Consider the following 57671-nt stretch of genomic DNA (forward strand, 5'->3'; position numbering starts at 1 on the left):
CGCCAAGCCCGCTGCGACGGCCGCTGCGGCACCACCCGACGAACCGCCCGCTGTATAACCATGACGGTGCGGGTTGTGCGTCGGACCAAAATGCGGATTGTTGGTGACCGCGCCCAGCGCGCCCTCATCCATATTGGTCTTGCCGATCAGCACCGCGCCCGATGCGCGTAACCGCCCCACGACATGCGCATCGTGCTCGGCCGACCGCCCGGGACCTGGAAGGCCGGAGCGCGTGGCCCAGCCCGCAATATCAAAGTTGTCCTTCAGTGCGATGGGGACACCATCCAGCCGCCCGATCACGCCGCCGCGCCGGCGACGTTCGGCGCCCTGTGCTTGCTCCAACATCAATGCCGGGCTCAGGCCGACATAGGCGTTGAGTCGCGGATTGATGCGGTCGATTGCATCGAGATAAACCGCTGCCAGCCGGCTCGGCTGTACCCGGCCGGATGCCAGCCAGTGCAGGATCTGGCATAGCGTGGCGCGGCGAAGGTCGATATCGGCGATCGGTGGAAGAGAACTCATGCACACTCCGGTGGCGGGGACATCCAGTCAGGCTCATCGAGGAGCCTGCCGGACCTGAGCTGGCCGGGCTGCAAACTCGCCTGCGCGGTCCATATTTTCGTCGGTTCTTGACCCATAGAACCACTATGGGCCTGCGAACCGCCGAAAATCTGTCCTCGCGCAGTCGAATTTTCGCCTCGACCACTCAAGTCCGACAGGCTCCTAGCCACCGGTTTGCCGCGCAGCAGGCGAACCCGGAGAATACCGTCCCAGCCGCCGCGGTAACTACATGCGGACACCCGCAGCAGCTCACCCCTCATCAACCCCTGGCCACCGACGGAGCCCAACCTCATGACCGAACGCGAGACGATGGAATACGACGTGATCGTCGTCGGCGCAGGGCCGGCGGGGCTCTCGTTCGCCATTCGCCTCAAGCAGCTCAAGCCGGACGTGACGGTATGCGTGATTGAGAAGGCATCGACCATCGGCGCGCAGATCCTTTCTGGCGCCGTGATCGAACCGCAGCCGCTGGATGCCCTGCTGCCCGGTTGGCGTGACAATCCGCCGCCGATCTGCGTGCCTGCCACCGAAGATGAGTTCTGGCTGCTCAACAAGACCGGCGGCCGCAAACTGCCGGTACCGCAGACCTTGAACAATCACGGCAACTTCATCGTCTCGCTCGGCGCCCTGTGCGCGTGGCTCGCCCCGCAAGCCGAATCGCTGGGCGTGGACGTGTTCCCCGGCTTCGCCGCCGCCGACACTATCTATGACGCGGATGGTTCCGTAGCTGGCGTGCGCATCGGCGACATGGGCGTGGCGAAGGATGGCTCGCACAAACCCGGCTACACGCAAGGCATCGACATCAAAGCCAAGGTCACCGTGCTCGCTGAAGGCGCACGCGGCAGCCTCACCAAGCAGCTCATCAAGCGTTTCAAGCTGGACCAGAACAGCGATCCGCAAGGCTATTCGATCGGCATCAAGGAGCTGTGGCAGGTGCCGTCCGGACGCGTCACGCCCGGCAAAATCTTCCACAGCTTCGGCTGGCCGGCCGACACTCGCACTTACGGTGGCGCCTTCCTCTATCACCTCGACAAAGACCGCATCGCGCTCGGCTACGTCAGCGGACTCGATTACAAGGACCCCAACTACCAGCCGTGGGAAGCCTTCCAGCAATGGAAGAACCACCCCATGATCAAGCCACTGCTGGAGGGCGGCAGCATCCTGTCGGCGGGTGCGCGCGCCATCGTCACCGGCGGTTACCAGTCGCTGCCCAAGGTAGAGATGCCCGGCGCCCTGCTGATCGGCGACACCGCCGGCCTGCTGAACGTGCCCAAGATCAAAGGTACACACCAGGCGATCAAGAGCGGCATGCTCGCCGCCGAACACCTCGCCGCTAGTGATCTCAAACCAACCGGTTTCGATGCGAAGCTGCGCGGCTCAGAAGTGATGGCAGAGCTGAAAAAAGTGCGCAACATCAAGCCTGGCTTCAAGAAAGGCTTGTGGTTCGGCATGCTCAACGCCGGTTGGGAAACCGTAACGGGCGGCAAGTCACCCTGGACGCTGCAAAACAAACCCGACTGGAACTCCCTGCACAAACTCGGCCAGTACGAAGAACCCAAGCGCGACTACGTACAACGCGAACTACCACCCCGCGATCGCCTGGCCGGCGTTTACTTCGCCGCCACCGAGCATGACGAAGATCAGCCCGTGCATTTGCACGTCGCCGATACGTCGGTTTGCGTGACGAAATGCGCGCAGGAATACGGCAACCCCTGTACCCGCTTCTGTCCTGCGAACGTCTATGAGATCGTCAATGACGAAGCGGGCAAGCGCTTGCAGATCAATGCCGCCAACTGTGTGCATTGCAAGACGTGCGATATCAAGGATCCGTATCAAATCATCAACTGGGTGCCGCCGGAAGGCGGGTCCGGACCGAATTATCAGAATCTGTAAAGTAATTTCTCGATGTCACTTAATACTCTGCAATGGCGCGCGAAGCGCTTACGCTATTTGCTTCAGCGCGTTCAAGGCAGCTTGACCCAACGGGGCTTGCGCAAAACCTGGGTGCGCATCACACAAGAACTCCAAACGCGCCCGACCGAAGAAAGCTCTCTTAAGCTAGAGCGGCTAGACATCCCATTCAGCCCCTTCGAGATTCCGACCAGCGAGTCGCCACAGGTTTCCGTCATCATTCCGGTGCATGGCAAATGTGCTTGGACCGTAGCTTGCCTGCGATCAATCCGACGCCACGGCGCACGCACCTCGTTCGAAATCATCGTGGTGGACGACACTTCACCCGATGATACCGCCGTAAAGCTATCGCAGATCCGTGGCATTCGGCTTCTACAAAACCAAGCCAACCTCGGCTTCATTGGAAGTTGCAATGCGGGAGCCGAAATCGCACGTGCACCCTTCCTATTGTTCCTCAATAACGATACGCAGGTTACCCCCGGATGGTTGGACGCGCTACTAGAGACGTATGTTGAAGAACCAGATTGCGGGATCGTAGGAAGCCAATTGATTTACCCGGACGGTCGCTTGCAAGAAGCTGGCGCACTCGTCTATTCCAATGCTGCAGCTTGGAACGTCGGGCGCTTCGAAAAACGCAACGATCCGCATTACCTCTATCGTCGTGACGTTGACTATGTCTCCGGCGCAGCACTTCTCATTGAAAAAACTCTATTCATGGAGGTCGGTGGCTTCGATTTACGCTATGCGCCGGCGTATTGCGAAGACATGGATCTCGCTTTTGCAGTAAGAGCACGCAGTCGACGTGTGATCTACGAACCCGCCAGTGTAATTGTACATTGCGAAGGCATCAGCTCAGGAACCGACGTTTTCACCGGTATCAAGCAATATCAACGGATCAATCGCGAAAAGTTCGTCGCCAAATGGAGCACCATGCTGCAAAAGCAGCCAGCTCCAGATGTTCCCGTCGACAAAGCAATACATCACCATCAAAAACAACATATCCTCATTGTCGATGCACTCATGCCCGATCCCACTCGGGACGCCGGGTCACTTCAAGTGTTCAACATCATGCGTCTTCTCAGGCAGATGGGGTGGCGCGTGACCTTCATGGCCGACAATCGCACTGCTACCCCACGGGATGTCCACATCCTGGGCGCGATCGGGGTGGAAGTACTATGCAAGCCATGGTCACCCTCCTTGGTAAGTTGGCTAAAGCGCGAGAATGATAATTTAAAGGCGGTGATGCTATGCCGGCATTACGTTGCCGCCCCAAATATGTCTCTAATAAAGGAATTGGCCCCTAAGGCTCGGATTATTTTTGACACCGAAGATCTGCATTTCTTGCGCGAACGGCGCGCGGCGGAACACACCGGAAATGCAAGCTTGAGCCGTCAAGCAATGGCCTCTCAGCAGCAGGAATTTGCGCTGATGCGCGCAAGCCATGCCACTTTCGTGGTAAGTGCCGCGGAACTTGACTTGCTTAAGCAAGAGCTGCCCGATGCCAACGTCATGCTGTTACCAAACATGCATCCGGTGCATGGCCGCAAGCTTGAATTCGAGCAACGCGCTGGCCTAGTTTTTGTAGGTGGCTTCGGACATCCACCAAACGTCGATGCGGTGCAATGGCTGACCAACGACATTTACCCGATCATCCGAGCACGACGGCCAGATATCGATTTGCATCTAATTGGTGATATACCGAAGTCCGCCCGCACTTCATTGCAAGGCGATGGTGTCGTTATCCACGGACGCGTGGAAGATCTCGCACCATGGCTGGACCAAAGCCGTATTTCACTCGCGCCGTTACGCTATGGCGCAGGAGTTAAAGGCAAAGTCAACACCGCAATGAGCCACGGCTTGCCTGTGGTTGCCACATCGATGGCAGCCGAGGGAATGTGGCTGCGAAATGGCGACAATGCCCTACTCGCAGATGACGCGGAAGGTTTTGCCGAAGCCGTGCTTCATCTATATGAAAACCGTGAGCTTTGGTATCGGCTATCCGAGGGCGGGCTACGCAATATTCGCGAGCACTTTTCCTTCGAGGTTGCTCGAGAAACCCTTCGCCGGGCATTGCTCATCTAAGTTCTTTGGCTACTTCAGCAAATAGCTAACACTTACACAGCAATTGATAGTGCAGGAGAAAACAATGGAGTGCGGTGTTTGCGGCGGTACTACATTTACCAGCCTTAAAGTCCTTTGGACTTCGCTTATCGATGAATGGCAAATATCACGCGAAGAGGCAGAATACGTCGAGCGACAGCAGGGCGAAATCTGCGACAGCTGTGGTTCAAATTTGAGATCCATTGCGCTTGCAAATGCCATACGTGCTTATCTTGGCACTACCGAAGTTCTTCAAGACGCGGTGCGCAGCATTGCAAGTCGCGAAATTTCTATTCTTGAAATTAACGAAGCCGGAAATTTGACGCCGTTCCTGAAGCAGTTTGAGCACTATGTCTTTGGTGCATACCCAGCAGTCGATATGCATGCCATTCCCTACGCAGATGGTACTTTCGACATGGTTATCCATTCTGACACGCTCGAACACGTATTTAATCCCATCCACGCTCTATCTGAATGCCGACGAGTACTCAAGCCAGAAGGAGCGCTCTGCTTTACTGTCCCCACTATTGTTGGGCGGATGTCCAGAGACCGCACGGGTTTACCGATGAGTTATCACGGCAACCCAGGTACAGCTACCGATGACTTGGTGGTACGCACTGAATTCGGCGCGGACGCATGGACTTATGCAATGCGCGCTGGATTCACGGATGTCACCATTCACACAGTTAGTTACCCAGCAGCCACTGCCATGCTGGCAAGGAATGGTTGGACAACACGCTGACTGAGATCATAGATCAGTCCAGACCGAGACCCGCCATTAACAGATTAACCATTCGTATGCGGATGGAGCATAGGCTAGAATGGGTTCTTTCATATCCTATCCCGCCCTCGTGGGTGCATGGCTAAAGGCATCGAAATGAAGATTCTCGTTGGGTACAAGCGAGTGGTGGATTACAACGTCCGTATCCAGGTCAAGCCAGATGGCACCGGAGTGGTGACCGATGGCGTAAAACTCTCCGCCAACCCTTTTGATGACATCGCCTTAGAAGAAGCACTGCGATTGCGTGAAAAAGGTGTGGCAGAAGAAGTAGTGGTGGTTGGCATTGGTCCTGCCGATTTGACCGCGCACTTGCGTAATGGCTTGGCGATGGGGGCCAACCGTGCCATTCACGTGGTCACGTCAGATATCGTGCAGCCTCTGACGGCAGCACGCGTGCTCCTCAAGCTGATCGAAAAGGAATTGCCAGGCCTTGTGATCATGGGCAAGCAGGCCATCGACGATGACGCCAACCAGACCGGCCAGATGTTGGCTGCCCTATGGGACCGCCCACAGGCCACTTTCGCCAGCAAGATTGAAATTGCCGACGGAAAGGTGACAGTAACGCGGGAAGTTGATGCTGGCCTGGAAGTCCTCCAAGCCGACCTGCCCGCCGTCATCACTACCGACCTACGCTTGAATGAACCACGCTTTATCAAGCTGCCAGACATCATGAAGGCCAAGTCCAAGCCCATCGACACCATCGAACTCGCGTCATTGAGCGTCGATGCACACGACCAGTTGAAGACCACCCATTACACCGCACCTGGAAAACGCAGCAAGGGCGTCATGGTGAAAGACGCCAGCGAGTTGGTGTCCGTCCTCAAGCAAAAAGGGCTGCTGTAAGCAGCGGGCCAGACCTAAGGAAACATCCATGAGCAAGATCCTGGTTATCGCCGAGCACCTGAACGGCAAGCTGAATCCTTCCACTGCACGCGCTGTAAGCGCAGCGACCGCCATCAAAGCCGAGACCATCGACGTACTGGTGTTAAGCGACAAAGTGGATGCCATTGCCAAAGAAGCGGCCAAGATTCAGGGCATAAGTCGCGTATTCACCGTCGAACGTGCGGAAAATGCCCATCCGTTGGCTTCCATGCTGGCCCCGCAGATAGCCAAAGCCGCCGCAAACTACAGTCATGTGTTCGTCCCCTCCACCACCTTCGGTAAAGACGTTGCACCGCGCGCGGCCGCTCTACTGGGTGTCGCACAAATCAGCGACGTCATGAGTGCCGAGGGGAGTCACACCTTCAAGCGGCCAATCTATGCCGGCAACGCCATCATTACGGTGGAGGCCGATCCCTCGCAGACCGTTGTGGCCACCATCCGCACAGCCTCCTGGCCCACTGCTGCGGACAACGCCAACAGCGCTCCAATTGAGGCGCTGGATCTGGATGTGGCACTACCAACACACACACGATTTGTCGAACTCAAGCAAGGCAAGAGCGATCGCCCAGATCTGCAAAGCGCTAGCAGGGTGGTGTCCGGTGGTCGCGGCGTGGGCTCGAAGGAGAACTTCGAAATCATCTATAAATTTGCCGATAAGATTGGCGCCGCAGTAGGCGCATCCCGCGCAGCCGTGGATGCAGGTTACGTGCCTAACGAGTTGCAAGTAGGCCAGACCGGCAAGATCATTGCACCCGAGTTGTACATCGCCATTGGTATTTCTGGTGCCATTCAGCACCTGACCGGCATCAAAGATGCCGGCACCATCGTTGCCATCAACAAGGACGCCGAGGCACCAATCTTTGAAGTAGCTGATATCGGCCTAGTTGGCGATCTATTCAAGCTGATCCCAGAATTGGAGCAAGCCATAGGCTGATATCATCCCTACGGTGCTCATAGAAATTCAAATCGAGTCAAAAACTAGAGTCAACCTGTGACACACCACAAAGGTTGTCGATCCAACCTACAGCCCGCGACATTGCCCTAGTGTTAGTACGTACATCTCGACAGCAAGCTGTGCTCATTATGGACACAACTTGCTGATCATAAGTCGTGGTGCTGCAGCAAGCTTTAACGAGATTCCAAAAGACCACAGGGTGCTGATGTGCGTACAACGACTGACAATCAAAATTAAGCTCTATAATAATCTCGATTTATTGAACTGTATCTTCGCCTTAAATGGAAAGGCTCAATGGAAAAGTACAAGCTAAAATGGGTAGACAATGTCCGATTACTTGCAGTAATAGGCGTACTCTCTTTTCATTTTTGGCTACAGTTTGGCGCACCGCGGCAGACCGTCCTGCAAATGCTGCAATCACCGCATGGCATCCTTTCAATGCCATTTCAGTTAGGTTGGACCGCCGATTTTCTGTTCTTCGCAATCAGCGGCTTAGGCTTAGGCTTATCTGCAACGCGTAAACGTAAGACGTGGGCACGATTCTATGTTGACCGTGCTTCCAGAATATATATTCCCTACTGGTCAGCAATTGTTTTGATGTTTGCTTATCAGGGTATCGCTTATTCAGTGGGGACATGGGATCGCCTATTTGTGATACCAACGACCTGGATCGGCTGGCTAAAGGACATTCTGCTTCTTCCGCAAGCCCCTGAAGCGATGTTATCGACGCATTTTTGGTTTTTGCCTTCCCTGTTAGTACTGTATTTATCCTTCCCTTTGATCTTTTGGACTGTTGATAAGTTCAGTACATGGGGCTTCGCCGCGTGTCTAATCCTATCTATGGGAGCTAGGTATCTTCCATTTGATTTGGGCTGGTTTCGAGCGGCCTATACAGCTTTTGCATGGAGCCCGTCTTTTGTAATTGGCGCCTACATAGGCGTCATGCTCGCCAAGCATCCCGAGCAGGCTGATCATTGGCTGGTTCGAACCATTCCGCTGGGTATTCTATGCCTGTTGATTGGAGTGGTTATCGTACCCAATGACGCCTACGCTTGGCTGGCCAACCCTTTGATGGGTTTTGGAACACTCAGCGTGGCGGGTGCGTTGGGTAGGCTGCCCTGGCACTTGCCAAAACTTACGGCAATTAGTTTCGAGGTATACCTTATCCATATGCCGTTCGTTGGCTGGTATCGACATTTTTTTGGGTTTGTGGTCGGGCCAAAAATTGTTCTTTATGCATTCTTCCTGATTTCCGTCGCCGTGATGGGAGCGGCTACTTATTGGGTAGTGTCGTCAATTAATACCAAACTAAAAGATGGTATAAAAGTTGTTTACACCCCATAGTTACTTCTGCCAACCACCCATGCATTAACTATCTAGGTCGCTTTATATAAATGCAAGCGTGAATGGGATGAAGATAACCGCGTTGCAAGCATGCTCTCGGTTGGGGAACTTGATTAAACATTGAGATTGGCACTGGCGCCAAGGAATAGTCAGGAAAAGATATTGCTGCTAACAACACGTCTACGAATATAGGAGGGCTCTACGCAGGCTTCTCAGCCTCAAAAATCGTATTGCAGTTTCCCACGATGCCGCTCTCAGGCTCATAGAGATTCCAGGCGCGTACTTTGAAACCAAGCGTCTCAAGCTTGCGTATCATTTCGACCCCAAAGATTGTCCACACAAGGACACCTTCGCTCGGACGTACAGGATCGCTGTGATATAGCTTTTCGGCCAAGTACTTCACCTCACCGTTTTCGATAACTGCCCTAACATCATCTTCGATGGTCAATGGATTGAACGGAGCGGTGAATATGTGCCGCCCACCCGGCTTGAGTACTCTGAAAACCTCCATATGGGCATCGTACGGCGCCGGCACATGCTCAAGTACGTCACTAGATAGAACCAGATCCAGTGATTTGCTTTCGAAAGAAAGCTTTTGCAGATCTTCATGCCGAATTTTGTTGATGATCTCACCGCCAGGGTGTCCTTCGCCGAAGTATTCGGAACAGATATACCCTGGATTGATCATTAAGCGATTATGCAAAGGCCCATTGGCTTCCACGTTATAAAACGAAAAGCTTTGTGGAAACCATATCGGGCCAATAGGAGATAGATTGAAGCGGCGTCGCACCATCAACGCCATTTGCCTCTGGCGATTTGATGAGCCGCACAACAAACAACCTCCTGACTCGCGAAGATTTTCAGTGAAATCCACGAATGTTGTGCGATTCCCGCATACGGGACAGATGCCCTCAAGAACACCAGAAGCAATCACCGCAGACGAATCTATATAAGGTTCAAGTGGGTACAGCAGCTGCGACTCAGTCTGGCTCGTCATCCTCCTGAAATACCCTCCGACGGATGTTAAGGTCAAGTCAGGCGAGAATTTCTGTATTGAGGCGTTCATCCGAGATGGACCTCTTGCGCTGTAATAAGTAGACATAGCGCGTGTCATCTGTTCCATACTTACTTCTTCGATGCGCACCGAAGTCGCTTGGTGCAAACCATCTTGACTGGATTGCTGTCGGCTTGCGCAACCGAATAAAGACCTTGGAACTCTGGCAGGCTACTACGTCTTGTTAGGCTAAGACACATTACCGCTCACTTGCCGTGATGAAAACCTTAATAGCCGTTTAATACTTCGAAGCAAGCCCTATCTCTTGGGAAGACTCTCTTGGTCACACTGACTTGCTTAGCAACAAGCTAAATACCTTCTTAGCAAAGGATTTCTGTGCCTCAAACCCGGATAATAACCATGCATCCTTTAAAACTGGCTCCACCAGATGAAAGCCCACATTAGCGGTAGTGCTATAAAAGCAACCGTATTTGGCTAATCTCAATTTTATTGATATTGAGATTATTCAAGGCATTTATTAGGTCCGACCCAGACATTTGGATAGATAAACCTGCCGTAAAGCGAGGGTCTTGCCGGTTTCGGTATCCGTCATACGAAACGTTGTGTCGTTACCAACCCATTCACCGGTTACCGCTGATCCTCTAGTCGATCCCGTCGTCCACCTTTTGGCGCGACTTTGCCCATCCTGCACCCAGATATCAACATGCTGAACCTCACTTCTAAATGTATTCCATGCAACCTCCGTGCTTTCTCGACCACTTGGATGCTCGCATAGATCGATACTCGCTGGCGTAATCGTCAAACTCACTCCCTTCAATTGATAACCATCTCCGCGACCATTTAACAGACCACTGCCGGGGACATACAACTCACTTGTACTCTCCGAAAATCGTGAGCAGCTCGTGCAGAGAATCGATATCGCGAGTGCAAACGATACTGCGCTTAACGCCCTCATTCTTTCTCCCTTTCCTTAATAAGGGGATGAATTGGCTGTGTTGGCTGGTTGGCCACATCATAGTTTAGCCATGAGAGCAACAGCTGTACTCCGATAATCAGGGGCAACGCTGCGGCCATCACGACACCCGCAGCGTTGGGTAAGCCATTGATATGCCCCTCGAGCCAATGCCAAGCCCCATAGCAAATCGCAAAAAAAATCAGCGGCACGGATAAAAGCAGTTCTATCGATGCCAACGAAAAATTTCTGATGAAGTAGCTATAGAGAAGACGTCGCCCGAAGTTCCGTAAATTACCTCTCAAAAATGGCAGCATCACTTTAGCGGGATTCAAGCTAGATGGCTCATCACCATAAACTGCCCACATTGGCATCTCTGCTACGACTGCCCGTACTTGATTTAGGTTGTAGAGCATATCGGATTCAAAAAAATATCGCTTCGCGATATTGTCAAGCTCTAGCTCCTGCAAAACATCTCGATGAATGGCGGTAAAACCATTGGTGGGATCAAACAGCTGCCAATAGCCACTGGAAAGCTTGGTTAGAAAAGATAAGCCGGCATTACCAAACAATCGTACCCATGGCATTGCCGATACGTCGCGTATCCTATGAAAGCGATTGCCTTTCACGTAATCGGCACGTCCCATGAGGATAGGACGTGCTAATCTCTCGATCAGCGCAGGGTCCATTTGACCATCGCCATCGAGTTTCACTACAGCAACCGCCGCCGTGCTAGCCGCGGCCTTGTAACCAGTAACGGTAGCTCCTCCCACCCCTTGATTCAGCGCGTGCTTGATGACATGAACGCGCGAGTCAGTACATTCGGCCAAGACCAAATCCCCAGTATTAACCGGACAAGCATCGTCCACCACAAAAATCCAGCCGACCTCGCGACCAATACGCGGTATAAGATCAAGTACCAGCTTTCCAACTCGATAGCAGGGAATAACCACCGCAATTCTGGATTCCATGTCACCACCACTTGAAATATCCATGCACTTTTCCGATTAACCAACTACGTCGAGGGTGAAATATCTATTCAATTATAGACCCAATATTTTGATACCAAAAAGCTCAACAAAGCCAAAAAGATATCCACAACCGGTTTCACCATCCAAGCGACGTGGAGCCCCTTGTAATGCGAAATCAGCGTGATAATAACTGTGCTCACCAGCGTGGTCATGGACCAAAGCACAGCGAATTTCAAAAGATGCCAACCATGCAAACGCCATTCGCGCTCTTCGGAAAACGTCCATGCACCATTGAGCCAGAAACCAAAGCTCGCCCCAACGATACGCCCGGATACATTAGCGACACTGCTGCCGCAACCAACCTTAGTAAGCGCGACAAATACCAGCCAGTCGATCGCAAGCTGAATCAGGCCGACCATCACAAACGAAGCACCTTGCTTTAGAAGCCTCATTCATTTGCCTCGAAGATCAATGTACTTTCTAACAACAAGTAACGGTTGTTCGTTCATCTTTCCACCAATATCTCGTGACTCCAAAAGTGGAAAGACGTCTGCCTCACAATCAACATTACAAACTCGCCATAACTGAGCCTGTCCGACGCTGTATTCCTTGAAAGCATGCAACCGTATCAAAGCATTTCCAAGTGGTACACCGGGGTCATCGAATGTTAAAACATGATCAATCCCAGTTCTCGCGAACAGCCTAATCCAATTCTCTCCAGAAGAATCTTCATTTGCCTTCGCGGCCGCACTTGCGAAGGTTGAGTCATACCAAACCGACGTAACCGCTCGCCCCTCGAAAGGCCCCAAGAATGGGCGCTTAATATCAGCCAAGTATAGGAAGTAACTGTCACCATAATGCGAAAAAAGATAATTTTGTATCAATACCTCAGGCACAAATTGCTTATAAGCCTTCAGCTGAACACTATCCTGCAAGCCATTCATCCCTCGCATTATTTGCCAAATAATATCACCATTGAATATGTAGCTACACGAAGGAATAAATACGACGTTAAGTGAAACAAGGCTAGCGAGAATAAGATTTCCAATTCTCTGGAAATTCATCCCTTGCCAAATAACAAGCGCAATTGGAAAAAGCGGCATCATGGATGGCAGAATATATCGCGCATACTGAATTCCCACGAATATACCAGACATACAAAGCAGCAGAGGTAAACTGATCCAGCGAAGCCTCGCTCTGGTAAGCGACATGAGCACTGCCCCCAAAAAAGCGAGCAATATGAATCCAAAGGCACCAGGGTAGGCCTCTTGAAATTTGTCAGTATGAAAGGTGATTTGCCAAATCGTGTCCCAGTGAAGCCCTTGATGCCAACGTTGATCGTCAAAGTTCGTTGCAGGGCCGAACGGTGATTTAAAAATGCCGTTAAATATTGGGAATACAGGATTCCCAGTCACATACCATGCGTAGAAGTAGCTCGATCCGCACACCAACAAACCTATGGGAAGTGAGGAAAGCATCAGCCTTATGAAGCGACCCGGCTTGTATGTGACTAGCAATACGAGCGCGAAGGGCAATATAAGCAAGATTTGCGTCGCTTTTAACGCAATTAGCAGACCGCTTATAATAATAAAAGGATAAATTGCGTTATTCTTCCTATAGCGCATACCCTTAGCTGCAATCACGACAAGCGCTATGGTTGCTGTAGTGATAGCGTTGTCTGCCTGCATTGATGCATTTAGTGCCGTCAGCAGAGGAACGGATGCATACGCGGCCAGCGAAAACCACCTCAATCCTGCATGCAATCCGATAACCCGCCCGAGTTGCCATAGTCCTCCCAAAGCCAGTGCAAACCAACATGCATTCGCAGCACTACTCTTAAGACACCCACTCAATACGGCTATATACCCCTGAAGGATATCGCTCGCCCAAGGTGCAAGCGCCCATCCTTGCGAAGCTACGTCCATCTTGTATCGACCCAGCGAAAGCAGCTGGGTTGGGAGAAGCATATGATAGGCAACATCATCGAATTGAATAGTCGGTAGGAGCAATGCGAGCGAGGCAACAGTGATTATCAACATGGAGAATGCAGCTTGCCTGGGTGCAGCGGATACACCTAAGGTCCAGTGCGTTCGAGCGTGATCCAACGCTCTAAAAATTTGTTGTCGGCCTGAAAACGAGATTGCACCTAATGTAGAAGCGTATATCAGGAAACCATGAACGTGGAATGGCAACAACCAACCAACGACGCCCGTTAACATTGCAATGCCACACATTACAGATATTACATATCCTAGCGATCCATTTCGGCGCTGAATCCTCTCACCTATAACTAACGACGCAGCAAGCATTAGCAACGCTGCTACAATAGCGGTTACTCCAAGAACTCGTGCTAGAAGTAGCATAGCCGTGACAGCGATGCCGGACGCCAAACGTATTCTACATATCCTGCTAATAATTCCGCCGCTTACCAAAATTAAGCCGGCGATAATCAAATTATGTCGAACGGTTTGCGAATCAAGTTGCACGAAGACGTTAGTGGTAAATAGCCCATATATCAATATTATAAAACCAGAAATCGTCACCGATCTTTCTGTCCACGGTGCCCGTCGCCGTATACCATTGATAAAACCCATTGCCTCTTCCTTATGCTCAATCAAATTGCCTTCACGACTGCCAAGCGACCAGTAGCAAGAGTACACTCGATCAAACTGTATCATCCCAAGCAGCAATCCTTTGAGATAAATACGGACGCTAACCGAATCCGCCGTGTTATCATTAAGCCCTTTCATTACTAGGAGTGAAAGTACTCGCTAATCATTGTAAGAGTAAAACAAGACTGGCCCGCTGGCTCAGCACATTGCCTACTTTTGACACAAACTATACGACACTGAGCAGAGAATTGCGGCAGATTGCAAGCAGGTCATTAAGTCGATCGATCCGGGCTTACTCACTAGGGATGACTTCTCTAACTGCATCAATAACCCGCTCTACATCCTTATCTGACATACCGGCTGAAAGAGGCAAGCTCACCGTTTCTCGCCCCAGCTTCATGGCCCTTGGCCACCGCTCCGGTGTCCAGCCAAAACGCTGCTGATAATATGAGTGTTCGGGAATGGACATATAGTGCACGCCCGTGCCGACACCAACTGTTGTCATGGCTTCTAGGACAAAGTCGCGGGAGATGCCACAGCGGCTAGAGTCGACCATCACTGTATACAAGTGCCGGCCATGACGGGTATTTGCTTCCGGCATCGCGGGAAGGGTGATCGGCAAGCCAGCAAAGGCCTCATCATAGCAATGCCAAATCGCAGCGCGGCGCTGCCAATTGCGATCCACCCTCGCGAGCTGATGAAGACCGAGTGCTGCTTGAATGTCCATCATGTTGTACTTGAAGCCACACTCCATCACTTGATAGTGCCTGTAACCACTGTCACTGAAGCGATGCCAGGCGTCCTTGCTCATGCCATGCAAGGCTAAAATGCGCGTGCGAGCAATCTGCTCTTCATTACGCCCGACGATCATGCCCCCTTCGCCCGCTACTACGTTCTTCGTAACGTAAAAGCTGAAACAACCAAATTCGCCGAATGTACCCACCGGCTGACCGTGGTATGTGGCCTCTACGGCATGAGCGCAGTCTTCGATCACGACCAAATCGTGCTTGCGTGCAATCGCCATGATTGCATCCATGTCACACGGGCGTCCAGCAAAATGTACGGGAAGAATGGCGCGCGTACGTGGCGTAATGGCCGCCTCAATGGCAGCCGGATCGATGTTCTGTGTTTGCGGATCGACATCCGCGAGCACTGGCTGCAATCCTGCATGTAGGATTGCGTTGACTGTGGCGCAAAACGTCAGTGGCGTAGTGATAACCTCGGCACCTGGCTCGATGTCTGCAGCAAGCATGCTGACGTGCAGCGCCGCCGTACAAGAATTGACCGCCGCTACCTGCGCAGGCCCCACTCCGCAGTGTTCCGCGAAATCAGCTTCGAAGCGCGCTACCCGTGGGCCAGTACCAAGCCATCCAGAACGTAGGCAAGCGATGACTTCGTCGATCTCCGCCTCCTCGATCTGGGGTGCCCCGAATACCAGGAACTGTGACGACGGCTCCATGCTAACTCCACGTAAATATGAGGGCATAAGCTTACACGCCCTATTACCTCATAGGTTTGCCTCAATATCCTTAGCGGCTGGCAGGTATCAGATAGGTGACTAACTGCTCCACCAGTGCCTCAAGCTTGGCACCTTCAGTATGCAGGTGCAGTTCCGGCGCAGCAGGCGTCTCATAGGGCGAATCGATTCCTGTAAAGTTGCTGATTTGTCCTTCTCTTGCCTTTCGATAGAGACCCTTCGGATCACGACGCTCGCACTCCTCTAGCGAGGTATCGACAAATACCTCGACGAATTCGTCATGCGCAAACAAGCCGCGAGCGAATTCACGCTCATTGCGAAAAGGTGAGATCACACAGACCAGCACGATCAGTCCCGCATCCACCATAAGGTGAGCAACCTCGGCTACTCGCCGCACGTTTTCCACGCGCGCCTCAGGTGTAAACCCTAAATCACGATTCAACCCATGGCGAAGATTGTCCCCGTCCAATAGATATGTGTGATAGCCCAAGGCACACAAACGACGTTCAAGCTGGTTTGCTATGGTCGACTTGCCGGCACCAGACAATCCAGTCAACCAGACGCAGCGCGGTGGCTGTCCTTTGCCCCTCGCACGTGCCTGCTTGTCAACATCCAAGTGCTGCCAATGTACGTTCGCCGCCCGACGCAGAGCAAAGTCCAGCATGCCGCAGGCAACAGTGGCATGGCTTTGCCGGTCAATGAGTATGAAGCCGCCAAGGACGTGGTTTACGGCGTAAGGTTCAAACGCTATAGGATGATCAAGATCGATGTTGCAGGATCCGACTTCATTGAGTTCCAGCCGATGCGCAGCGAGCTTCGCCTGAGTATTCACGTCAATCTTGTGCTTGATTGAAGTAATACGTGCACTGACAGTACGAGCACCAATCTTCAACCAATAGCCACGGCTGGGGAGTAAAGGTTCGTCTCCAAGCCACAATACGTGCCCTGCAAACTGGTCGGCTTCGAGTGCTGGATGAGCCGCATCGACGATGAGATCGCCACGGCTGATATCGACTTCGCGATCCAGCGTCAAGGTCACCGCCTGCCCTGTGCGAGCTTCGGATATATCACCATCGGCAGTTACGATTCGCTCAACCTTTGCTTTATGCATACCGGGCTGGATCACGACCGCCTCGCCAACCTTTACATGCCCACCGCAGACCGTTCCTGCATAGCCACGAAAATGCTGATCGGGTCGATTGACCCATTGAACGGGCATGCGGAAGTTGCCAGGCTGCTGTGGTTCAATGGAGATTGATTCCAGCACTTCGAGCAGAGCAGGACCTTTGTACCAAGGCATACGCTGGGAACGCGAACTAATGTTGTCTCCTGTCAGCGCAGCGATTGGCAACACATATGCGGTATCGCCACCTAGCTGTTCCGCAAGCGCCAGATACTCGTTTTTAATCTCCTCATACACGTCGCTGCGATAGTCGACCAGGTCCATCTTGTTTACTGCGAGAATGATCTTGCGAATTCCTAGCAATAAGCAGATATAAGTATGTCGCCGCGTCTGCTGCAGCAAACCTTTACGTGCATCCACCAGCACTACTGCCAGATCCGCATGAGACGCCCCTGTTGCCATGTTGCGCGTGTACTGCTCATGCCCAGGGCAATCAGCCACCATGAAATGGCGCCGCGCATTGTGGAAGTAGCGGTAAGCCACATCAATGGTAATACCCTGCTGCCGTTCAGCATCCAATCCATCGGTCAGCAGCGAAAAATCCAGGGTGTCACTGTCCGGATATCGGCGACGGCTGTCTTGGCGCAATATCTCCACCTGATCGTCTGACAGCATCCCGGAGTCGTAGAGCAAACGGCCAAGTAGCGTGCTCTTGCCATCATCCACGCTCCCGCAAGTAATGAAGCGCAGCAAGTTGTGCGTCGAGGTATCGCCTCCAGCCATCAGAAATACCCTTCCTGCTTCTTGCGCTCCATCGAGGCAGAGGGATCATGATCGATAATTCGCCCCTGCCGCTCTGAGGTTCGCGATTGTGTCATCTCTTTGATAATGGCATCTAGCGTTTCCGCAGTTGATATGACCGCACCAGTTAGCGGGTAACAGCCAAGCGTGCGAAACCGTACCATGCGCTTTTCAATATGTTCACCCTCTCGCAGCACGAAGCGCTCATCATCAACCATGATCAATGCTCCATCGCGCTCCACGACGGGGCGTTCACGGGCAAAATAGAGAGGTACCACCGGGATATGTTCACGCCGGATGTAATGCCATACGTCCATTTCAGTCCAATTGGACAAGGGAAATACTCGAACACTTTCGCCCTTGTGGATGTGTGTGTTGTACAAGCTCCAGAATTCGGGACGCTGGCGCTTCGGGTCCCAGTGGTGCTGAGCATTGCGAAACGAGAACACGCGTTCTTTGGCACGAGACTTTTCCTCGTCGCGACGCGCACCGCCAATGGCGGCATCGAAGCCATACTTGTCCAAGGCCTGCTTGAGAGCCGCCGTCTTCATAATGTCCGTGTGCACTGCAGCACCATGAATCAGTGGAGAAATACCTTGTCTCACTCCATCTTCATTGATATGTACGAGAAGCCGTACATCATTTGAAGCTGCAACGTGGTCACGAAATGCGATCATCTCTCGAAATTTCCATGTTGTATCAACATGTAACAGAGGGATTGGTGGCCGCGCCGGATAGAAAGCTTTACGCAATAGGTGGAGCAGTACCGACGAATCTTTGCCGATAGAGTACAGCATCACAGGCCGATCAAAGCAGGCCGCCACTTCACGGAATATATGAATACTCTCGGCTTCGAGAGCATTAAGATGGGCGAACTTCGTACTCATCAAAGGCATAGATGGGAGCTTAAGATTACGCCATATTGCCACAGCCATTGGCACCTCACACATACCGGAAAGCTAACGGCATAAAGGGACATGAAGTCTCAGGCGGCACCCTCTTAGCCTCCGGCGTCTACATCTTCTTTACCCCAAGATCTTGTGTCAGCACAGAATTGACTTGCGCTTGTGATGGGCCATGGCTATACCCATTGCGCCAATGACATTGGCGAAGGAGTCGAAGGCCATAATTCCGCAAGCCAGCCCGTCGGATTACTATATAGCCTCCGATTGAAGCGCTTGCCGTTAAGAGCCACAACGCAATTTGACTCAACGAGGTAAACCAGGTCGTTAACCACAAAGTGCAGAAGCAAATCGATGCCATCAAAAAGTTGGCTGTTAGTACGACACCGCACCAATTTAGCCGCTTTGTCAATGCAGCAACTTTATGCTGTCCGGCCGCATACTCGATATCAAGCTCTGCCATGAAGGCGACTCGCTTGCTGAAATCCTTATTCATTTGAGTCAGAGCACTTCCCGAGATAGGCAAGCTTCTATTCTCCTGCTGCAGTTGCTCATTCAACTGTAAAGCATGGTTGATAACAGCTACATCGGTCTGTGGATCGCACCTTTTGAATCCAGCAGGTACGTTTGAACTATTGATTCTGCTAGCCAGTGGCTGAAGGCAAGTATCCATATATGGCTCATTCAAGAAATCAAGTACTCCTCGAATCGCCCACTCCGAACGCTTCACTAGATCCTCATAGCGCAATCTGTGCACGACCTGTGGCCCATACGCATGTTCGGCTCGTATACACGCCTGCACTGTGCCGAGCCAATACTCATAGGCCTGCTGCTCTGTTTTCACCAATGGACGACCATTACCCATTCTGAAGTTGAGCATGGAATCCACTACACAACGCACATTACGGACTATGTGTACGAATTTTGCGTCGGGAAAAAGTTTTCTCAGGCCAGTGATGTAATAAGAATATTCAGGCGTACCGTCTACCCAGCGGGACTTTGGCTCTTCGATAGAGCGAGATATATTGAATGCTTGATGGATTTGAGATGGATCACGTTTACTACAATCTTTGGATATGCATTCTTGCCGAAAGCGATGACCAAGTATCATTGCATTTGTGCAGTCACCGAAAGCCTGGAAAAAGGCTGCATCATCTACACCTAATGCGATGAGCTGCGAGCGTTGTCCATGTAAGGTCCCAGCCTTGAACTGCACACCAAGACTTACCGCAAATTCCCCAAGCCAACCCGATTCTTCTTGAGGCAAAATGTTGGCATGTTGGCCCAGGCACCAAGTTAGTATGCTGGTTCCTGATCGCGGGCATCCGACCACAAAGATCGGCCCCTTATTCTGTTTCGCGCTCATTTTTAATCCCCGCCCGCTGGAACCTTAAACATCTGTTCGATAGCTGAGCCGACGAGCCACTTCCCCTTGAAAACGGCAATGCGGCTGAACACCCTCGTCGTCAGTCTTATGCAAGCCTATATCAAAGCATAGGGCATGTCTGCGTGCCATGATGGCCGAAATGGCTTGTGCTTACGCAAAAGAAGCGAGCTACCTACATGTCCAGGCGTCACGTATGGGGTGGTTAAGATGACAGCGGGCTTCCGTTAGCTGGCGCGAGCAAGAAAAGGAATTGCCACTATTACGATCTGCCAGCGAGCAGAGACAGATGCTAAGAAGCGACTTTCAGCAAATCATCGCCCGACAAACATATCCGACACCCTGATCGGTATCCGTACGGGCATTCTTCCAGAGTAGCGGGCAATTTCAATAGATTAGCCCGCCTATTCCCTATACCTTAAAGGAACCTGATGTCCATGAAGAGAACATCAAAGGACCCTTTTAGAGGGCAGCTAAATAAGGTGCAATAAATTTTCTGCAGCGAGCTCATCCGCATGCGCATAGCCCAGACTGTGGTTTGTATTTATTCGAATTGCCCTAAGATCAAAACGAGCACATGCAGCCCTCAACGGCCACTTCGCCATGAAAGCCGAATCAGCTCCAGGCCTCGTCTAAGCCGTAAGCCTATTTACCAAACTTAATGCCCAGTTCGTGCGCTGCATAGCGATAGCATGCTCAAGATAGCACCGTGCACTTTCGATACCCACCGTATACATCAAGGGCCCGAACTCATGATCCTTTAGGCGATCGATATTTTGCGGCAAAGCTGTCCAGACGCGGGTAAGCAGCTCATCCGCTGTGCACTCTTTGACTCGATCGAATTCTGCAAGAAAAGCCCAAGTGCGTCCGTGAAGCGGATGGATGGTGAAACCAAATTCGGCAAAAATGGGCCTCAATCCTTTGAGCGAATATGAAACGATGTGCCCGCGGCCATAAGGATCAAGATAACCTTGATCATACTGTTTGACGTGCTCGGGTTGCGCGCTATTGAAATAATAAAGAGCACCAGGAGTTGAGCGTGACGCCAACTGCCGCACAAGCTCCCGCAAGATGGAAGGCGTGAGGTGCTCAATGACCTCTATGCACGAACCGGCCTCAAACTCTATGGACAAACTATCAAGTGTACCCACGACGTAGTTGGGATGCGTTGTTCGGTGCTCTTCCGCAGGAGGAAAGAGTTCCACTGCATGGAAAGTCGACTTGGAAGAAGGCATCACTAACGATAAAGCATCAAGTAAATACCCAGGACCAGAACCGACGTCGATATAACGATCAATCGGAATACGGCTGTATAAAAATGTTTCGGCAACACGATTCAACGACGAACCAAATGAGCGCTCACGAGCAGCCTTGAGTTCCTCTTGCCAATAGGCATCGGTATAGTTGCTTAGCTTTCCGGCTTCGACATCAGCAAGAAATTGAGCATCAGCGGATAAGCTGCCACAGCCACTGCACTCGAAATAGTGAACGTCTGAAATAGTTCGGTACGACGTCAACGACTTACTTGAGCAAACCGGGCAAGACACTATTACACCCCTCGTATGGACAATAATGCCATTCATGCAGCCCGCAGGGTCAACCTCGCCCTGCACCAAGATCACAGAGAGTGCTCCGCGATCTTTAACGGCCACACCTGGCCCCTCCTGACAAGCATATCCTGCTTAGGAGATTCAATCCACTTCGAGGCAAAACTGCAGATTGCGAATGCTGCGTGAAGACATCGTCGACACAGCCTCACGACTGGGTTAATGCGTCAATAGCATTTCGTTCGGGTTGCAACTGCGCTTTTGGCTAACTTACTCGCCTGATACGGATAGCGTACGATGCTTGTCGGCCATAGCGTCATCGACCATGGCGTAAGTACCAACGCCCGCCGCCTCTGCCGCCTCTTGGTCGCTGACGCTATCCCCCACCATCACTGAGGTGGCCAGATTGAGGCTGAAGCGCTTGGCAGCCGCAAGGATCATACCTGGATGTGGCTTCCTGCAATCGCAGTTCAGCAGCCAGCCGTTATGTCCAGCTTCTGGATGATGAGGGCAATAGTAAGTCGCAAGCAGGTGAATACCCCGCTCCGCGAATTGGCGATGCATCCACTGCGTGTATGTAAGATAGGCAGCTTCGCTGTAATAGCCTCGAGCGATACCTGCCTGATTCGTCACTACGACCAAGCTATAACCTGCATCCTGTGCTATATGGCATAGGTCAAAAATTCCGTCCACCCAATCGGTTTGCTCCGGGGTATAGACATAGCCGTGGTTGACATTGATTACCCCATCGCGGTCGAGAAACAGCGCCTTTCCACTAGTGCCGCACCTCAACGCTAGAAAGTAGTCTGCGGATTCAAACAGTCGCGGACACCCGCCTGCGCTCATGGTCATTCCGCAAACATGCCTTGAGCACGCAGGTAATCGTCCGGCACCCCAATATCGATGAAGTCGAGCGATTCGCTGAATGCGGCGACCCCACCTGCCAGCGCCTTCGGCCGGAGCACATCTGTCTCGAAGGAATAATTTTTCACAGTTGGCAATGCAGCAATGGCTCTGCTCGTCAGGAAGTAGGTACCGGCATTGATATAGCCCGCCGCTCTACTCCCTTTCTCCTGAAAACCAACAACTCGTCCTTCCTCAATATTCACTGCGCCATAGCGCGCGCTATTGGGAACCCAGGCCAAGGCCATTCCTATGGGGAGCTGAAGGGCTCTTGTGAAGTCCTCGAGTCCACCAAGGTCGACCCGTACGAAAGTATCCCCATTTACAAGATGGGTCGCATCGCCTTTCAGTAATTGCGTGGCCTGACGGATGGCACCTCCGGTACCAAGTGGCTCGGCCTCGCGGGAATAGGTAATGTCCATACCACGCCAGCGGTCACCGATAGTTTGCTCAATCTTCTCAGCCATGTAACCAGTAGCAAGTATCACGTGGCGCATATCGCCTTGAGCCAACTGGTCTAACAGATATGCGAGGAAAGGACGCCCGGCCACAGGCGCCAGCGGCTTTGGAAGGTCTGGCACCACATCCCGAAGCCTGGTCCCTAAGCCGCCCACCAGGACTATGACTTCCTCACACCTTTGCATCGCCGAACATCTCTTGCTCAATCAGGTCGCACAGCAAATGCCCGAGAAACTCGTGACCTTCCTGTATTTTCGGTGTTTCATTGGATGGGATCTGAAAGCATATGTCGCAAAATTCGGCCATGGCCCCGCCGCTCTTGCCAGTAAAGCCGACGACGGCGATACCTGCGGCGTGAGCCGCCTTGATGGCCCGGAGAACGTTTTTCGAGTTACCCGAGGTGGAAATCGCGAGTAACAAATCTCCCTTTCGCCCGAGAGCTTCTACCTGACGCGCGAATACATAATCGTAGCCGTAATCATTGCCGATGGCGGTAAGAATGCTGGTGTCCGTCGTCAAGGCAATGGCAGAAAGCCCGGGCCGATCGAAATTGAAGCGACTAACCAGCTCACCTGCCCAGTGCTGGGCATCAGCTGCACTGCCTCCGTTGCCGGCAAACATCAACTTATTACCGCCACGAAGTGCTGCCACACATAGATCCAAAGCAGCTGCAATTTGGCCGCGAAGCTGTTCGTCGCTCGCCATGGCATTGAGTAATGCCAAAGATTTGCCGAATGCCTCATCAATACGAGAGGTCAACTGATACGCCATGCCGTTGCTCCTTGTGCAGTGAAATGGAAGTCCAAAATGCTACCGCCCTGATCAATAAGGGCACGCGACAACCTCAATCTGTTCTCGGGATCGCAAAGAAACATCATGAAGCCACCACCGCCGGCACCAGACACCTTGGCAGCACGTGCGCCATTGGCGAAAGCAATGCTCTCCACATGTTCGATGAGCGGATTGCTGATGCTGGTGGCTGTCCGCTTCTTCGCCTCCCATCCAGCCTGCAACGTGGTTTCCAAGCCACGAAGATCACCTCTCAACACGCACTCTTTCATTTGCACGGCTTCACGCTTGAGACTGTGCATGGCATCGATAGACGATTGTTTGCTTTCACCCACGTTGCGGGACTGCTGATCGATGATGTCCGCGGATGCTCGCGATACACCAGTGAAATACAGTACCAACGAAGCTTCCAACTCGGCCCACACCCAGTCCTTGATCCTCAGCGGATTCACGACCACTCGCTCATTGGCGTAAAACTCCATGAAGTTGAAGCCGCCAAACGTAGCCGCATACTGGTCTTGCTGGCCGCCAGCAAGCCCCAGGTCCTTTCGCTCGATTTCATAGGCCAACCGCGCGACCTCGTATTCGCCCAGTGGCAGATTGAAATACTCGACAAAAGCCTGCAGCAAAGCGACCACCAGGGTCGAAGACGAACCTAATCCCGAACCCGGTGGTGCATCAGAGAAGGTCTTCACATCCAGGGGCACCACTTTGCCACCCATGTATTCACGCACTACGCGGTTGTAGACTCCTTTCAATAGCTGCAAGGGTCCTTCCGTTGGAATAGCCTCCTCAGAATGCCACTCCTCATAGGCACCACCGTCGAGCGCTGAAAAACGACACAAACCATCCTTGGAAGGGCAGAGGGTCGCATACGCATAACGATCGATGGTGGCATTCATTACATGTCCGCCATAGAGGTCGCAGTACGGGGCCACATCGGTTCCACCGCCTGCCAACCCCAAGCGCAACGGCGCACGAGATCTAACAATCATCTAACCACCCTCGCACGTCGTGCGATATTCATGTCGTTCAACTCCTGGGCAAATACACGCCACTGGGCATCCATAGTGAAATGGCGGCTGACATAGGACTGTCCCTGACGGGACATTTCAGACCACCTTGTATCGTCTTCTAGCAGTTGGAGAACCTTTCGGGCGAATTCATCAGCAGCATCAGCAACTTCTAGCAAATCAGTCGCGGCGCTTAGCCCTTGCACGCCTGCTGAAGTTGTCACACAAGGAACGCCAAAGCGCAGCGATTCTATAACCTTGCCCTTCATGCCACCGCCAAAGCGCAGGGGTGCGACAACGACGCGGGCGGATGCGTAACGCGCCGCCAGCTCGTCATCCGAGACAAAACCGGTTACCTCAATCCATTCGTTGGCTAACGCAAGCACCGTTTCCGTGGGATTTGAACCCACAAGCGCCAGTTTGAGGCCAGGTCTTTGCAAGTGAATTAACGGCATCACCTCGCGGACAAGCCAGATCGCACCATCAATATTGGGCGGATGGCCAAAACCTGCCACAAATAGAAGTCCGTCGCGCTGACCTAGGTTTCCCCAGGGTTCATTCGGCAACGACTCATAGGAATAGGGTGCAACGGTGTAGCTTCGCACGGCTGATTCACGTGCGCGAAGCCATTCGCTCACATGGCTCGTCTCTGTTTCAGACGGATAATATACGGCGTCTACCCGCGACCATATATCGTGTTCGAGCACCTCGAACCGATCGCGCTCCAACTTGGCTTCAGGGGTAAACTGCACACGAAGCTGATCATCGAGTCGCAAGTGATGTATGTCATGGCCGTAATAGAGCACCGGCGCTCGGACGTACTGGCGAACTGCATCAATGAATTCGGCAGCGATATGCGGGCGGCTTAGCAACACACAATCCAGATAAGCCGCATTGTCTCGCAGCCAACTGTCGAACCCTGAATAAAACTCCTCACCGTACATGACTTCGACGCCCAGCTGCTGAAGAGCGGGTAGATAGACTTCATCTGCCCACAAGTTCTGCGGCCAAAATTTCACGTCAAAACCCATACTCTTAAACATGGCCATGAACTGCCACATGGTACGTGACCCTGCATCCCTATCAGGCTGCGGCACGTAATGGTCAACAACGAGAATAGTGCGAGCCGAGCCGGTACGCCCCCGCGCGAGTGTTACGTGCTGGGCATTTTCGAAATGATCTCGTTCCAGTACTTCATGCCAGCGTTCGCGGAAGCGTCGCTGATTCTCCACTTGATGAGACTTGACACCTGAATTCACATCTGTGCCGTGCGAAATGCCCTCGAAATGAACCACCACCGATTTTGGCTGGTAATACAGTTTCAGTGCAGCTTCTCGCACTTTGAAGGCAAGGTCGGAGTCCTCGCAATATGCAGGAACGTAACGCTCATCGAAGCGGCCCAATCGCTCAAACAGAGACGCCTCGATCAACAGCGAAGCACCAGAGCAGTAGTCAGCTTCGCGCACATAGTTGTAAATACTGCGCTCCGGATTATCAAGACGCCCGTAGTTCCAAGCACTGCCGTCCCTCCAGACTATGCCCCCTGCCTCTTGTAGCCTTCCATCTGGGTAGACCAATTTTGATCCCACCATGCCGCAGTCATGATGGCGTTCGAATACATCCAACATGGCATCAAGCCACCCCGCGGTTACTTCAGTATCGTTGTTTAGCAAATAGAGATACTTGCCCTTGATGAGCGTGGACGCTCTATTGCATGAACGCACGAATCCTAGATTCTGCGGATTCTCCTCATATCGCAGGCCAGGCACGGACCCGAGTGCTCGCATCGATACGTCACCTGACGCATCCTCTACCACTAGCACCTCGAATGTCACCGCTGGCCGATTCTTCATGATCGAATGCAGACACGAGACGGTATAGGCCAATTGGCCGTAGGTGGGGATGACAATACTGATCACTGGCTCCTCAAATTCCGGAAAAACCAGTGCCTTTAACTTCATCTCGACATTTGTAGGGCCTGAGACTGCCAATTGAGGCACACGCCGCCTTGGCCAGTGGCGCCTAACCCGATTACGCAGTGCATGCTTCAGCGGGGCAATATCCGCCCTCAGCAATCTGGAAAGAATTCTAAAAGGCTTGGTAATTCGCCAGGAATAAGAGCTCAGGATTGTCCGCATCTGTGCCCGAAGCACTATAAGCTCTTGCTCTTGGGTATGAATACGTTCGCCAAGCTGCGTGTTCGCGTCGACATAGATCTTTTTTAGCTGGTCCAATTCCCGCAGCCTATCCATCATTCGAATCAATCGCTCATTCAATGGCCTACTATCCGACTGCGGTTCGCCTGGCGCGAGCACATCGGTGCCACCTTCCCAATTCGTGGCATTCAAATGGCTTCCAAACTCCTTAATTTGCCTGCGAAGGAGCTCAATCTCATCATTGTGCTCGATCAGGTCGCTTTCCATGCCTTTAGCCCATTGTGCAACAGTCTCATGCTCCCGAACCAAGCTGCCATACCTCACACGCAGCTCGCTCAACTCAGCGTCAATCTGCTGTGCCCATGTAGCAACCTGTCGATGCCGTTCGTAGAGATCCTCAATTTCCGACAGAAAAATGGAAGAGCTGAGCTTGGGTAATGCAACCGTTTCGGCCGCAGCAATGGCCACAAAATAAACAGGCTCCTTCAGCCTCATGGTCCGTTCTTCGACCGTCTCAGCAGTGTCCGTGAACGCATCCATGCCTTGCCACACTTCATCGCCCGCTGATGCAGCAATGACTGAGCCGGTTGATATACGTTGGCCGTAGTACCTCACGCTGGAAAACCGGGTGTGCAGCAACGCGTCAAATTCCGCGAAATCCAGTTCCTTTACATGAAATTCGTTGTGATGTCCCGCCTTGTCGCTATAAACAAGACGATTTGGCGAAGAGATAACCAACACGCCGTCCGGCCTGAGCACACGCCGTATCTCAGCGATCATCTCTTGATGTTTGTCATGATGCTCAATGGTTTCGAATGACACCACAATGTCGACACTATGGTCAGGCAGCGGAATCGCAGCCGCATTGCCCTCTCTAAATTGAAGCCCTTCGATTTCAGAATACGCTTGCTTGGCGTGCTCAATGGCCTCTGCGGAAATATCGACACCAATCACCAAAGAGGCATCGCGCGCAAGCATTGCGCTGCCGTACCCCTCACCACAAGCGATATCGAGGACTACTTTGTTTGCGACAAGTCTCCGACACCATGCGTAACGATGCAGATGTTCATGTCTTATTTCGCCAGACAGAGTGGGCAGAAAACGCTCGCCGGTGAATTCCATTTACTCACGACCCCAACTGCTGAATTTTGATCGAATGCATGGGAATACCAATCAGACCATGGCATGGGGTGACACAATCATTCGCTCTGAAGGTCAGTGCGTCATGAATCCAATGCTGCTGGGTATGATCGGCTTGTGACCCATTGGCTAGCGCAACATCAATCGAGTAATCAGCCGAGGGAAGAACAGGCATCCTAAATGTAAATGTTGCTCGCAACCGCCTCCCAGTATCTGCCACGACAGGCTGTTCGCTATAGGCTAAATAAGTATTGTCGCCAAATAAACGTTGCCCCAGGCGATCTTTGATGTAGAAGCCAAAAATTGGAGCCTCCAGCGGCTTGAATACCTCAGCCTCTATGGACAGGCTCACCAATTCCCCCCCCAAGAAAAGCTGACTGGCTTCACCTTCATTGCTGGCGAGAGAAACATTTGTGATAGCCGCTGCACCCGTGCCAAATTGATTACCTGCACGATCAGGGTCGAATTCGAATACCTTGGTTTTGTTGTTTACATCTACCGCATTTATCGTTTTGGCTTGAACAACAACGGTGTCCGTCGAACCATATGCAAGTTGCTCCCCGTGTATTGGCATAGGCAGTTCTTTAATTTCGTCAGAAGTTCGCACAGACGGTTTTAAAGCAACCGACTGTCCGATTGATGCTCGGTCTGCCGCATGCTGCTCAGCCAAATACTGTTCGACAACTTCCTTGGTAGGTCCATCAAGGATCTTTCTTCCACGGTCCAACCAGATTGCGCGGTTACATAAATTGGTCACAGCAGTGGTGTCATGACTGACAAACAAAAGGGTACCTTTCTTTTGGAAATCACGCAGGAAACGCATACATTTTTGTGTAAAACGGATATCGCCTACACTTAAAGCCTCGTCGATCACTAGCGCGTCAGCATCGACATGTGCGGCAATTGAGAACGCAAGCCTTACGTACATGCCACTCGAATAAGTTTTTACCGGCTGTTCGATAAAGTCGCCGATGTCGGCAAAGGTCAGGATCGAATCGAAACGCTTTCGCAGCTCCTTTTCAGGAATACCGTATAGAAGGCCACTCAAGTAGACGTTCTCCTCCCCGGTAAACTCTGGGTTAAACCCTGCCCCCAGTTCCAGCAACGCCGCGATGCGCCCGCTTGTGCGGATATTGCCCTCGGTAGGGTGCAATGTGCCGCAAATCATCTGTAGCAAGGTCGACTTACCGGAACCATTACGGCCAATGATGCCAACAGTTTCGCCACGCTGCACATTGAAGGTGACGTCGCGTAACGCCCAGAACTCCTCGTGATATTTCAGTCCATGCAGCCCCATGGTGCGCCCGACCCTTGGCAGAATCATCTGCTTCAAGCGATCCGCTGGCTTGGCATAGATATCGTACTTTTTACCCAGCCCATCAACAGAGATGGTCAGTTCTTCAGAGAACATCAGCAAATCCTCGGCGCGAGCGCTCAAACCAGGCGAACGAAACCCAGGCGAAAAGGCACGCAACAACCGTGTATAGCCCCAGTTGATCCCAGCGTGGCGCATGTCCCCAGACCAAAACGTCCCGGGAAGCTTCAACGATGACTGTTAACGGGTTCAAATAAAGCAGCTGTCGATACGGGGGCGGAATGATTTCTTTAGGATAGAAAATCGGTGCGAGGAACATCATCATTGCCGTAATGATGCCCATCGCCTGCTTCAAGTCCCGCAAAAACACACCAAGCGAACTCAGCAACCAGATCAAGCCAGCAACAAAGGGAATGAATGGCAGCACCACGATCGGAAAATAAACAACCGTCCAAGGAATGAAGCCACGCACTATCAGGGAAAAGATCAACAGCACGATGGTAGAAACCAGTAGATGGAATAGTGCTGAACCGAGCGTACTCCAAGACAAGACTTCGAGTGGGAATACCACTTTTTTTACAAAGTTGGTGTTCTCGACGACCAATGTTGGGGCACGATTCGCACACTCTGTGAACAGAGTGTTGATATTCAGTCCTGCAAACAGGATCACCGCGAACTCAAAATGCCCGGAAACTTGGCCGGTCCAGCGTGACTTGAAGATCAGGCCGAATACAAACGTATATATAGCCAACATCAGCAAGGGATTGAAAAACGACCATAACAAACCGATAAAAGACCCTCGGTAACGACCGATCACGTCACGTCGCGCAACCTGCACCGTCAGAACGAAATGGCGCGCAAGTGATATATAGGGGGATAACGGATCGCGTAGGCGATAGGCGGAAAGCATAAATCAGGTCACCGTAGATATCGCGACTTGCACGAGTTCTCGATCAAGGTCGCGTCAAAATTTTATAACCGAGGGAATCTCAACCCTGGTCGCATCAATGTTTCTGCTCAGGTGAGCGCTGAGGCTAGCTCGTCCTTGAGATCCCGAACGTCCTCCACGCCTACTGAGAGGCGGATCAGGCTATCGCTAATACCCAGCCGCTTGCGGTTTGCAGGTGGAATCGATGCATGAGTCATGATGGCAGGATGCTCGATTAGACTTTCGACGCCGCCAAGCGATTCGGCCAGTGCAAACAGCCTGCAACGCTCCAGCATCCGACGCGCCATTCTCAGCCCGCCCTTCACTTCAATGCTGATGATGCCGCCGAATCCGTTCATTTGCCGGCGTGCAAGCCTATGCTGAGGATGGCTTTTTAGCCCCGGGTAAATGACTCTCTCGATCGCCGGGTGCTTCTGCAACCAGACAGCCAAATGCTGCGCACTTTCGCAATGTGCTTTCATTCGCAGATGCAATGTCTTCAAGCCTCGCATAGCCAGAAATGCATCGAAAGGACCTGCGATCGCTCCTACCGAATTCTGCAGAAACCCTACTCGCTCAGCCAATTCGGCCGTTTTGGCCACAACGATGCCGCCCACCATGTCGGAATGGCCATTGAGATACTTGGTTGCCGAATGCAATACCAAATCCGCACCTAGTTCTAGTGGTCGTTGCAGAATCGGCGAACAAAAGGTGTTGTCGACCACCAAGAGCAGTCCATGCTTGCGAGCAAATGCTGCAAGCTTACTCAGGTCGACCAACTTCAGCATCGGATTGGTCGGAGTTTCCGCCCAGATCATCCGCGTATTGGGCTTTATTGCTGCGTTTAGCGCCTGAGCGTCATTGAGATCGACGAAGCTGAAATCCAGCCCGGCAGAGCGGCGCCGTACGCGCTCGAACAAGCGATAACTGCCGCCATATAAATCGTCCATGGCAATGACGTGGCTACCGGAATCGAGTAGATCTAGTACCGTGGCTGCTGCAGCCAGGCCAGAGGCGAAAGCAAAGCCAGCTGTGCCTCCTTCCAATTCCGCTACGCAGCGCTCGTACGCCAGCCGAGTCGGGTTTTGCGTACGCGAATACTCGTAACCTTGGTGTACGCCCGGGCTCTTCTGCACATAGGTGGAGGTCGCATAAATGGGCGTCATGATCGCCCCCGTACTGGGATCGGGATGCTGCCCGGCGTGGATCGCCAAGGTTCCTAGCCCCAGCTTCGCCTTCCCTGCGACGACCCTAGTCGGTTTGCTCATACCCTCTGTACCCCATCTGGCTTGACGTCAAAACGCCAATCTTACCCTTGAGCGGCCTTCCCAGCAGAGTCCTGACTTGAGGAAGCGTTCATAAACCCGTGAGCCATCTCAGCCTGCTCGCACTCTCGCTTTGGCGTGCCGCCTGCAATCTTCTGCACGAACCTGAACAGCACGTCCTTGAAAGGTAAACCCCTCCCGATAGGGCACGTTCACGTCCAGAACCGTGAAAGTCATCGCAGACCTGCGAGACCCTGTCGCAATCTTTTACGAAAACTGTAAGCCTCGCGCAACATTTCTGTCATGCTCACGTCCTTCAAGTTCTTTCCCTATTCGTATGGCCGATCACCCTGTTCTGATCCACTATCACATCTTCAAGAATGCCGGCAGCAGTGTGGATTCAAGCCTGCGGCACTCTTTTGGCGATCGCTGGGGCAGTTTCGAAGGATCTCACGCACATGCCATACAATCCAGCTCACAACTAGACCAATTCATCGCTAGCAATCCTCATCTGTCAGCGATTTCAAGTCATCTGGCACGCCCTCCAGCTCCCGCTGGATGTTTGCCTATTGTCTTCGTCAGACATCCTTTGCTACGCGCCTATTCGGTCTATAACTTCACGCGTGCGGATTCCTCCCAGCCTTATTCCGATGTCGCGCAAGATCTCAGCTTTCCTGACTACATTGCCTGGGCCTTGAGGAAAAAAACCGGAAGCATCGTTATTCGTGACTACCAGGTGGTGCATCTGTCTGACGCCTCCTGGCGCGGCAATCACATTCTCGATGCTAGAGCGGAACGTTCGGATTTGGAGCAGGCATGCCAGTTACTGACCGACTGGGGGGTAGTGGGTGTCGTGGAACAGTTTGATCTTTCTGCACAAGTATTCCAGAGCATTTATGGACCACAGCTACCCGATCTGGTTTTCCAGCCGCGCTGGGAAAATGCAACGATCAGAGCTCCATTCTCTCCAGAAGAACAGCTGGTCCAGCTCAGGCATACCCTCGGGGAGACCCTCTATGCAGACTTCATGGAGGCCAACAAATTTGACCTTGCCCTGCACGTCCATGCCCAGTCCGTACTTGCCGATGCCGCGCAGCGCACGGGGCTGATGCCTGAAGCGGGAGGCAACGTCATTTGTTTCCAGGTCGGAAGCTGAGGATCTTGCCACCTGTATGGGTGGCAAGATATGCAACATTCCTGCATTTGCCCTAGCGATGCTGCACCTTATGCGTCCTATGACAGAATATTAGGCCATCCTGGGAGCTACGCATGAAAACTTTGCTTGTCACCGGCGGCGCCGGCTTCATCGGCGCCAACTTTGTATTGCAAGCCGTCGCTGACGGTATGCGCGTCCTCAACCTGGATAAACTCACTTACGCTGGTAATCTAGACACTCTCGCTTCGCTGAGAGATAGCGACCGGCACATCTTTGTGCAAGGAGACATCGGTGATCGAAGCCTGATCGATCAGCTGCTCACCGAATACAGGCCCAAGGCAATCGTGAATTTCGCCGCCGAATCCCATGTCGACCGCTCCATCGACGGACCAGCAGCTTTTATCCACACCAATGTCGTGGGTACGCTAGGTCTGCTTGAGTCGTCGCGTGATTATTGGCGCTCCCTAGACGGCATGGAGCGGGGGCAATTTCGTTTTCTTCACGTATCTACCGACGAAGTCTACGGCTCGCTCGGTACCGACGGAAAATTTTCCGAAACGACGCCGTACGCACCAAACTCACCATATTCCGCATCCAAAGCCTCATCAGATCATCTGGTGCGCGCGTTCCATCATACGTATGGACTTCCTACGCTCACAACCAACTGCTCAAACAATTACGGGCCATTCCAGTTCCCTGAAAAACTGATCCCCTTAGTTATCCAAAAGGCCATGTCCGGGGAACAGTTGCCGGTATACGGCGATGGCATGAACATCCGCGACTGGTTGTTCGTTGGCGATCATTGCTCGGCCATTCGCCATGTGCTGGATGGAGGTCGACTAGGCGAAACGTACAACGTCGGCGGAAATGCCGAGCGCACCAACATAACAGTCGTAAAAGCCATCTGCTCCCTGCTCGATGCCAAGCGACCGCTGCACGATGGCCGCAAGCATGAATCGCTCATCACTTATGTAAAGGATCGTCCGGGCCATGATCGCCGTTATGCGATCGACTCGAGCAAGCTGCAGCACGAGCTCGGCTGGCAGCCTTTGCACAGCTTTGAAAGCGGCATCGAGGCAACTGTTGACTGGTACCTTGCCAATCAGCCTTGGGTACAGCGCGTGCTCGATGGCAGCTATCGCATGGAGCGGCTGGGCGTATGAGTACACGCAAGGGCATTATTTTAGCCGGCGGCTCAGGGACGCGCCTTTATCCAATCACGCAGGCGGTCAGTAAGCAGTTGTTGCCGGTGTACGATAAACCGATGATCTTCTATCCGCTGGCCACCCTGATGCTGGCGGGCATTCGCGAGATCCTGGTGATCAACACACCACACGAGCAGGCACTGTTTCAGCGCTTGCTAGGTGATGGCTCGCAATGGGGCATCGACATCCACTATGCGGTGCAGCCCTCACCGGATGGCTTGGCGCAAGCATTCCTCATCGGCAAGAAATTCATTGGTGGCGATCCGAGCTGCCTTATTCTGGGTGACAACATCTTCTACGGCGTAGGTTTGACGGAGCGCCTCAAGCGTGCGGATTCACGACGCGACGGCGCGACGGTATTCGGCTATTGGGTCCGCGATCCGGAACGCTATGGTGTGGCCGAGTTCGACGCCAGCGGCCACGTCATTGGATTGGAAGAGAAGCCCGCGAAGCCAAAGTCACAATATGCCGTAACGGGCCTTTACTTCTACGATGCACGTGTATGCGATTATGCGGCGGAGCTAAAGCCCTCCCCGCGTGGCGAGCTGGAAATCACCGATCTCAATCGCCGCTACCTGGAAGACAACTCGCTGCATCTGGAACAACTTGGCCGCGGCTACGCCTGGCTGGACACTGGTACTCACGAGTCGTTGATGGAAGCCGGCAACTACATCGAGACGATCGAAAATCGTCAGGGCTTGAAAGTGTGTTGTCCTGAAGAGGTGGCGTACAACAACGGCTGGATCGATGCCGAGCAGGTCAGGCGGCTTGCGGGGCCGCTCATCAAGACAGGCTACGGCCAATACCTCATCCATCTCGTTGAACAGGGGCTCGTCAAATGAAGGTCGTCCAGACCTCCCTGCCTGGTGCCATCGTTGTTGAACCCCAAGTTTTTGGCGACGCACGTGGCTTCTTCTACGAAAGCTACAACCAGGTCAAATATCACGCTGTCGGCATCACTTCCGCTTTCGTGCAAAGCAATGTTTCGCGCTCCAGCAAAGGCGTGCTGCGCGGCTTGCACTACCAGTGGCCCAATCCACAAGGCAAGCTCGTCAGTGTGCTGGAAGGCGAGGTATACGACGTGGCGGTAGACATCCGCCGCGGCTCACCCACGTTCGGGCACTGGGCTGGGGTGATCCTCAGCGCCGAAAACCATCGCCATTTCTGGATTCCTGAAGGCTTTGCGCACGGCTTCTGTGTGTTGTCCGAGCACGCCACGTTTACGTATCAGTGCACGGCACTGTATGACGCGAAGGCCGATGCCAGTGTTCGCTGGGACGATGCAGCCCTTGGCATCGATTGGCCCATCAGAGCGCCTCAGCTTTCCGAGAAGGACCTCAAGGCTTCGCTGCTGGCCGACATTCCCACGGAACGCTTGCCCGTATTCGCCGAATGAACAACATCCTGCTGCTTGGTGCCAACGGCCAGCTCGGCCGTAGCTTTCTCGAACACCAAGAACTTTCGACATTTGGCCACATCGTTGCAGCCAGCCGTGATGGCGCGCGCTTCGACGGCGGCTCGGCCGAAGTGGCTGATCTTTCCTCACCCGCCACGCTGTCGACTCTGCTGGATAAAGTGCAGCCCGCCATCATCATCAATGCGGCAGCCTACACAGCGGTCGATCGCGCCGAGCAGGAAGAGTCCCTGGCCACCACGGTAAACGGTGAGGCCGTGGCCGTTATCGCCCGCTGGGCTGCCGCTCACCATGCCATGGTCGTGCATTACTCAACCGACTACGTTTTCGATGGGCAAGCTTCCATGCCCTATCCGGTCGACGCAGCCACCGCACCACTCGGTGCCTACGGCCGCAGCAAGTTGGCCGGCGAGCAAGCCCTACAAGCCAGCGGTGCCGCATACCTCCTGCTGCGCACTGCTTGGGTATATGCGCCGCACGGCCACAATTTTCTGCGCACGATGTTGCGATTGGGTGCTGACCGCGCGGAGCTGCGCGTGGTGGCGGACCAGTATGGCGCACCCACAAGTACGGACACCATCGTCAACGCGACGCTCGCCGCCTTGACCACTTGGCAAAATGCCGATGCCACACAGCGTGGCGCCATGCAGGGCATCTATCACCTTGTTGCAAGTGGCCACACCAGCTGGCATGGCTTCGCCAGCGCCATCTTCGAAAAAGCTCATGCCCGCGGGCTGATCCCGCAGCTCCCCCGTGTGCTGCCGATCGCCACGGCCGAATATCCCACACCGGCCAAGCGCCCCGCCTGGTCCGTGCTAGATAACAAGAGCTTCCAGCAACGCTTCGGCTATGCTCTGGCCGATTGGCAGGAAGGCCTGGACCAAGTCATCGACACTCTCGCAAAGCAGGCTCGATAAAACATGCTGATCCCCTTGATCCTCAGTGGCGGCAGTGGCACGCGCCTGTGGCCGGTGTCGCGCCGGAATCTTCCCAAACAATTTCTTTCCCTGAGCGGCAACGGCACTCTGTTTCAGCAGACGGTCGCCCGCACGAGGAAACTGCCCGACGTTACCGCTCCCGTCATCGTCGCCAGCGAAGACCATCGCTTTCTTGCGGCTGACCAACTGCTGGAAGTCGGTATCAAAGACGCCACCATTCTGCTGGAACCGGCTGCTCGCAACACCGCCCCGGCCATCGCCCTGGGCGCCCTGAAAGCCGTGGAACGCGATCCGCAGGCGCTCCTGCTGGTGCTGCCCGCCGACCACCTGATCGGCGATACGGAAAGCTTCGTTGCCGCAGTACAACAAGCCCTGCCCGCAGCTGGCGATGGTTGGCTGGTGACCTTCGGCATTCGTCCGGATCGTCCTGAAACCGGCTTTGGTTACATCCGCCGGGCGGAGCCGATCGGCAGCAGTGCGTTCCGCGTAGAGCGCTTCGTCGAGAAGCCTGACCTGGCCACGGCGGAAGGTTATGTGAAAGACGGTGGCTACGACTGGAACTCCGGCATGTTCCTATTCAAGGCAGCCCGCTACCTGGAAGAGCTGGGTCAGCACGCACCCGAAATGCTGGAGGCGGTGCGCAAGGCGTACGCCACTGGGCACGGCGACCTGGATTTCGTGCGGGTGGATGCTGATGCCTTTGCCAAGGTACCGGACAACTCCATCGATTACGCGGTCATGGAAAAGACTTCGCGCGCCGCGGTGGTACCGGTGAGTTGTGCGTGGAGCGATATCGGTTCGTGGTCGGCGCTGTGGCTGTCCGGCCAGCATGACGAGCAGGGCAATCAGCGTGAAGGTGACACGCTGACGGTCGACACGCGCAATTCGCTGCTGCGTTCGCATGATCGCCACATGATTGCCACGGTCGGCGTGGACGATCTGATCGTGGTGAGCACGCCGGATGCAACGCTGGTTGCGCATCGCAATGCGGCACAGGATGTGAAGAAGGTGGTCGACCAACTCAAGGCCTCGGGCCGCACCGAGCATTCGTTCCATCGCGTGGTCCATCGCCCTTGGGGCAGCTACGACTCGCTCGAAGCGGGCGGGCGCTTCCAGGTGAAGCGCATCGTGGTGAAACCCGGCGCCAGCTTGAGCTTGCAGAAGCATCACCATCGCGCCGAACACTGGATCGTGGTGTCCGGCACGGCCGAAGTTACCTGCGATGAGAAGGTATTCTTGCTGGCGGAAAACCAGAGCACCTACATCCCGCTCGGTAGCGTGCATCGCCTGCGCAATCCGGGCAAGGTGCCGCTGGAACTGATTGAAGTGCAGTCCGGCAGCTACCTCGGCGAGGACGACATCGTGCGCTTTGACGACGTGTACGGGCGCGCCTGATTTAGTTTTGTTGCTCCATAGATGTTTCGCCCCGGCAAAAAGCCGGGGCTTGGCGACGTAGGCATGCAAAGGCGCTGGGTCCCGGCTTCCGCCGGGACCACGATTCAGCACAGTATCGACATCCCCGCGACTTGATCCTGCCGCCCAAGGCGGCTGCAATAGCCGTTGTGCCCGCCATCATGCAGGCCGCTATCGCCCAAGGATCCCCCAGATGTCTCGTCTGCCAAGCCATTTCCGCCTGCGTCGCACGCTGACGCGCACTCACCTTTTCCTTATCGCGCTACTCGCCACACTGTGTGCTTCGGCAAGCTGCCTTGCCGCCCCATCCGCCACCCTTCCGCCCATCCGGCACGTCTTCATCATCATGTTGGAGAACGAGTCCTACCCGGTCACGTTCGGTCCGCAGTCGATCGCGCCCTACCTTGCGCGCGAGCTGCCCAAGCAAGGCGCGCTGCTGCCTAACTACTACGGCATCGGCCATTACAGCCTGGACAACTACATCGCGATGATCAGCGGCCAGGCGCCCAATCCAGATACGCAAGCCGATTGCAACATCTATAGCGAATTCGTGCCCACGGCCAAAAAGCCGGATGAAAACGGGCAACTGCCCGGTACCGGTTGTGTGTATCCCAAGCGCGTAACCACCCTCGCCAACCAGCTCACCCAAGCAGGCTTTACCTGGAAGGCCTACATGGAAGACATGGGCAAGGATCCCGGGCGCGAATCTGCGACCTGTGCGCACCCGTCCATCGGTACCACGGACGTCACCGAACATGCGACACCGCAAGACCAGTACGCCACCAAGCACAACCCTTTCATGTACTTCCACACGATCATCGATGACAAGAAGTACTGCGACACTCGCGTGGTGAATCTCGATCATCTCGCCGGCGATCTTGCCAAGCTCGACAGCACACCCAACTTCATCTACATCACGCCCAACCTCTGCCATGACGGCCACGATGCACCTTGCAAGAACGGTGAACCCGGCGGACTGATTTCCGCCGACGCGTTCCTGCGCACCTGGGTGCCACGCATCGTCGACTCGCCGGCATTCAAGAAGGATGGCCTGCTGATCATCACCTTCGACGAAGGCAACGATGGCAAAGCTTGCTGCAACGAAAAGCCGCTGCCCGGCGGCCCGCAGCCGGGTGGCAAGATCGGTCCTGGTGGTGGCCAGATCGGCGCCGTGCTGCTATCGCCCTACATCGCACCTGGCACGCAATCCGAGACGGAATACAACCACTACAGTTTGCTGCGTACGCTGGAAGATATCTTCCGCCTGTCGCATCTTGGTTATGCGCAGGACAACGGGCTGCACACATTCGGCAGTGATGTATTCACTGCACATCCGGCATCAGGTAACTAAGTAAAAAAAGAACGCCCCCTTGGAACCTCAAGGGGGCGTCTTCCATCAATCGTATAAGACGGCTTTACCAGCCCGACGCATACACCAGGTTGTAAGCATTCACCGAGCCAATACCGGTGGCGAAATCCCAACCTGTACCCGTGCCATAAGCCGGGGCATACGACGAGGTAGAGGTAGACAGCACGCCATACGTGCCAGACGGCTTGTAGCAATTGTGCGTACCCGTGCAGTTCACGCTCATGTCGCCTTGCGTGATGTCGTAGAAGACACACGAACTACCCACGGTATTGCCGTTGCTGGAATTGCAGGTGGCGCTGCCCGAGGTGCCGTACTCCGTGCTGGCCAGCGAGTAGTACACCGGGTTCGGATTGCCGGCACCGCTGCTGAGGTTGTTGTGCTCGTTCACCAACGCCTGGATACCCGCCATGATCGGTGCCGCAAACGACGTACCACCGGCACCAGCCCAACCACTCGGCGCACCCGTGCAAGCGACACCCTGACCCGCGGTGTTGCTGTAGCAATACACGTAGTAGTGGCCCCACACACCGTTGGCTGCGAACAGCGACACGTCCGGGATATCCCGCACGCCATCGGCCGGGTTGCCCACGATCGACTGCCACGAAGGCTTCGCCGTACCCTTGCAGGTGCCGCTAACCACGCCCGAAGTGCTGGGGCTGCCGCTGGCGCATCCACTGGGGCCACCGCTGCCGGAGGCTGTGGTGAGGTAATACTCCTTGCCCGTCGTGCTGTTGCAGAAGCCGGTCTTGCCATACGGCGTGCTATAACCGGCCGCCTTGCTGAGTAGTGCACCGGCACAGGAGTCATTCCACGGAATTTCCGGAATGTATGACTTGGCCGAACCGTAGGTCGACGTATTGGTGGAGTTCCAATATGTGCTGTTGGTACCCGCATAGGTATCACCGAAATCGGTACCACCCACCGCGACGTTATAGGGCGTGGAAGCGAAACCACTCACGCCGATGCCATGCGTGGCGTTGCTGAGATCCGCGTCGCAGCTCGCCGCACCTTCGTCACCGGAAGAGACGAACACCGACACACCTTCCGACGCCGCCTGCTGATACGTGGAGATGTACGCCGCATTCGCCGTTGCACCGTTTTCAGCCTCGCATTCACCGTAGCTGATGCTCATGATCTTCGGCACCGACGTGCCATTGATCAGGTTCTGCACGGCGATCAGTCCGCCGAAGGTGGTGGAGGTATCTGCACACGACGCCAGTTCCAGCGCGGCGTAAGGCGCTGCAGCACCCGCATATTCAACGTCCAGCTCAGCCTCACCGTCATTGCCGGTCACATCACCCGGATTGGTGCAACTGCTCGGATGCACCTGAGTAAAATTGGCTGTGGGTAGACCAAACGTAGAGCGGAACGTAGTGATGTCGCTGGCCGAATACACATTGGTGTCTTCAACCAGCACGATGGTCTGACCCGTGCCGTTCACCCCTGCGTTGAACAACGGATTGAGGTTGTAAATAGTCGCCAGATCCGCCGGCGTCGCCGCTTGATACGTGCTGCTGCCGCTGGTGAACGTGTAGTCCACGTGTTGCTTGTAGTTGCGGTGCGGACGGAAGTCGTTCAGCGACACCACACCCTTCACCACGCCGGCAAACGCGCGCGGAATCTGCGGGTTGCTCATGTTGGCGATATGGTTTTCGCCATTTACGTTGAGATGGTGAACTTCGGTGGCGAACGCATTGCGCACTTGCGCGGCCGTGCCCGAGAAGTCGATGGTCATGCCGCTTTCGTACACGCGGTTGACCGTGAAACCCTGTGACTTCAACCAGCTCGTGACCGCATCGATATCCATCTGCGATGGACCATAGTCCTGGCCGAACTCGGCCGCCGTCAGCCAATGGTGATAGTTGGGCGAACCCTTGGTGGTCTGTTCCTGCATGAAAGCTTCCAGCGCCGCCTCCCGATCGGCGGGACGCTGCAGTTGCAGGAGCATGTGATCCAGCTTAGTGGAATCATCGACACGGCCGCGATCATTAGCCGCCGTGGCAAACGGATTGACGTTGCCTTCGACGGCGACGCGATCGTTGTTGCTCGGCGCCTGCGTAATCTGCGGTTTGGACAACAGGCCGATGGTGGCGTGGCTGTTTGCGGAATAGGCCGAAGCAAGACTCATGGCCAACAGGGACAGCACAAACTTGGCAGCACGATGGCCGCCTGGACGTACGGAACCAAATCTCACGCGGAATCTCCCCAACAAGAAATAAGATTTGGTGCGAGGTGATGTTGCGATGCGTCCCGTACAGGCGGCGGCATGGCAAAGCCACGATGCACCCAACGAAAACCACAATCACGCGATGTCGCTCTTTATGTTTTCCTTTCGACTCCCCTCGATATCAGTGATGCACATGCGCGCGACGTAATTTATGTCATCCGTCGCCGATTTCTCCTTTGGGCGGCATTTCTAGCATGACGATTCGATGTCGAATAGCTGACACTGACATGAAGTGCGTCACAAAATTTTGTAGGCGCAAAATATTCCGCGAGAGCACTTAAGCACGACGCACTTAGGCGATGGATGCATGGCATCTGCATTCGCCGAGCCTGCATCGATCCAATTTCTGTAAGCCTCGCTTTCGCTCGCGCCTGCATCGAAGCAATGCTTTTGCCAGTGCGTTTTCTCCGTACATCCGCGCCACCCGATCGAATCGTTGTCTGCACAGGCCTTACTCGCATCGCAAATAAATAAGGCGCACAAGCACTGCATGAATGGCTGCGTTGCCGTGATGCCCATGTGAAGCATTGAAAGACACGATATGCACGTGTTCATCACGCTTTTTACAGAAACTTAGCGTCGCGTCCGCTCAACGCTTACGCAAGGAGACCAACGTGAATCACTATTCCAAGCTCCAGATGCTTCGCTGTGGCCGTCGCGCCCAACTTGTGGCAGCCGTGCTGTCCGCCTTTGCGCTACCTGGCGCCGCGATGGCTAGCGCATTCCAGCTTCCCACCGACAACGCTGCGGGCTGGGCTCGCGCGAATGCCGGTACCTCGCTGTTCCCTGACGATCCCACGGCAGCATTCAACAACCCTGCCGCCATGGCCTTCTTCTCGGCACCGGTACTGCAAGCCACCGCCACCGAGATCCGCCCCGATGCGCAATTCAACGGCACCACGCTGGATGTGGACGGCAACCCGACCAGCGGCGGTAATCCCAATGGCTTCGGCCGGTTCAAACCGTTTCCGGATCTGGCTGCCGTCGTACCAGTGAACGACTGGCTGGCGCTGGGTGGTTCGCTCACCGTGCCCTACGGACTTTCCAGCGTTTACAACTCCAGTTGGCAAGGCCGCTACTTCGGGACCCGCACGGATCTGCAATCCATCGCGATCAGCTTCTCGGCATCCTTCAAGCTCAACGATCAATTCTCCGCCGGCGTCGGTGTGCTCGGCCAACGCACCAAAGCGCAGCTCGACACCACACTCGATCCGAACGGTGCCGCGCAGGCACTCTTCGGTTTGCCATTGCCGCCGCAACAGGATGACGTGCAACTCAACGTCGATGTGAAACGGAAAGCCTCGTTCGGCTATTTCGGTGGCTTCGTGTTCAAGCCGACCGATCTGGATACGTTCGGCGCGACCTATCACTCGCGTGTCAAGAACACGCTGAGCGGCACCTACAACCTCTACGGCAGCACAGCCGGCAAACAACTGCTTGCATTGGCGCCCGTGCTCGATCCGGCCTTGCCCACACTCAACCCGAACGGTGCAAGCGCAAGCGCGGCGTTGGACACACCTGCGTACGGTACGGTCGATTACTTGCACAAGTTCTCCGATCGCCTGTCAATTGCCGGCACGGTGAAGTGGACGCAATGGTCCACCTTCAAGGATCTGATCTTGACGTCGGAAGGCCAGACGCTGGTGGCGCTGCCTGAACACTACCGAGACAGTTATTTCTTCGGCGTCGGCGGCGACTACAAGCTCACCGATCAATGGACGTTGCGCAGCGGTATCGGTTACGACCAAACGCCCACCGTTACCCTCAGCCGCGATCCGCGCGTGCCGGATGGCAATCGCAAGTTGCTGGGTTTCGGAATCGGCTACAAAGCCACGGACCACATCGGGATCGACCTGGGTTACCAGCATCTGTTCGTGGGACGTACGCCTGTGCATCTGGCCAACCAGCCGTTGCTGGGTGCGGGTACCATGAATGGGTATTTCGATGATTCGGGGGATGTGGTGAGTCTTACGGGGACGTATCACTTCTGACCATCGCGAGAGATTGCTCCCTCCCCTACTCCCGTAGGGGAGGGAGCAGTTCACGCAAGTCAAAAATCAACAGCACCACTGAACAAAAACGTCCGATGATCATCCAGCGGCACAAACGTTTCATTGAATGTCGGGCTGTATAAATTCCGCGCCAGCACATTCCGCACACCCAGCGTCACACTCCAGCGCTGCGCCCGGTAGAACACATTCATATCTACTCTCGCCTGCCCCGATATCTGTATATACGCGCTGTCGTCGGACATCTCGCCAATGCTGCGGCTGCGCGCCAAGACACCGCCTGCCATGCCGAATCCACGCAACCAACCGTGCTGGAACGCATAACTGGTCCACAGGTTGAAACGCTGCTGCGATTGCCCGGTAGCTGCAGAGCCGTCATTGTTGTGCACCGAGGCACGCGTGTAAGCCGTGCTCAGATTCAAGCCCGGCGCCAGCTGTCCATTGAACTCGATCTCGATACCCTGGTTCGACTGCCCCGGCCCGCTAACGATGTAGTACGGCGGCTGCAGCGAAATCAAATCATTACTGTGATCAAGCATGATGCGATACGCGGCCACCGTCAGGCGTGCACGATGCTGAAACAGATCGAACTTCGCACCCGCTTCAAGTTGCCGCGACAGCGACGGCGGCAGTGGGGCGTTGTTCTTGCCCAGATCCACATCCGGCTGAAAGCCGTTCGACGTATTCGCATACAGCGACATATCCGGCGTCAGCTTGTAGACCAGCCCGAAATTGGGCACCCAATGAACCTTGTGCAGATTCCATGGCGTACCGTCTGCATGCGTGGTGTCCAACTGATAGCTGGTACGGCGCACCGCCAGCAAGACTTCAAATTGGCTGCCGAAGTTGATCTGGTCCTGCAGGAACACACCGCTTTCCGTGGTCCACGGCGTGCCGGGTATATAACCGTTGAGGTAGTCACTCGACGATAACTGAGAGGCTGGCGTCTGCAGCGGTCCACTGGTGAAGATGTTGTAGGCGATGCCAGCACCGCCATTGCTGAAGGCATCAAGGCCACTGCCGATCTGTATCCGCGAATAGTCGACGCCCAACATCGCCGTATGCTGCATCCAGCCGTGCCCAAACGCCGCCACCAGGTCGTTCTGCAAGGTGTAATACGCGTCGGACGCACGATATTGCTGCCCCACCGCACCTACGTCGCCCGAAAAGTCCATGCCGCTTACCTGCCAATTCTGCAGGTCCATCGTCTCGCGCACGTATTGCGCCCGGCTGCGAAACGTCCAGGTGTCGTTGAAGCGATGCTCCAGCAGGTAGAACAGCCGCCGCGTTTCCACCGAGCTGTGGTCGTTCGGATTGTCCAGCAAGATGCCAGGGGGCGAAGCCGATTGCACCGTATCGCCGAGCAGCACCACATGGTCGGGTATGGGCACGTGATTCATCATCCACGACATGCCGGCAATGAACGTCGTGTCCGGCGTTGACCAGCCCACCGATGGCGCGACGTAGCGATTGCGCTGCCCGCGCATGCCTTGCGGCGTTCGGTCAGCCACGTCGCCATTCAGTACCAGGCGATACGTCAGGGACTTGCTGGCATTCAATGGACCGGCCAGATCCAGGCCAAGCTGTTTTTCGCCGTGCTCTCCGATCGACCAGCTGAGGTGGCGCACCGGATCGCTCTGCGGTTTTTTCAGGACCACGTCAATCAGGCCGCCGAAATTGTTGTACGCCGACGTATCGCCCAGCACGGCTTGCGGCCCTTTCAGCACTTCAACGCGCTCCAGGGCAATCATCGGCGGATAGTCGCCAATGCCGAGAACGTTGTTCGGCATGCCGTCGGTCATGCCGTTGCCGGCGATGAAGCCTCGCACGTCGAACACCGGCAGCCCGCTGGTGCCATCCACGTACTGGGCGCCCGCCACGTTGCGGATGGCATCGGCGATGGTCAGCACTTGCTCCGACTGCAGCAGGCTTTGCGTGACCACGCTGACCGATTCCGGCACGTCCAGCGGATCGGCCAGCATGCGCCCGGGCCCGCTGGTGACGTCGGCCATGAATCCTGCATCCCGCCCCACTAGTCCGATCGCCTGGATCGGCGGCAACAAGACCGTGGTCGATTCGTCGGCGGATGGACGTTTGGACGGCTGAACGGAAGCATCCGCGCGTGGCTTGACCACGACCGTGCGTGCGTCCACAAAGTCAAACCGCATGTTCGTGCCGTCCAGCAGACGCGCCAGCGCCGCCTCCGGCGTCAAGCTGCCGATGACCTCATGCGAACGCAAGGCATCCACCGTCTTGCCGGCGGTAAGCACCTGCACGTTGGCCTGCTTGCCGAAGGCGATCAACGCCGTGGCCAGCGACTGCGCCGGTATCTCGAAACGCATGCCAACCGATTGCTCCGCTGCATGAACTGGTAAGGCACCAGCCATCCATGCAACGACCCCCATTGTCAGGCCGCCGTAAGCTGGCAGCCAGGCAAACCACCTCATGACATACGTCAACTCTGCGCCAAAGCACGAGTGTGACACGCAGCTTATCGGTTGGCATCACCCTACGAGCCATAAAGACGATGCGACGCGCTGCATATCTGTTGGCTTGCAGCAAACTTGCAGCAAACGGAGATATAGGCTGGGGTGCAAACCCAGCATTGCCATACCGGTCAAGATAACGATGCCGGTGCTTGCGCCCCAACCTGCATGCCGATCAGCGTTGAACGTGCCTTGCGTCGGACAGCACCACCCCACCGGCTTCCCTGCTCACCTGCAACGGAAACACCTGCGGCAAGGCTTCTATCCAGCTATCGATGGCATCGGTACGGATGGTGCCGGTGTAAATCAACGCATTCAGGTTCGGGTCCGCGACATGCAGCGGTTTGCCGGCATAGCGGTTGAGGTTGGCGACCACTACGCCCAGCGGTTCATCGATGAACTCCAGGCGGTTGCTGCGCCATGCCGTCGCCTGCGCCGGCGTAACGATGTCGACCGTCATGCTCGATGCATCGGGATCGTAGGACACGCGCTGTCCTGCCGTCGCTTCCAATGAGTTGTGCTGACCTGCATTGGCGTGCCGGTCGGCAATCGCTACGCGCCCCTGGGTCACCGCAACCATCACGCGTTCGCCAGTGCGGCGCACGTCGAACGCGGTGCCGATATCGCGCACCGTCACGTCGCCCACCATCACCACGAAAGGCCGGCGGCTGTCGTGCACCACCTCGAAATAGGCTTCACCGTTGCGCACCTCGACATCGCGCTCGCCGCTGCCGTACTTCACGCTCAGGGTGGAATCCGCGCCCAGCGCCACCTTGGTGCCATCAGGCAAGGTGAAGTCGCGGTTTTGCGCAATGCCACTTTGGTAGACCTGCGCGGTAATCCCGGCAGCATGCTGTGTCCAACCGATATAGACCGCACCGCCCAGCATGACGGCTGCGATCGACGCGGCGGCTGCCAGCGGCAGCCAGCGCCGCTGCGCAGAAACCGGCCGCACGAATTCCTTGGCCAGCGACTGACGCGACACCTGATCGAGCGTACCCAGTTGCTCGGCCAGTGCGCTTACCTGCTCAAACGCCTGCAGGTGCCGCTCGTCTTCGCTCGTCCACGCCAGCCACTGCTCGGCGACATCATCGCCCGCACCTGGCTCACGCAACCTTGCCCACCATTCCGCGGCGACCTGCATGGTTTGATCCTGTGGTTGACTTGCCATCACGGCACCTCCTTCTCATCCACACGCGCGCGGCAATGAGCCAGCGCGTGCGCGACGTGGTAGCGCACCATGCGCTCGCTGAGTTTCATGGTTTGCGCGACGTGGCTGAAATCGCGCCCTTCGATCACATGCATCACAAACGCCTGGGCGGCCTTGGCCGGAAGCTCCTTCAAGGCGCGGCGAACGCCAGCCACCTGCTCCACCGCCACGGCGTGATGATCCGGGCTGTGCTCGTCCACCTGCTCGTCCTGCGATTGCACCACCGCAAACTCACTGCGCACTTTGCGCTTGCGCAGTCGATCGATGGCGAGATTGCCGGCCACCTTGAACAAATAGCTGCGCAGCGAATCGACTTCTTCGCGGTTGTCCATGGTCAACATGCGCAAATACGCTTCCTGTGCGACTTCCTGCGCATCCGACAACGAATTGAGGCGGCATTGCAGAAAAGCGATCAGCGCGCGGTTCTGCTCGCGAAATAGCCTTTCGATGTCGCTGACATGCACGGATAGCGTCACGGCGCTCATACCTTACGGACCGTTGCCAGAGCCTGCCACAACCGGAAAGGGGATGCGCGACGCTTCATGCGCAGCACGCCTGAACGCAGGCACCGGCGGCGCCAAGGCATTGAGCAGCAATTGCTCGGCCTCCAGCCGCAAGGCTTCGCGGCGGCGGAAGGCGGCACGATGATTGCTCGGTACCTCCGCCTCTGACTTATGCGGCAACGACGCCGGCAACGCGTACCAGCCACCGCCGATGCGCTGGCCGCGCTGTTCTTCCCAGAAGGCATCGTAGTCGGAGAACAGCGGGCGGCCGCTGCGACGCAGAGGGTGCGCATCGTTGCTGATCGCCACCATCCGCTCGATGCCATAGTGGCGGGCAAAGGTGTAGACCAGCGACAGCATCAATTGCTTGGGCCGCATGCCATGCAGGATGCGCGTGAGTTCGCGCACCACATCCTTGGCATGGTCGCCGCGCGGCCCCTGCAGACAGCCGATCATGAGCGCCGGCAGCTCGTCCGCGATGGAGAAGACGATGCTATATAGCGGCTCTTCATTCACATCGCACAGCTGCAGGCATAGCTCACCTTCGCAACCCTTGTAGATGGGGGGCCGCAGGCACAAGGTGAGAAGGGAGCCATCCTTGGCCGTCAGGCTTCCTAGACTGGCATGGCCCATGGCATAGACCAGCTCGTACAAACCGGAGGGCAGGTGTGCTTTGGCAAAACGGTAGTGCTGCTGCAGATAAGTCAGCCGATCGCGCCGATGCCAATGCGCATTGACGTAGCGATGCATATGCCGCTCCAGCAGGCGCGGATCGCGCCTCCGATAAGCGTGCAACACCGGGTCAGCGGCAATCAGAGCGAGAAAACGCTGATGCTGCGCCGCCATGCCCAGACTGCGCAGGAGGTACTTCAGCGCCGTGACGCCGCGCTTGTACCAAGGGCCGGTCCAGTCCTGGCGGTGGCGTAGCGATTCCAACAAGTTCGACAGCGCACCCGGCTGCGCTGCCTCGTTGACGGCAGCACGGGATCTGTCAAAGAACGGCGAAGTACGGGCACGACGAGCATCAGGCGCATAGGCGCCGCGAGGCAGAAAAGCTTCCAGGCCGATATCCAGGACCCCGGCAGGGTGGCGGTTTGGCTTGTTCAAGGCGTTCGTTCCATCGGAAAAACATGGGCGGTTTTCCTGAAAGACGTTTGGGCCTGGGGATTTTGAAATGGCGCTGGGCACTCCCCTCTCCCGGAAGGAGAGGGGGCCCGCCGATCAATGCCGCGTATTTTCCGCCAATGTCTCCGGCTGCGGTGTCCCCATCGCCTGGAACAACGCCGCTGTATCCGCCAGCCGCGACGCCCGCGCCTGGATCTCGGTCAGCTTCGCGTTCTGCCAATGCTGCTCGCTCAGCACCATCGCGGGATACGACGTACTGCCCAGGCGATAGCGCGCATCGGTATTGGCGAACGTTTGCTCCGCCGCCCTGGACGCTATCTGCGCCGCCTGCAGCGTGGCGGCATCCTGGTTCAACGCTGTGAGCGTATCCGCCACGTTCTGAAATGCATTCAGCACGGTTTGCTGATAGTTGGAGATAGCCGCGTTGTAGTCCTCGATAGCCGCCTTGCGCTTGGCGATCAGCTCACCACCGTGAAAGATCGGCTGCGTCAGCGAAAGCCCAGCGCTCCATACCGAGCCCGCGCTGGTGAACAGGCTCGATGGCTTGAACCCTTCCGTGCCTAGCGTCGCCGACAGCGAGATCTGTGGAAACAGATTCGCCGTTGCCACACCCACCTGTGCCGAAGCAGCATGCACGGCCGCTTCGGCGGCCAGCACATCCGGCCGTTGCCGCAACAGATCGGATGGCACGCTGACGGGCAGGCTTTCCGGCAAATGCAGGTCCGACAGTTTGAGATTCGCCGGCGCCTGGTCGGGTGTGCGTCCCAGCAACACCGCCAAGGCGTGACGTGCCTTTTCCGCTTGCGCGCGCAACGGTGGCAGCGATGTATCGATGCTGGCGGCCTGCTCCCGCAGACTCAGCACATCGTCTTGCGACGCCGCGCCGAGATTGTGCTGGCGCGCCGTTAGATCGGCCTGATCGTGCGCAAGCTTGGAAAGCCGCTCGCTGGTTTGCACTTGTTCTTCAAGCGAGGCGGCATTGATGGCAGCCATCACGATATTGGCCGCCAACGTACGCTTGGCGGCATCGAATTCGTAGGACTCCTGGTCCACTTGTGCCGCAGTCTGGGCAATGCCATGCCGCGTCGCACCGAACAGATCGAAGTTATAGCTGAGCGCAAGCTGCCCAGCGTAAACGTCGTACAGATTGGTAGGTGGGCCGAATGCCGGAAAACCCAGCGCACGCTGCCGGCTGCTTTGCGCTTGCGCGTCCAGCGACGGCAGCATGTTCGCGCCGATCTGCGCGCGCAGCAGCTGGTGGGCCGCCTCCAGCGTGTGCTTGGTCGCCGTGAGCGAGGGATTGTTGTGCAACCCTTCCTCCACCCAGGCATCGAGCGTGTCGTTGCCGTACTCGCGCCACCACTGCGGCACGGCACGTTCGCCCAGGCTGTAGTGCTGCGATACGCCGTCCACCTTGGCGGTATCGGCCGGCAGTGGCTCGGCGGTGTAATGCGCCGGTGCAGGCGAAGCAGGCGGCTTGGCAGGTGGTGCAAACGCGCATCCAGCCAGGACCACCGCGGCAGCAAGCGCTGATAGACGCCATCCAGAAATCATGATGTTTGCGGGCTTCATGTAACAGCCTCCGGTTCCCTGGCGGGTTCATCGGCACGTACGCGGAACCAGGCCGCGTACAACGCCGGGAGATAGAAAAGCGTGAGCACGGTGGCAACCGTGATGCCGCCCATCAGCGCGGTGGCCATCGGACCAAAGAAGTTGCTGCGCAGAAGCGGAATCAATGCAAGCACCGCTGCCGCGGCGGTCAAAGTGATCGGGCGGAAGCGCCGCACCGTGGCACCAACGATGGCCTCCCACCGTGGATGGCCGGCGCGGATATCCTGCTCGATCTGATCCACCAGAATCACCGAGTTGCGCATGATGATGCCGAACATCGCAATCGTTCCCAGCATCGCGACGAAGCCATACGGTTGATGAGCAACCAGCAGAGCGACGATCACACCGATCAACCCCAACGGCGCCGTCAGCACCACCATGAAGGTGCGGCCGAAGCTTTGCAGCTGGATCATCAACAGCACCAGCACCGCAACCAGCAACACCGGCATCTGTACGTTGACCGAATCTTGCGCCTTCTGGTTCTGCTCCACCGAACCACCGACTTCGACGCGATAGCCCACCGGAAGATGTGCACGGATATCAGCTAATTGCTTGTCGACGGTATTGGTGACATCGAGACCTTGTGCGCTGTTGCGTGTATCGGACTGCACGGTGATGGTCGGCTGGCGATCGCGTTCCCAGATCACGCCGTATTCCAGGCCGTAAGCCACATGCCCAAGCTGGGCTAAAGGAATCGCCGTACCACTGGCAGTGGGTATCGCCAGGCGTTCGATCTGATCAGGATGAATGCGATCGCCTCGCTCACTGCGCAGATCCACGGCAATCAGCTTGTCGCGTTCACGGAACTGCGTCACCGTGGTGCCAGACAGGTTCATGGCCAGAAAGTCGGCAATGTCCTTCGAGGTAAGGCCAAGCTGGCGTGCCTTGAACTGATCCACCTCAAAGCGCACGGAACGCTCGGCCGGCTCATCCCAGTCGAATTGCACGTTGGTGGTATCCGGATTCGCTCGCATCACACCAGCCACTTGCTCAGCAATGCCACGCACGGTCGCGATGTCGTCGCCTTCCACACGGAACTGCACCGGAAAACCGACCGGCGGGCCGTTTTCCAAACGGCTGACACGCGTGCGCACGGCGCTGAAGTCGCGTTTCAATTCGCCTTCCAAATAATTCGCAAGCTCCTCGCGTTGCTTCACATCTTTCGCGGTAATCACGAACTGCGCGAAATTGGGCTGAGCCAGCTGTTGATCCAACGGCAGATAGAAGCGCGGTGCACCACTACCGACGAAGCTCACGTAGTTGGCGATGTCCTTGCGACCTTTGAGCACCGCTTCAAAACGCTGGGTTTCGCGCAGTGTCGCCGCGTAGGAAGCTCCCTCGGGCAAGCGCAAATCCACCAGCAATTCCGGTCGATCAGAACTGGGGAAAAACTGCTTGGGCACCAATGCGAACCCACCCAGGGCGATCACGAACAGCACTACCGTCGAGAGCAGCACCAGCCAACGCTGGCGCAAGCACAGGTCCAGCCAGCCACGGAAGCGGCGATAGAAGGTGGTATCGTAAATTTCGATCTCTTCGCCATTGTGAACAGGCTGCACGGCTTTCGCCGCCCGTGTCTCGTTCCAACGTTGCGGGAGAAAACGCGCCCACCACTCCTGCCCCGGTTTGGCACGTTCGTGATGTTCCGGCAGCATGTGATAACCCAGCAGCGGAATCACGATCACCGCTGCCAGCCAGGACACCAGCAGTGCAATGGCGGAGACTTCGAAAATCGAGCGCGTGTACTCGCCGGTACTCGATTTGGCCAAGGCGATCGGCAGAAAACCCGATACCGTCACCAACGTGCCGGTCAGCATGGGAAACGCCGTGCTGGTATAGGCGAACGCAGCGGCCTTCACGCGTCCCCAGCCCTGCTCCAGCTTCACCGACATCATTTCGACCGCGATGATCGCATCGTCCACCAGCAGGCCCAGCGCCAGTACCAACGTACCTAGCGAGACCTTGTGCAGGCCGATGCCGAACATGTCCATGCACAACGCGGTAGCTGCCAGCACGAAGGGAATGGAGATCACCACCACCATGCCGGTGCGGAAGCCCAGGCTCAGCAGGCTTACCAACAGCACGATTCCCACTGCTTCGGCCACCGACTCCAGGAAGTCATCCACCGAATGCGAGACCGCGTGCGGCATGCTGGTGACTTCCGATAGCTTCAAGCCGGCCGGCAGGCGTTTCTGCAGCTCGCCGATCTTCCCGTCCAGCGCCTTGCCGAGATGGATCACGTCGCCGCCCGGCTGCATGGTCACACCGATACCCAGCACCTGCTGACCCATGAAGCGCATGGTCTGACTGGGAGGATCGTCGTAGCCGCGCTGGATGGTGGCGATGTCGCCCAGACGGAAGCTTTTGCCATTGATGTGCAGCAAGGTATTCGCCAGCGCACCCATGTCGTCGAGCTGACCGCTGGGGCGCACGAACACGCGATCATCTGCCGTGGTCAGCACGCCGGTGGAAGCCACCGCATTCTGGTCGTTGATCGCTTGCCCGATTTGTTGTGGGCTGATACCGAGCTTGGCCAGCGTCGCGTTTGTCACGTCGATGTAGATGTGCTGGTTCTGGTCGCCGAAATAATCGACCTTGCCGATGCCCGGCACACGCAGCAGTTCCACGCGCAACTGATCGGCGTAGTCATGCAGTTGCGCGGGTGTGTAGCCATCGCCTTCCAGCGCATAGATGTTGGTGTAGACGTCGCCGAATTCATCGTTGAAGAACGGCCCCTGCACGCCTTGCGGCAGCTGTGCGGCAATGTCGCCGACTTTCTTGCGCACCTGATACCAGGTTTCCGGCACTTCCGACGCGGGTGCCGAATCCTTGATATTGAAGAAGATCAGCGATTCACCGGGGCGCGAATAGCTGCGCAGGAAATCGATATCCGCCGTTTCCTGCAGCTTGCGTCCAATGCGGTCGGTGATTTCCTCCTGCACCTGCTTGGCGGTCGCGCCGGGCCAGTAAGTCTGGATCACCATGACCTTGAAGGTGAACGGTGGGTCTTCCGATTGCGACAGGTTCTTATATGACAGCACGCCAAACAGCGCGATCAGTCCCATCAGGAAAAACACCAGCGACTGATGGCGCAACGTCCACGCGGAAAGATTGAAGCGCTCCTCGTGGCTCATTGCGGCGCATCCTCGGCATGCGGTGGCGCGATCGGCGTGACCTTTTCGCCCACCGAAACGGTATGCACGCCTTGCATCACGATGCGCTCGCCGGCTTTCAGGCCATCCGACAGCAGTACGTCACGTTCGCCATAGCGCGCCACCGTTACCGGGCGCAACGCCAGTTTGGAATCGCTCGGGTTCACCACCCACACGGCAGGGTGTTCGTCCTGGTGGAACAAGGCGGTCGCCGGAATCTTCACCATGCCTTCGGCAGCGTGGGCTGCTTGTAGGGACACATCCGCCGTCATGCCAAGCTGCAGCGAGGCATCCGCGTGATCGACCGTGAGCTTGACCAGATAGGTGTGCGACTGCGCATCCGCCGCCGGTGAGATTTCGCGCACCCGTGCGGTGTAGGCGTGGCTCGGCAACGCGGGCAAGCTCACCGTGGCGGCCTGCCCGATGGCAATTCGATCGACACGGCTCTCCGGCACGTCGACATATACCTCGCGCTCGCCGGACCAGGCGAAGCCGAACACTTGCTGCCCGGCCGCCAGCACCTGGCCTACGTCGGCCTGCCGGCTGGTGATCACACCATCATGATCGGCCATCAGCGTGGTGTAGCGCAGCTGGTTCTGGGCGAGTTCGTACTGCTGCTTCGCCTGATCGCGGCCGGCCAGGGCAGAGGCGTAGTTGTCCTGTGTCTGTTGCCACTGCAGCTGGCTGATCAGGTTCTGCTTGAACTGCGCATCGTCGCGATCATGCTGTTGGGTGGCGAAGACCAGGCGATGCTCCGCGGCCTCCAGCGCCGCCCTGGCGTTGGCGAGCTGCTTGTTCTCATCGGCCGGATCGAGCTTGGCCAGCGCCTGCCCCTGCTTCACCTGCTCGCCGGGATCGACGTAGCGCTCAAGCAACTGCCCGCTCACGCGGAAGGACAGCGGCATCTCGTAGCGCGCATGCACGTCGCCCGGGAAGCGGCCGGCAACGGCGCCATCGGTCGCCTGTACCGGCATGGCGATCACCGGCACGGCCGCGTCCGCCTCGGGCGCCTTCCGGCTGCATCCGGCCTGCAAAACCAGGGAGATGGACACCGCCATGGGCAGCCAGGCGTGCCGCGCCAGCCCGCGCAGCGTGGGGAAAGGTGGATAGCTCACGAAAGGCTCCTGGGGGATGGAGGTGCTTGGATACGGTTCCGGACTCTAATCCATGATCGTATTCAAATACAACTATGTATTTCGATACACGTGCCATTCGTCGTGGTACCATTTGGCATGCCACGCAAACGCCTTACCCGAGAAGAAAGCCGCGAACAGACCCGCGAGCGCCTGCTGGAAGCGGCCGCGGCAGTCATTGTGAAAAAAGGTCTGGCCGGCACCAGTGTCGAGGACATCGCCGGGCATGCCGGCTACACGCGCGGTGCGTTCTATTCGAACTTCAAGAGCAAGACGGACCTGTTCATCGAACTGCTCAAGCGCGACCACGGCCATATCCAGGAAGATCTGCAGCAGTTGCTGGATGCGGAACTGTCGAACGAAGACCTGCAAAAGCAGCTGGCCCAGTTTTATGGCCAGTGCTATCGCGATCACAACAGCTACATATTGTGGGCCGAGGCGCGCCTGCACGCCGTGCGTGACGCCAAATTCCGCCAGCGCATGAACACGCTGTGCCTGGAAAAGCGCGACATGATTGCCAGCTTCATTACGCAGTTCGATCAGCGTATGGGGCTGCAGCCATCATCCACCCCGCCGGCCGACCTTGCATTGGCGATGATGGCGCTGATCGATGGCATGCTGTATTTCAACATGAGCATGCCCAACGAAATATCCGATGCGGCCACGGCGTCTGTGCTGAGTACGGTCTTTACCGCGACGTTTTTTGGTGCGCAATCGAAGCTGACGTAGGTTGGGGTGCAAACCCCAACATCGCCGTGTTGATTGACCCGGGCATGTTGGGGTTTGCACCCCAACCTACGCAGGCTTCATTCCGACAGCTTTACGACGCAAACGATATTCGTCGTACCCCACATAAATGCTCGCGCCTAACACCATCAGCGCAAGCAAGTACCAAGTAATCAGATAGCTCAGGTGATTATTGGGAAAGTTAATCACCGTCTTGCCGCCTTCCGGCCACTGATTGCTGCTTGCCAGCGCTGCATCCGCATCAACGAAATAAGGCGCCACGTCATGCAGGCCGCGCGCGGCGGTGATCGCTGCCACGTCACGCGTATACCAGTTGTTGTGCGCAGGATCGTTGTGACGGAAGAACGTGGGCGGCTCGGACATCCGCAGCAAACCTGTCACCGTCACCTCACCCGTCGGCCCGGGTGCGCAATGACCATCACGCCCGCACCAGTCCACCGGTGCAAACCCACGATTGATCAGCACGACAGAACCATCGGCCAGGCGCAACGGCGTCATCACCCAAAAGCCACTGCCCTCGTCGGTGGCCGTCCACACTAGCGTCTGGCGGTCATGTAGAAACACGCCGCTGAGACGGACATGCAGGTATTCGTCTTTGTCGCCAGTCATGCCAGGCCATTGGTCGCGCATGGGTGGCGCGATCGGCGGTGCATGCACGCGTGAGTCGACACGGGCGATCAGGGCGCGCTTCCAGGCAAGGCGGTGGACTTGCCAGTTGCCGAGGGAGACGAAGCCGATGAAGAGGGCTGCCGCGAAGAGGCCGAGCAGGATTAATGCGACCGGGCCGCGTGGGGTGCGCGGCGCATCGTAGGAGGAGGTGTCTGGGGAAGCCATGCGGGCAATGATCGCATGAGCCGCAGACGCCAAGACGAAGTGCGTCGATTTGTAGGTTGGGGTGCAAACCCCAACATCGCGACGTGTGAAAGACAGGCGTTGGGGTTTGCACCCCAACCTACGCCGCTCGATTCAACTTTTTCGCAAGATTGCCCCACCCCAACCCTCTCCTCGAAGGGGATAAGAAGTAAAGGCAATCACGGCAAATTCCGTACATCCTTCATCATCGACGGCATCATGTTCTGGTTGAGGTGATACATGATCCAGATCGATCCGCTCAGCGTGATCACCACCAGCACTATGGTGAATACCAGGGCCAGCATGTTCCAACCGCCCTCGGATTTCGCATTCAAGTGCAGGAAATACACCATGTGCACCACGATCTGCACTGCGGCCAGCAACAGAATGAAGGCATCGGCCGGACCGGTCTTGGAGAACGCACCGGACATCACCAGCCAGAACGGAAGAATGGTGAGGAAGGCCGCCGCGGCAAACCCCGTCATATAACCCTTGAGGCTGACATGGATCTGGTCCACGCCATCATGGGCGTGACCGTGATGGCCATCGTCATGTGCATGCTGGGTGTGGTCGCTCATGACAGCACTCCCATCAGGTAAACGAAACTGAAGACGCCCACCCACACCACGTCGAGGAAGTGCCAGAACATCGACAGGCACATCAGCCGGCGCTTGTTGGCGGGAATCAGGCCCTTTTTGCCCACTTGCACCAGCAGCACGATCATCCAGATCAGGCCGCTCGTCACGTGCAAGCCGTGCGTGCCGACCAGGGTGAAGAACGAAGAAAGAAAGGCACTGCGCCCCGGCCCTGCACCGATCGACACCAGGTGGGTGAATTCAGTCAACTCCAGCCCGATAAAGCCTGCACCCAGCAGCCACGTCACGATCAGCCACGCCATCATCGGTCCGCGGCGATTGAGCTGCATCTCCAACACCGCAAAGCCGTAGGTAATCGAGGACAGCAGCAGCAGCGTGGTGTTCACTGCCACGATCGGCAGCTCCAGCACCTCTTTGGCCGATGGCCCACCCGCATATTCGCGGCCAAGCACGCCATAGGTGGCGAACAGGCAGGCAAAGATCAGGCAGTCACTCATCAGGTACAACCAGAAACCCAGCAGTGTGGCGTTTTCCGGGTGATGGTCTTCAGCCACGTGGAAGCGCAGCGCCTCCTCCGCACCACCGCTTCCGCTAACAGTCATGGTCATGTCGGACATGGCTCAAGCTCCGGCGCGGGCGGTTTCGACACGCCCCACTTCATCAGCGGGGATGTAGTAATCGCGGTCGTAATTGAAAGTGTGGTGGATGGCCACTGCCAGCAGCGCTACAAACGATATTGCCGCGATCAGCCACATGTACCAGACCATGGCGAAGCCGAAGATAAGGCTCAACACGGCCAGATACACGCCGGTACCGGTGTTCTTCGGCATATGGATGGGTAGAAAACCTTCTACCGGCCGACGCCACTTGTATTGCTTCATCTGCCACCAGGTGTCGATGTCATGCACCTGTGGCGTGAAGGCGAAGTTGTACGGCGGCGGTGGCGAGGAGGTGGACCATTCCAGCGTGCGTCCGTGCCAGGGATCGCCGGTGGTATCGCGCAGCTTGTCGCGATGAAGAATGCTCACTGCGAACTGCACGATCATCGCGGCAATACCAATCAAGATCAGGACCGCGCCGAATGCTGCGATCTCGAACCAGATCTGCAACGACGGATCATCGAAATGGCGCAGTCGCCGCGTCACGCCCATCAGGCCCAGCCAATACAGCGGCATGAAGGCGAAATAGAAACCGACCACCCAGAACCAGAACGAGACCTTGCCCCAGAACGGATCAAGA

Annotated in this window: 45 protein-coding genes (2 of these 45 cut by a window edge); 15 read left to right on the forward strand and 30 right to left on the reverse strand. The window is 55.8% G+C overall.

The genetic code is table 11. The features are described from left to right. Positions 1-522: the 5' portion of an amidase gene (locus tag IEX75_RS06240; protein ID WP_188793379.1), read on the reverse strand. Its footprint begins 885 nt before the window's first position; only the first 522 of its 1407 coding nucleotides appear in the window; the start codon lies at positions 520-522; its stop codon lies off the left edge, out of view. Between the two features lie 330 nt (positions 523-852). On the opposite strand from IEX75_RS06240, the gene IEX75_RS06245 reads away from it, so the two are divergent. The 6 genes from IEX75_RS06245 (at position 853) to IEX75_RS06270 (ending at position 8534) form a co-directional block, all read left to right on the forward strand. Continuing rightward, entirely contained in the window at positions 853-2454 is a 1602-nt protein-coding gene (locus tag IEX75_RS06245) for an electron transfer flavoprotein-ubiquinone oxidoreductase (protein WP_188793380.1), read from the forward strand. A gap of 12 nt (positions 2455-2466) precedes the next feature. Beyond that, a complete protein-coding gene (locus IEX75_RS06250) occupies positions 2467-4554 on the forward strand; it encodes a glycosyltransferase (protein ID WP_188793381.1) in 2088 nt (695 codons plus the stop codon). A gap of 49 nt (positions 4555-4603) precedes the next feature. Then, positions 4604-5314, forward strand: a complete 711-nt coding sequence (locus IEX75_RS06255; RefSeq protein WP_229720654.1) for a class I SAM-dependent methyltransferase — start codon at positions 4604-4606, stop codon at positions 5312-5314. 135 nt (positions 5315-5449) lie between these two features. Next, positions 5450-6196 carry an electron transfer flavoprotein subunit beta/FixA family protein gene (locus tag IEX75_RS06260; protein WP_188794346.1) on the forward strand — a complete coding sequence of 249 codons (747 nt, stop codon included), beginning with the start codon at positions 5450-5452 and terminating at the stop codon, positions 6194-6196. 28 nt (positions 6197-6224) lie between these two features. Then, the gene (locus IEX75_RS06265) at positions 6225-7169 is read left to right on the forward strand and encodes an electron transfer flavoprotein subunit alpha/FixB family protein (RefSeq protein WP_188793382.1); all 945 of its coding nucleotides are present in this window, start codon (positions 6225-6227) and stop codon (positions 7167-7169) included. A 315-nt stretch (positions 7170-7484) separates the two neighbouring features. Further along, on the forward strand, positions 7485-8534 hold the full coding sequence (locus tag IEX75_RS06270) for an acyltransferase family protein (RefSeq protein WP_188793383.1): 1050 nt from the start codon (positions 7485-7487) through the stop codon (positions 8532-8534). A 199-nt stretch (positions 8535-8733) separates the two neighbouring features. Here the strand turns inward: IEX75_RS06270 and IEX75_RS06275 are convergent, their stop codons facing one another. The 17 genes from IEX75_RS06275 to IEX75_RS06355 all read right to left on the reverse strand — a co-directional run bounded on the left by IEX75_RS06275 (position 8734) and on the right by IEX75_RS06355 (position 31289). Beyond that, positions 8734-9531 (reverse strand): class I SAM-dependent methyltransferase, encoded by a 798-nt coding sequence (locus IEX75_RS06275; RefSeq protein WP_229720655.1) that lies wholly within the window; start codon positions 9529-9531, stop codon positions 8734-8736. A 969-nt stretch (positions 9532-10500) separates the two neighbouring features. After that, entirely contained in the window at positions 10501-11496 is a 996-nt protein-coding gene (locus tag IEX75_RS06280; RefSeq protein WP_188793384.1) for a glycosyltransferase, read from the reverse strand. Between the two features lie 44 nt (positions 11497-11540). Beyond that, positions 11541-11924: a GtrA family protein gene (locus tag IEX75_RS06285; protein WP_188793385.1), complete on the reverse strand. Its 384-nt coding sequence runs from the start codon at positions 11922-11924 to the stop codon at positions 11541-11543. Continuing rightward, positions 11925-14066 (reverse strand): hypothetical protein, encoded by a 2142-nt coding sequence (locus IEX75_RS06290; RefSeq protein WP_229720656.1) that lies wholly within the window; start codon positions 14064-14066, stop codon positions 11925-11927. It abuts the gene before it with no gap. A 310-nt stretch (positions 14067-14376) separates the two neighbouring features. Continuing rightward, positions 14377-15543, reverse strand: coding sequence for a DegT/DnrJ/EryC1/StrS family aminotransferase (locus IEX75_RS06295; RefSeq protein ID WP_229720657.1), 1167 nt, complete (start codon positions 15541-15543; stop codon positions 14377-14379). Positions 15544-15613: 70 nt separating this feature from the next. Next, positions 15614-17467 (reverse strand): adenylyl-sulfate kinase, encoded by a 1854-nt coding sequence (gene cysC / locus IEX75_RS06300; protein WP_188793388.1) that lies wholly within the window; start codon positions 17465-17467, stop codon positions 15614-15616. Beyond that, on the reverse strand, positions 17467-18372 hold the full coding sequence (cysD, locus tag IEX75_RS06305) for a sulfate adenylyltransferase subunit CysD (protein ID WP_188793389.1): 906 nt from the start codon (positions 18370-18372) through the stop codon (positions 17467-17469). The genes cysC and cysD overlap by 1 nt, the downstream gene beginning before the upstream one ends. A gap of 127 nt (positions 18373-18499) precedes the next feature. Further along, positions 18500-19753 carry a sulfotransferase family protein gene (locus tag IEX75_RS06310; RefSeq protein WP_188793390.1) on the reverse strand — a complete coding sequence of 418 codons (1254 nt, stop codon included), beginning with the start codon at positions 19751-19753 and terminating at the stop codon, positions 18500-18502. A 650-nt stretch (positions 19754-20403) separates the two neighbouring features. Continuing rightward, positions 20404-21423: a methyltransferase domain-containing protein gene (locus tag IEX75_RS06315; protein ID WP_188793391.1), complete on the reverse strand. Its 1020-nt coding sequence runs from the start codon at positions 21421-21423 to the stop codon at positions 20404-20406. A 165-nt stretch (positions 21424-21588) separates the two neighbouring features. Continuing rightward, entirely contained in the window at positions 21589-22164 is a 576-nt protein-coding gene (gene gmhB / locus IEX75_RS06320) for a D-glycero-beta-D-manno-heptose 1,7-bisphosphate 7-phosphatase (RefSeq protein ID WP_188793392.1), read from the reverse strand. Between the two features lie 2 nt (positions 22165-22166). Beyond that, on the reverse strand, positions 22167-22865 hold the full coding sequence (locus IEX75_RS06325; protein WP_268236464.1) for a nucleotidyltransferase family protein: 699 nt from the start codon (positions 22863-22865) through the stop codon (positions 22167-22169). After that, on the reverse strand, positions 22852-23451 hold the full coding sequence (locus tag IEX75_RS06330) for a D-sedoheptulose-7-phosphate isomerase (RefSeq protein WP_188793394.1): 600 nt from the start codon (positions 23449-23451) through the stop codon (positions 22852-22854). The genes IEX75_RS06325 and IEX75_RS06330 overlap by 14 nt, the downstream gene beginning before the upstream one ends. Next, the gene (locus IEX75_RS06335; RefSeq protein WP_229720658.1) at positions 23436-24371 is read right to left on the reverse strand and encodes a GHMP family kinase ATP-binding protein; all 936 of its coding nucleotides are present in this window, start codon (positions 24369-24371) and stop codon (positions 23436-23438) included. The genes IEX75_RS06330 and IEX75_RS06335 overlap by 16 nt, the downstream gene beginning before the upstream one ends. Before the next feature lie 89 nt (positions 24372-24460). Next, on the reverse strand, positions 24461-27760 hold the full coding sequence (locus IEX75_RS06340; RefSeq protein WP_188793396.1) for a methyltransferase domain-containing protein: 3300 nt from the start codon (positions 27758-27760) through the stop codon (positions 24461-24463). A 4-nt stretch (positions 27761-27764) separates the two neighbouring features. Continuing rightward, a complete protein-coding gene (locus tag IEX75_RS06345; RefSeq protein ID WP_188793397.1) occupies positions 27765-29189 on the reverse strand; it encodes an ABC transporter ATP-binding protein in 1425 nt (474 codons plus the stop codon). Next, positions 29179-30003, reverse strand: a complete 825-nt coding sequence (locus IEX75_RS06350; RefSeq protein ID WP_188793398.1) for an ABC transporter permease — start codon at positions 30001-30003, stop codon at positions 29179-29181. Before IEX75_RS06350 ends, IEX75_RS06345 begins: the two co-directional genes overlap by 11 nt. Positions 30004-30110: 107 nt before the next feature. After that, positions 30111-31289: a trans-sulfuration enzyme family protein gene (locus IEX75_RS06355; RefSeq protein ID WP_188793399.1), complete on the reverse strand. Its 1179-nt coding sequence runs from the start codon at positions 31287-31289 to the stop codon at positions 30111-30113. A gap of 223 nt (positions 31290-31512) precedes the next feature. Between IEX75_RS06355 and IEX75_RS06360 the strand changes: the two genes are divergently transcribed. From IEX75_RS06360 to IEX75_RS06390, 7 genes are all read left to right on the forward strand, one after another. Further along, positions 31513-32442 carry a sulfotransferase family 2 domain-containing protein gene (locus IEX75_RS06360; protein ID WP_188793400.1) on the forward strand — a complete coding sequence of 310 codons (930 nt, stop codon included), beginning with the start codon at positions 31513-31515 and terminating at the stop codon, positions 32440-32442. 113 nt (positions 32443-32555) lie between these two features. Next, positions 32556-33605, forward strand: a complete 1050-nt coding sequence (rfbB, locus tag IEX75_RS06365) for a dTDP-glucose 4,6-dehydratase (RefSeq protein WP_188793401.1) — start codon at positions 32556-32558, stop codon at positions 33603-33605. Further along, positions 33602-34489: a glucose-1-phosphate thymidylyltransferase RfbA gene (gene rfbA, locus IEX75_RS06370; protein ID WP_188793402.1), complete on the forward strand. Its 888-nt coding sequence runs from the start codon at positions 33602-33604 to the stop codon at positions 34487-34489. The genes rfbB and rfbA overlap by 4 nt, the downstream gene beginning before the upstream one ends. Further along, entirely contained in the window at positions 34486-35043 is a 558-nt protein-coding gene (gene rfbC / locus IEX75_RS06375; RefSeq protein WP_188793403.1) for a dTDP-4-dehydrorhamnose 3,5-epimerase, read from the forward strand. Before rfbA ends, rfbC begins: the two co-directional genes overlap by 4 nt. Then, a complete protein-coding gene (gene rfbD, locus IEX75_RS06380) occupies positions 35040-35978 on the forward strand; it encodes a dTDP-4-dehydrorhamnose reductase (protein WP_188793404.1) in 939 nt (312 codons plus the stop codon). The genes rfbC and rfbD overlap by 4 nt, the downstream gene beginning before the upstream one ends. 3 nt (positions 35979-35981) lie before the next feature. Beyond that, complete coding sequence (locus IEX75_RS06385) at positions 35982-37394, forward strand: mannose-1-phosphate guanylyltransferase/mannose-6-phosphate isomerase (RefSeq protein WP_188793405.1); 1413 nt, start codon at positions 35982-35984, stop codon at positions 37392-37394. 211 nt (positions 37395-37605) lie between these two features. Beyond that, positions 37606-38763 (forward strand): alkaline phosphatase family protein, encoded by a 1158-nt coding sequence (locus tag IEX75_RS06390; RefSeq protein ID WP_188793406.1) that lies wholly within the window; start codon positions 37606-37608, stop codon positions 38761-38763. A 64-nt stretch (positions 38764-38827) separates the two neighbouring features. Here IEX75_RS06390 and IEX75_RS06395 read toward each other — a convergent pair whose 3' ends face one another. Next, positions 38828-40975 carry a S53 family peptidase gene (locus IEX75_RS06395; protein ID WP_188793407.1) on the reverse strand — a complete coding sequence of 716 codons (2148 nt, stop codon included), beginning with the start codon at positions 40973-40975 and terminating at the stop codon, positions 38828-38830. A 647-nt stretch (positions 40976-41622) separates the two neighbouring features. On the opposite strand from IEX75_RS06395, the gene IEX75_RS06400 reads away from it, so the two are divergent. Continuing rightward, the gene (locus IEX75_RS06400; RefSeq protein WP_229720659.1) at positions 41623-42999 is read left to right on the forward strand and encodes an OmpP1/FadL family transporter; all 1377 of its coding nucleotides are present in this window, start codon (positions 41623-41625) and stop codon (positions 42997-42999) included. A gap of 59 nt (positions 43000-43058) precedes the next feature. Here IEX75_RS06400 and IEX75_RS06405 read toward each other — a convergent pair whose 3' ends face one another. The 7 genes from IEX75_RS06405 to IEX75_RS06435 form a co-directional block, all read right to left on the reverse strand. Continuing rightward, on the reverse strand, positions 43059-45359 hold the full coding sequence (locus IEX75_RS06405; RefSeq protein ID WP_188793408.1) for a TonB-dependent siderophore receptor: 2301 nt from the start codon (positions 45357-45359) through the stop codon (positions 43059-43061). 319 nt (positions 45360-45678) lie between these two features. Further along, a complete protein-coding gene (locus tag IEX75_RS06410; RefSeq protein ID WP_188793409.1) occupies positions 45679-46674 on the reverse strand; it encodes a FecR family protein in 996 nt (331 codons plus the stop codon). After that, on the reverse strand, positions 46674-47198 hold the full coding sequence (locus tag IEX75_RS06415; protein ID WP_188793410.1) for an RNA polymerase sigma factor: 525 nt from the start codon (positions 47196-47198) through the stop codon (positions 46674-46676). The genes IEX75_RS06410 and IEX75_RS06415 overlap by 1 nt, the downstream gene beginning before the upstream one ends. Positions 47199-47201: 3 nt before the next feature. Beyond that, positions 47202-48323 carry a VirK/YbjX family protein gene (locus tag IEX75_RS06420; RefSeq protein ID WP_188793411.1) on the reverse strand — a complete coding sequence of 374 codons (1122 nt, stop codon included), beginning with the start codon at positions 48321-48323 and terminating at the stop codon, positions 47202-47204. A 114-nt stretch (positions 48324-48437) separates the two neighbouring features. After that, positions 48438-49913, reverse strand: a complete 1476-nt coding sequence (locus IEX75_RS06425) for an efflux transporter outer membrane subunit (RefSeq protein WP_229720660.1) — start codon at positions 49911-49913, stop codon at positions 48438-48440. Further along, positions 49910-53086, reverse strand: a complete 3177-nt coding sequence (locus IEX75_RS06430) for an efflux RND transporter permease subunit (protein WP_188793412.1) — start codon at positions 53084-53086, stop codon at positions 49910-49912. Before IEX75_RS06430 ends, IEX75_RS06425 begins: the two co-directional genes overlap by 4 nt. Beyond that, complete coding sequence (locus IEX75_RS06435) at positions 53083-54219, reverse strand: efflux RND transporter periplasmic adaptor subunit (protein WP_229720661.1); 1137 nt, start codon at positions 54217-54219, stop codon at positions 53083-53085. Before IEX75_RS06435 ends, IEX75_RS06430 begins: the two co-directional genes overlap by 4 nt. A 117-nt stretch (positions 54220-54336) precedes the next feature. On the opposite strand from IEX75_RS06435, the gene IEX75_RS06440 reads away from it, so the two are divergent. Then, positions 54337-54966, forward strand: a complete 630-nt coding sequence (locus tag IEX75_RS06440) for a TetR/AcrR family transcriptional regulator (RefSeq protein ID WP_188793413.1) — start codon at positions 54337-54339, stop codon at positions 54964-54966. Between the two features lie 66 nt (positions 54967-55032). Here IEX75_RS06440 and IEX75_RS06445 read toward each other — a convergent pair whose 3' ends face one another. The 4 genes from IEX75_RS06445 to cyoB all read right to left on the reverse strand — a co-directional run. Beyond that, entirely contained in the window at positions 55033-55818 is a 786-nt protein-coding gene (locus IEX75_RS06445; RefSeq protein ID WP_188793414.1) for an SURF1 family protein, read from the reverse strand. A 197-nt stretch (positions 55819-56015) separates the two neighbouring features. Further along, positions 56016-56414 (reverse strand): cytochrome o ubiquinol oxidase subunit IV, encoded by a 399-nt coding sequence (gene cyoD, locus IEX75_RS06450; protein ID WP_188793415.1) that lies wholly within the window; start codon positions 56412-56414, stop codon positions 56016-56018. Further along, the gene (cyoC, locus tag IEX75_RS06455) at positions 56411-57049 is read right to left on the reverse strand and encodes a cytochrome o ubiquinol oxidase subunit III (protein ID WP_188793416.1); all 639 of its coding nucleotides are present in this window, start codon (positions 57047-57049) and stop codon (positions 56411-56413) included. Before cyoC ends, cyoD begins: the two co-directional genes overlap by 4 nt. A gap of 3 nt (positions 57050-57052) precedes the next feature. Further along, positions 57053-57671: the final stretch of a cytochrome o ubiquinol oxidase subunit I gene (cyoB, locus tag IEX75_RS06460; protein ID WP_229720765.1), read on the reverse strand. Its footprint extends 1340 nt past the window's final position; the window shows 619 of its 1959 coding nt (coding positions 1341-1959); its start codon lies beyond the right edge, outside the window; it ends in the stop codon at positions 57053-57055.

Origin of the sequence: Dyella nitratireducens (assembly GCF_014642835.1) — a bacterium.
Classification (GTDB): domain Bacteria; phylum Pseudomonadota; class Gammaproteobacteria; order Xanthomonadales; family Rhodanobacteraceae; genus Dyella_B; species Dyella_B nitratireducens.

Excerpts from the sequence above, each read along its gene's own strand:
- IEX75_RS06245 (WP_188793380.1), top strand. The coding sequence starts at position 853 with ATGACCGAACGCGAGACGATGGAATACGACGTGATCGTCGTCGGCGCA.
- IEX75_RS06250 (WP_188793381.1), top strand. The coding sequence starts at position 2,467 with ATGTCACTTAATACTCTGCAATGGCGCGCGAAGCGCTTACGCTATTTG.
- IEX75_RS06260 (WP_188794346.1), top strand. The coding sequence starts at position 5,450 with ATGAAGATTCTCGTTGGGTACAAGCGAGTGGTGGATTACAACGTCCGT.
- IEX75_RS06265 (WP_188793382.1), top strand. The coding sequence starts at position 6,225 with ATGAGCAAGATCCTGGTTATCGCCGAGCACCTGAACGGCAAGCTGAAT.
- IEX75_RS06270 (WP_188793383.1), top strand. The coding sequence starts at position 7,485 with ATGGAAAAGTACAAGCTAAAATGGGTAGACAATGTCCGATTACTTGCA.
- IEX75_RS06275 (WP_229720655.1), bottom strand. The coding sequence starts at position 9,531 with ATGACGAGCCAGACTGAGTCGCAGCTGCTGTACCCACTTGAACCTTAT.
- IEX75_RS06280 (WP_188793384.1), bottom strand. The coding sequence starts at position 11,496 with ATGGATATTTCAAGTGGTGGTGACATGGAATCCAGAATTGCGGTGGTT.
- IEX75_RS06285 (WP_188793385.1), bottom strand. The coding sequence starts at position 11,924 with ATGAGGCTTCTAAAGCAAGGTGCTTCGTTTGTGATGGTCGGCCTGATT.
- IEX75_RS06290 (WP_229720656.1), bottom strand. The coding sequence starts at position 14,066 with ATGGGTTTTATCAATGGTATACGGCGACGGGCACCGTGGACAGAAAGA.
- IEX75_RS06295 (WP_229720657.1), bottom strand. The coding sequence starts at position 15,543 with ATGGAGCCGTCGTCACAGTTCCTGGTATTCGGGGCACCCCAGATCGAG.
- cysC (WP_188793388.1), bottom strand. The coding sequence starts at position 17,467 with ATGGCTGGAGGCGATACCTCGACGCACAACTTGCTGCGCTTCATTACT.
- cysD (WP_188793389.1), bottom strand. The coding sequence starts at position 18,372 with ATGAGTACGAAGTTCGCCCATCTTAATGCTCTCGAAGCCGAGAGTATT.
- IEX75_RS06310 (WP_188793390.1), bottom strand. The coding sequence starts at position 19,753 with ATGAGCGCGAAACAGAATAAGGGGCCGATCTTTGTGGTCGGATGCCCG.
- gmhB (WP_188793392.1), bottom strand. The coding sequence starts at position 22,164 with ATGAGCGCAGGCGGGTGTCCGCGACTGTTTGAATCCGCAGACTACTTT.
- IEX75_RS06325 (WP_268236464.1), bottom strand. The coding sequence starts at position 22,865 with ATGCAAAGGTGTGAGGAAGTCATAGTCCTGGTGGGCGGCTTAGGGACC.
- IEX75_RS06330 (WP_188793394.1), bottom strand. The coding sequence starts at position 23,451 with ATGGCGTATCAGTTGACCTCTCGTATTGATGAGGCATTCGGCAAATCT.
- IEX75_RS06335 (WP_229720658.1), bottom strand. The coding sequence starts at position 24,371 with ATGAATGCCACCATCGATCGTTATGCGTATGCGACCCTCTGCCCTTCC.
- IEX75_RS06340 (WP_188793396.1), bottom strand. The coding sequence starts at position 27,760 with ATGGAATTCACCGGCGAGCGTTTTCTGCCCACTCTGTCTGGCGAAATA.
- IEX75_RS06345 (WP_188793397.1), bottom strand. The coding sequence starts at position 29,189 with ATGTTCTCTGAAGAACTGACCATCTCTGTTGATGGGCTGGGTAAAAAG.
- IEX75_RS06350 (WP_188793398.1), bottom strand. The coding sequence starts at position 30,003 with ATGCTTTCCGCCTATCGCCTACGCGATCCGTTATCCCCCTATATATCA.
- IEX75_RS06355 (WP_188793399.1), bottom strand. The coding sequence starts at position 31,289 with ATGAGCAAACCGACTAGGGTCGTCGCAGGGAAGGCGAAGCTGGGGCTA.
- rfbB (WP_188793401.1), top strand. The coding sequence starts at position 32,556 with ATGAAAACTTTGCTTGTCACCGGCGGCGCCGGCTTCATCGGCGCCAAC.
- rfbA (WP_188793402.1), top strand. The coding sequence starts at position 33,602 with ATGAGTACACGCAAGGGCATTATTTTAGCCGGCGGCTCAGGGACGCGC.
- rfbC (WP_188793403.1), top strand. The coding sequence starts at position 34,486 with ATGAAGGTCGTCCAGACCTCCCTGCCTGGTGCCATCGTTGTTGAACCC.
- rfbD (WP_188793404.1), top strand. The coding sequence starts at position 35,040 with ATGAACAACATCCTGCTGCTTGGTGCCAACGGCCAGCTCGGCCGTAGC.
- IEX75_RS06385 (WP_188793405.1), top strand. The coding sequence starts at position 35,982 with ATGCTGATCCCCTTGATCCTCAGTGGCGGCAGTGGCACGCGCCTGTGG.
- IEX75_RS06390 (WP_188793406.1), top strand. The coding sequence starts at position 37,606 with ATGTCTCGTCTGCCAAGCCATTTCCGCCTGCGTCGCACGCTGACGCGC.
- IEX75_RS06405 (WP_188793408.1), bottom strand. The coding sequence starts at position 45,359 with ATGCGTTTCGAGATACCGGCGCAGTCGCTGGCCACGGCGTTGATCGCC.
- IEX75_RS06410 (WP_188793409.1), bottom strand. The coding sequence starts at position 46,674 with ATGGCAAGTCAACCACAGGATCAAACCATGCAGGTCGCCGCGGAATGG.
- IEX75_RS06415 (WP_188793410.1), bottom strand. The coding sequence starts at position 47,198 with ATGAGCGCCGTGACGCTATCCGTGCATGTCAGCGACATCGAAAGGCTA.
- IEX75_RS06425 (WP_229720660.1), bottom strand. The coding sequence starts at position 49,913 with ATGAAGCCCGCAAACATCATGATTTCTGGATGGCGTCTATCAGCGCTT.
- IEX75_RS06430 (WP_188793412.1), bottom strand. The coding sequence starts at position 53,086 with ATGAGCCACGAGGAGCGCTTCAATCTTTCCGCGTGGACGTTGCGCCAT.
- IEX75_RS06440 (WP_188793413.1), top strand. The coding sequence starts at position 54,337 with ATGCCACGCAAACGCCTTACCCGAGAAGAAAGCCGCGAACAGACCCGC.
- IEX75_RS06445 (WP_188793414.1), bottom strand. The coding sequence starts at position 55,818 with ATGGCTTCCCCAGACACCTCCTCCTACGATGCGCCGCGCACCCCACGC.
- cyoD (WP_188793415.1), bottom strand. The coding sequence starts at position 56,414 with ATGAGCGACCACACCCAGCATGCACATGACGATGGCCATCACGGTCAC.
- cyoC (WP_188793416.1), bottom strand. The coding sequence starts at position 57,049 with ATGTCCGACATGACCATGACTGTTAGCGGAAGCGGTGGTGCGGAGGAG.